The organism is Pseudarthrobacter sp. PvP090 (assembly GCF_040547365.1).
Taxonomy (GTDB): Bacteria; Actinomycetota; Actinomycetes; order Actinomycetales; family Micrococcaceae; genus Arthrobacter.
In genome coordinates this window covers 1-55514 of the sequence record NZ_JBEPPO010000013.1, presented here as the reverse complement: position 1 = coordinate 55514, position 55514 = coordinate 1, and the positions used below count along the sequence as shown (strand labels likewise).

Below are 55514 nucleotides of genomic sequence, written 5' to 3'. Positions count from 1 at the left end.
GCCGCATTGCGATCGCCGCGCTGGCCGTCGGCGCGGCCCAGGGCTGCGTGGACCAGTCGGTGAAGTACGCCAAGGAACGCAGCGCATTCGGGCAGAACATCGGCAAGTACCAGGCCATCGCCTTCAAGATTGCCCGGATGGAAGCACGGGCCCACACCGCCCGCCTGGCCTACTACGACGCAGCCGCACGGATGCTCGCCGGTAAGCCGTTCAAGACGCAGGCGGCCATCGCTAAGATGGTCGCAGGCGAGGCAGCCATGGACAACGCGCGGGACGCCACCCAGGTGTTCGGCGGCTATGGCTTCATCAACGAATTCACCGTGGCACGCCACTACCGCGACTCCAAGATCCTTGAAGTCGGCGAGGGCACCACGGAGGTCCAGCTGATGCTGATCGCCCGCGAACTGGGGCTCTGACCCGCCCGCTGGCCGCAACTGTCGAGAGAAGGATCAACGATGATTAACAAAGTTGTGGCCAGCGCCGCCGAGGCCGTCGCGGACATCCACGACGGCGCGTCGCTCGCCGTCGGCGGGTTCGGGCTCTGCGGCATCCCGGTGGCCCTGATCGAGGCCCTGCACCAAAGCGGCGCCACCAACCTGGAGACCGTCAGCAACAACTGCGGAATCGACGACTGGGGACTCGGGATCCTGCTGAAGGACGGCCGGATCCGCCGCACCATCAGCTCGTACGTGGGGGAGAACAAGGAGTTCGCCCGGCAGTACCTCGCCGGTGAGCTTGAGGTGGTCCTCACCCCGCAGGGCACCCTGGCCGAGAAGCTGCGCGCCGGCGGGGCGGGCATCCCGGCGTTCTACACGCCGGCCGGCGTCGGCACCCAGGTGTCCGACGGCGGCCTGCCGCAGAAGTACGACGCCGACGGGAACGTCGCGGTCGCCTCCGCGGCCAAGGAGGTCCGCAGCTTCCACGGCGCCGACTATGTCCTCGAGGAGTCGCTGACCCCGGACTTCGGCCTGGTCCACGCCTGGAAGGGCGACCGCCACGGCAACCTCGTCTTCCACGCCACTGCGATGAACTTCAACCCGCTCTGCGCCATGGCCGGGAAGATCACGATCGCCGAGGTCGAGGAACTCGTTGAGCCGGGAGAGCTGGACCCCGAACACGTCCACATCCCCGGCATCTTCGTCCAGCGCGTGGTGCTCGCGCCCGGCGTCGAGAAGCGGATCGAGAAGCGGACGGTGGCACTGGCTGCCCCGTCCGCCGGCAACTCAACCGCCGGCAACGCCGCCACAGCAAACCAGTCAGGAGCCTAGGCCATGGAATCCAACAGCCTGCCGGGTGCGCCGCCCCGTCCCGAAGCGGTCCGCCACGAATACCGGCCTCCCGCCGTCGGGCATCCCGCCGGTGTTGAGGGCAAGGGGTGGACGCGCAACGAACTGGCCGCGAGGGTGGCGCAGGAGCTGCACAACGGGCAGTACGTCAACCTTGGCATCGGCATGCCCACACTGATTCCGAACTACATCCCCGCCGGCGTCGAGGTGGTGCTGCACTCCGAGAACGGCATCCTCGGCGTCGGGCCTTACCCGGCCGAGGACGCGGTGGATCCTGACCTGATCAATGCCGGCAAGGAAACCGTCACGGTCAACAAGGGCGCCGCTTTCTTCGACTCCGCTGCGTCCTTCGGCATGATCCGCGGCGGGCACGTGGACGTTGCCGTGCTCGGCGCGATGGAGGTGGCGCAGAACGGTGATCTGGCGAACTGGATGATCCCGGGCAAGATGGTCAAGGGCATGGGCGGCGCCATGGACCTGGTGTTCGGCGCCAAGAAGGTGATCGTGATGATGGAGCACGTGGACCGGAACGGCAGGCCCAAGATCGTGGAACAGTGCACGCTGCCCCTGACCGGCAAAGGCTGTGTGGACCGCATCATCACCGACCTGGCGGTCATCGACGTCGTGACCGAGGGGAGCACGTCCCGGCTGGTCCTGCGTGAGCTCGCCCCCAACGTGACGGCCGAGGACGTGGCCGCGGCCACCGGCGCCGAACTCTTCGAGGAAGACCAGGAACTGACCGTATGACGACTGAACCCCAGCACACGGCTGAACCGCGTGTCATTGAACCGCGTGTCATTGAACAGCGCGGGCTGTACTTCGACGAGCTCGAAGAGGACGTGATCTACGCGCACCGGCCCGGCCGGACCGTGACCGAGGCGGACAATGTCCTCTTCACCACCATGACCATGAACACCCAGGCCCTGCACCTCGATGCCGCCTGGAGCGCGGAGCAGCCGTTCGGCCAGCGCCTGATGAACTCCATGTTCACCCTGGCGACCGTGGTGGGGCAGTCCGTCCCGCAGCTGACGCAGGGCACCATCATCGCCCAGCTGGGGCTCACGGACGTGTCCTTCCCGCACCCGATGTACCACGGCGACACCCTCTACACGGAGACTATGGTGACCGGGAAGCGGCTGTCCGCCTCCCGCCCCGGCCAGGGGATCGTGACCATGAAACACACCGGCCGGAACCAGCACGGCGAGGTCGTGGCCCTCGCCACGCGCAGCTGCTTGATGTGGACACGGGACGCGCATTCCCAAGCCCAGAACCCGCAGAGAAGGGCAGAATAGATCCATGAGCTTCCTGATGGGTCCCGCCCTGCTGTTTTGCCCCGCCGACCGCCCCGAGCGCTACCAGAAGGCCGCCGAGCGCGCCGACGCCGTGATCGTGGACCTGGAGGACGCCGTCGCTCCGGCGGACAAGCAGCGTGCCCGCGGTGCCATCCTCGCCCAGCTCGGCGCCACCGGGGACGTCCCCGAGCTGGACCCGAGCCGCACGATCGTCCGGATCAATCCTGCCGGCACGGAGGAATTCGAGAAGGACCTGCACTGCCTCAAGCACACCCCGTACCGGCACGTGATGCTCGCGAAGGCCGAAAGCGCGGAGCAGCTCAGGGAGCTGGAGGGCTACAGCGTGGTCGCGCTGTGCGAGACGGCGCTGGGGGTCGTCAACGCCGCCGCCATCGCAGCCGAACCCAACGTGGTCGGACTGATGTGGGGCGCCGAGGACCTGCTCGCCTCGCTCGGCGGCACCTCCAGCAGGACGGACGACGGCGGCTACCGCGCGGTTGCACTGCACGCCCGTTCCACCGTGCTGCTGGCCGCCCGGGCCTTCGGCAAGGAAGCCGTCGACTCGGTGTATGTCAACATCCCGGACCTTGAAGGCCTCGCCGTCGAAGCCCGCGACGCCGTTGCCTCAGGCTTCTCTTCCAAGGCCTGCATCCACCCGAACCAGGTGGCCGTGGTGCGCGGGGCCTATGCGCCGTCCGAGTCCGAGGTTGCGGCAGCCACCGAACTGCTGGCAGCCGCCGCCGCCTCAGGCTCGGGTGTGTTCCAGCACCAGGGCAAGATGATCGACGGGCCAATACTCAAGCACGCCGAATCCACGCTCCGCCGCGCCGGGCACTAGGTTCGGGAGTTCCCGGCCCTCGTCTTGTTGGCCGGGCGTGTAGCTGGAGCCGCGTTGGAGATGCGCGCGGGTCCGCGGCGTAAACCCCGCCGATTCGCCACGAATGGCCGCTATGGCGGGTCCGGTGGCGGCCGTTTGCGTCAGATGGGTGCACGGTGGCGGCCGTTTGCGTCAGATGGGTGCTCCGAAGTCTCGGATGGAGGGGCGCTGCGGGTTTGGACCTCGTCGATTCGCCACGAATGGCTGCTATGGCGGTCCGGTGGCGGCCGTTTGCGTCAGATGGGTGCTCCGTAACGTCAGATGGAAGGCCCTGAAGGTTCGGACCTCGTCGATTCGCCACGAATGGCCGCTATGGCGGGTCCGGTGGCGGCCATTTGCGTCAGATGGGTGCTCCGTAACGTCAGATGGAAGGCCCTGAAGGTTCGGACCTCGTCGATTCGCCACGAATGGCCGCTATGGCGGTCCGGTGGCGACCACTTGCGTCAGATGGGTGCACGGTGGCGACCACTTGCGTCAGATGGGTGCACGGTGGCGGCCATTTGCGTCAGATGGGTGCCTCATCGTTCGCGACCGGCCCTGGTGCATCACCGGGCCGGATGAACATGCTCGGTGCCGACCCTGAACACTGGGCATGCTCCGCGCTAGCTGTGAAAACTGGACATGCTCAGCGCTTCCACAAGTACCTGTTCTCCGGCCGCCCTGCAGCACCGTAGCGGGGCGTGAGCCGGGCGAAGCCGTGGATGACCAGATATTCGAGGTAGCGCCGTGCGCTGACCCGCGAGAGCCCGAGCTGAAGGGCCATCCCGGCCGCCGAGACGTCCTCCGGGCTGGCCTTGAGCGCCTCGATGACGGCATCCAGCGTGGGCCGGGACAGCCCCTTGGGCAGCCTTGCCGCCTGCTCGGCGAGGGGATCCGCGGCTTTGGCCCGGCGCGACGGCGCCACGAGACGGTCGATGCTGTCCTGGTCCAGCGGCCCGGCGGCCCCGCCCGCGGCGAGTTCGCGGCGCAGGAGCAGGTACTCGTCGAGCCGTTCGTTCAGGGCCTGGGACGTAAAGGGCTTCACCAGATAGTGCAGCACCCCGCCGGCCATGGCGCCGCGGACGGTGTCCAGCTCCCTGGAGGCCGTGATGACCAGGACGTCCAGGGCCTGCTGGCGGCCGCGGAGTTGCTGGAGGACGTCCAGGCCGGACATGTCCGGAAGATGGATGTCCAGCAGGACCAGTTCCGGCCGCAGCTCCGCCGCCAGGTCCAGGCCCTGCTGCCCGGTGTGGGCCAGGCTGACGACGTCGAAGCCGCCGCGGGCCAGCAGGAACCCATGGTGGATCCCGGCCACTGCCACGTCATCGTCAATGATGAGGGTGCGTATGGAGCTCATTGCTTTAGTAGTTCCGCCTCTTTTGTCTGCAGGATTACGGTGAAACAGGCTCCGCCCAGCGCGGAGGACGAAACCGACGCGGCGCCGCCCCGGCGCCGGGCCACGCGCTGGACCAGGGCCAGCCCGAAGCCCCGGCTGTTGATGCCTTCCGCCAGCTTGGTGGTGACGCCGGCTTCGAAGACGGCGGTGCGTTCCGGTTCGGGGACGCCGGGTCCGTCGTCCTCGACCGTGATGGTGCGCTCGCCGTCGGGTGTTTCATCAAGCCGGACGGCGACGGTGCTGTCGTAGCCCGCGGCGTCCACCGCGTTGTCGATCAGGTTCCCCAGGACCGTGATGACGTCGCCGGTACCGTCGGGAGTGCAGACCGAATCCGGGCTCACCAGGATCTCGACGCCGCGCTCGGCGCACACGGTGGACTTGGCGATCAGCAGCGCCCGGACGTCGTGATCGGTGATGCCTGCGGCCAGCGGGCGGTTGACGAAGGCGGCGTCGCTGTGGCTGCGGCCCAGGTATTCCACGGCCTTGGCCTGTTCGCCGAGTTCCAGGAGACCCGAGATGACGTGCAACTTGTTGGCGAATTCGTGGGCCTGGGCCCGCAGCGCCTGCGTCACGTCCAGGGCACCGTCGCGGTCCCGGAGGATCGTGTGGAGCTCGGTGCGGTCACGCAGAATGAGAACCTTGCCCACCTCCCGGCCGTCCACCGTGGCGGCATTGACTTTGCCCAGCAGGATCCGTTCCCCGGAGAGCACCAGTTCCTCGGTGGCTGATCCGGCGGCGAGCATCCGGCGGATCCCGGGTTCCAGGGATTCGTCGGCGGGTTTTCCGGTGATCTCCTCGCCCACGCCCAGCAGCCGGCGGGCTTCGTCGTTGACGAGCGCCACCTTCCCCTCGGCGTCGACGGCGACCAGCCCCTCACCCAGGCCGTGCAGCATCGCATCACGGGTCTCCAGCAGGGCCGCGATGTCCTCCGGTTCCAGCTTGTAGATCCGCCGCCACACGAGCTTGGAGATGTACATCGCCCCCAGCGACCCCAGCACTGCGGCACCGAGGAGCCAGCCGAAGAGCTGCGGCAGGTCCTCGTAGAGGTCCTCTGCCAGAGTGCTTTCCAGCACGCCCACCGAGGCCGATCCGATCACGGTGCCGGCACTGTCAAAGATGGGCACCTTGACCCGCCAGGACTCTCCCAGGGTGCCCGTCTGGGTGCCGACGTAGATCTCGCCGGACAGCGGCACGGACGGGTCGGTGGATACGGGACGGCCGATTTCCGCCGGGTTCGGGTGGGACTGGCGCACACCGTGGCGGTCCGTCACCACCACATAAGTGACATTCGAGGCCTGCCGGATGACTTCGGCGATGGGCTGGATGGTTAGGGCCGGTTCCGCTGTCCCGAAGGCATCGACCACCGACGGCAGCCGGGCCACGCTTTCGGCGACGCCGATCAGCCGGCCCTTGTACGCGTCCCGGAGCTGCTGCTCCTGCATCCGGATGGTCACGGCCCCCACCGCCGTCAGCACAGCCAGCACGATGCCGAGCTGCAGCGCGACCAGCTGGAAGCGTAAGGGGATCCTGTGAACCATGTCACAAGTTTCCCATCCCGGATCCCGCCCTGAGGCCAATCCAGGGCCCGGGGCCGTGACCAATATGACCACTACTACCTCTACGGCCAAATTCTGGCCCCTGGTCCGGGCGGCTCCTAGTCTCTGGGAAGTGATTCCGATGACGTGCGTCACATTCATACAAGGAGAAACCATGACCTCCCCCTCCAATTTCACCCGTGCCAACTTCACCCGCCGCGCTGCGCTCGCTGCCGGGGCGGCCGGCGTCGTCCTCGCCATGTCGGCCTGTGCCGGCGGTGCCAGCGGCGCAGCGGCAGGCCAAACCTCGGCCGCGGATCCGATCAAGAAGCTGAGCATCATTGTTCCGGCCAACCCGGGCGGCGGCTGGGACCAGACCGGCCGTGCGATGCAGCAGGACCTGCAGTCCAACAAACTCGTCACCTCCGCCCAGGTGAGCAACATCGGCGGCGGCGGCGGCACAAACGGCCTGGCCAAGCTCGCCACCGAAAAAGACGCCAACACCCTCATGGTGATGGGTTACGTCATGGTGGGGGCCGTGGAAACCAACGCCGCCAAGACCCGGCTGGAGGACACCACCCCCATCGCGCGCCTGACCGAAGAGCCGCTGGTCCTGGTGGTCCCGGCGTCGTCCAAGTACCAGTCCGTCCAGGACCTCGTGGATGACATCAAGGCCAACGGCAAAGGCGTTGCGATCACCGGCGGTTCAGCCGGCGGTGCGGACCACATCCTGGCCGGCCAGATCCTCAAGTCCCAGGGCGTCGAATCCGACAAGCTGAATTACATCGGCTACTCCGGCGGCGGCGAATCGATCGCGGCCCTGCTCGGCAACAAGGTCCAGGCCGGCATCTCCGGCGTGGGGGAGTACGCCGAGCAGGTCAAGGCCGGCAAGGTCCGGGCCCTCGCCGTCTCCGGCACGTCCGAGGCCCCCGCACTGCCGGGCGTCAAGCCGCTGAAGGACCAGGGCGTCGACGTCGTCCTGACCAACTGGCGCGGCGTTGTGGCACCGGGTTCCATCGACGATGCGCAGAAGGCGAAGCTGACCGAGGTCGTCACCAAACTGCACGCCACCGAGGCCTGGAAGGCCACCCTGGCGAAGAACAACTGGGATGACGCCTTCCTCGCCGGCGACGAGTTCAAGACCTTCCTCACGGAGGACATCACCAAGGTCAAGACCACGCTGACTGAGATCGGCCTGGTCAAGTAGCAATGTCCACCCAAGTCAGCACGCCCGCCAAGCGGCCCACGGGGGAGATCCTCTTCGCCCTGGTGTTCGTGAGCGTGGGCGCAGCGGGCCTCCTGACGGCGGGGTCCATTCCGATCCCGCCGTCGGAGACCGGCATCGGCCCGCGGGCCTTCCCCTACATCGTGTGCACCATGCTGGTGCTCGTTGGCACGGGCATCGTCGCCCAGGTGTTCCGCGGCAAGGTGGGCCAGGCCGAGGAAAGCGAAGACCTCGACGTTACTGCCAGGACCGACTGGGTGGCCCTTGCGAAGCTCGTGGGCTTCGTGGTGCTCCACATTTTCCTGATCGAACCGGCCGGCTGGGCCGTTGCCGCGGCCGTGCTGTTCAGCGGTGCGGCCTGGACCCTTGAGGCCAAGCCGCTCTGGAAGGCGGTCATCATTTCCGTGGTGCTGGCGCTCGTGCTGCAGTACGTCTTCGGGGGGCTGCTGGGCGTCTCCCTGCCGCCGGGCCCGCTGCTTGAGGGGGTGTCGTTCTTCAATGGATAGCTTCATGATGCTCCTCGAGGGCTTCTCGACGGCGCTGCAGCCGGTCTACCTGCTGTACGCCCTGGGCGGCGTCTTCGTGGGCACCGCCGTCGGCGTGCTTCCCGGCATCGGTCCGGCGATGACGGTGGCGCTGCTGATGCCCATCACCTACGCACTGGATCCCGCGGCCGCCCTGATTGTGTTCGCCGGCATCTACTACGGCGGCATGTACGGCGGCTCCACCACCTCCATCCTGCTCAACACGCCGGGCGAGTCGTCCTCGATCGTCACAGCGCTCGAGGGCAACAAGATGGCCAAGGCCGGCCGCGGCGCTGCGGCACTGGCGACGGCGGCGATCGGCTCGTTCGTCGCCGGCACCATCGCGACGGTTCTCCTGACCTTCCTGGCGCCGGTCGTCGCGGAACTCGCCGTGGGCCTGGGGCCCGTGGACTACGTGGCACTCATGATCGTGGCGTTCCTCACCGTCGGGGCGCTGCTGGGCGCCTCGGTGCTGCGCGGCCTCGCGTCACTGGCCCTGGGGCTGTTCATCGGGATGATCGGCATCGATGACAGCACCGCGCAGCAGCGCTTCACGTTCGACAACCCCACCCTGGTCGACGGCGTCGACATGGTCCTCGTGGCCGTGGGCCTGTTTGCCCTCGGGGAGGCCCTCTATGTGGCCTCGAAGCTGCGGCACGGGCCGGTGGAGGTCATCCCGGTCAGCAAGGGCAAGAACGCGTGGCTGTCCAAGGAGGACTGGAAACGGTCCTGGAAGCCTTGGCTGCGGGGCACCTTCATCGGCTTCCCCATCGGTACGGTGCCGGCGGGCGGCGCGGACGTGTCCACCTTCCTGTCCTACGCCGCAGAGCGGAAACTGGCCAAGGGCCAGAACAAGGCACAGTTCGGCAGGGGCGCCATCGAGGGCGTGGCCGGTCCGGAAGCGGCGAACAATGCCGCTGCCGCCGGCGTCCTGGTCCCACTGCTGACGCTCGGCATTCCGACGACGGCGACCGCGGCCATGATGCTCACCGCGTTCCAGCGCTACCAGATCCAGCCAGGGCCCCTGCTCTTCGAGAACCAAGGCGCGCTGGTGTGGACCCTGATCGCCTCGCTGTACGTCGGGAACCTGATGCTGCTGGTGTTGAACCTGCCGCTGGTCGGCCTGTGGGTGAAGATCCTGCAGATCCCGCGGCCCTACCTGTACGCCGGCATCCTGGTCTTCGCGGCACTCGGCGCCTTCTCGGTGAACTTTGCCGCGGCCGACGTGGGGGTCCTGCTGATCGTGGGCATCCTGGGCTACTTCATGCGCCGCTACGGCTACCCCGTGGCGCCCATGGTGGTGGCGATGATCCTCGGGCCGATGTTCGAAGTGCAGCTGCGGCGCTCGCTGCAGCTCTCCCAGAACGATCCGACGGCGCTGTTCTCCTCGCCGTTCGCGGTGGTCGTCTACATCTCCATGGCCCTCATCTTCGTAGGCTCCTGGTGGCTGCGGCGGCGGCAGGCGTCCCTGGAGGCTGCGCCGGTTAAGGACGAGTTGTCCGTCTAGGCGGGATGCTCTCCTGATCCGACACAGATGGCCGGAATGGTGACCACCATTCCGGCCATCTGTGTCCGACGGGACCCAGTCCAACGAAACTGTGTCCCCTCGGCGGCTCAGTCATTCGGCGGCAGGGACAGCGGCGGGATCGACTCGTGCAGCGGGATCCGGATCCAGCGCTGGCCCGTGACGCGGAATTCCTTCCGGGTGGCGAAGCGGTACAGGTAGCTGCGGGCCCGCACCCAGCGGGGCCGGGCGCCGTCGAACGGATCATGCCGCAACAGGCGCAGTGTGGGGCGGTCCGCCTCCAGCAGCTTGGCCAGGAAGGCATAGAACCACTCCTCGTGCACGGTGCGCAGCGGCAGGAACCACATCAGCCAGTCGAGGCGCAGGTGGTAGGGCGCCCACTGGCGCGGGATCCGGCGGACATCGCCGGGCTTTCCGCGGAAGCCGTATTCCCGCCACTCCGCGGTGTCGTCGGGCTCCGCGGAGAGCGTCCCTTCCACGGCGATTTCGATCCGCTGCTTCGTCACCGTGCCGAAGGCGCCGTAGGTGTTTCCCAGCTGCCAGCGGTTGAAGGCGGCGTTCATCAGTTGGTAGTGGGAGAACAGGTTCTCGATCGGGCGGTAGCTGAGCACCACGAGGAAGACGGTGGCGACCAGGACCACCACGAGCCACGCGACCGGTGCCTGGCTGCCGGCCGCCGCGGCCGCCGAGCCGCCCGCCGCTGTGCCTGCGGCCGCAGGGTGCCAGTCGAGCGGGACCGCCGGGACCAGGGCATGGGCCACCGGGTCGCTGACCGCGGCGAAGGCGAGCAGGATCGCCATCCAGTTGAGCCACGCGAAATTCCCGCTCGCCACCAGCCAGAGCTGCGTGAAGATGATGATTCCTGCGGCCACGCTGGCCAGCGGCTGCGGGGCGAAGAGGAAGAACGGCACCACCAGCTGCGCGAAATGGTTGCCCAGGACCTCCAGCCGGTGCCACGCCTTGGGCAGCAAATGCGCCTGCCGGCTGAGCGGCCCCGGCATCGGCTGGGTCTCGTGGTGGTAGTACAGGGCTGTCAGGTCACGCCACTCCCGGCCGCCGCGGATCTTGATCATGCCCGCGCCAAACTCCAGGCGGAACACCAGCCAGGCCAGCAGGATCAGGATGGTCCGCGGCGGGGGAGTCTGGTTGGAGCCCAGGAAGGCCACAATGAACCCGGCCTCGAGCAAGAGCATTTCCCAGCCGAAGCCATAGAACGTTTGCCCCACATTGACGATCGACATGTACAGCAGCCACAGCGCCAGGAACGCCAGCAGGGGAACCCACGGCGGGCCCAGCTGCGGCAGGCCCAGGACAAGCGTGGCGGAAATCGCCATGCCGGCCCAGCACACCGCGCGCAGCAGCCGGTCCGAGTAGCGCCAGCTGAACAGGGTGGGCCGGCGCAGGGGGCTGAAGCGTGCCAGGAATTCCGGCACGGGCAACAGCCCGCGCTCGCCGAGGAGGGCCGGAAACTGGTTGAGCGAGGACAGGAAGGCCACAAGGTAGAGGGTGGCGATGCCGCGCTGCAGCACCTGCCGGGCGAACTCGTACTCCGGCGCGTCAAACCAGGCCGTCCACTCCACGATCCCCACGTTACGCCTGCGGTCCGCGGCGTCAACGTGCGGCCACATCCGTCACAGGTCCGGCGCCCGTCCGGGGCGGCTTCGAAGCGCCAACGAGGGCTTTACGGCCATCCGACGGCCCGTCCGGTCGCAATGTGCCCCCGGATGGCCGGGCTGGGCCGCGCGCACGGCAACGCGAGCACCGAACGCGGTGCGGGATACTGGAACCATGCAGCCGCGCAAGATCGTCCTCCTCGGGTCCACCGGTTCCATCGGCACGCAGGCGATTGACGTCGTCGACGGCGCCCCGCACCTTTTCGAGGTGGTGGCGCTCAGCGCGGGCGGCGGAAACCTTGAGCTCCTGGCCCGGCAGGCCGTCCACACCCGGGCCCAGGCCGTCGGCGTGGCGTCCGGCGACCCGGGCGCCCTCCAGGCCCTGATCGACGACGCCGCCGGCGCGGCCGGGGTGAGCGGCTACCGTCCCGAGATCATCACCGGGCCGGACGCGTCCACCCGGATCGCCGGGATCGAGGCCGACGTCGTGCTCAACGGCATCACCGGCTCCATCGGCCTGGCGCCCACCTTGGCCGCGCTCAAATCCGGCGCGACCCTGGCCCTGGCCAACAAGGAATCCCTGATTGTCGGCGGCGCCCTGGTCAAAGCCGCGGCCCGCGAAGGCCAGATCGTCCCGGTCGACTCCGAACACTCCGCCATCGCCCAATGCCTGCGCTCCGGCACCGCGGCCGAGGTGGACCGGCTGATCCTCACGGCCTCCGGCGGGCCCTTCCGCGGCAAGACCCGGGAGGAGCTGCACGAGGTGTCCCCGCAGGACGCCCTCGCGCACCCCACCTGGGACATGGGCCTCATGGTCACCACCAACTCCGCCAGCCTGGTCAACAAAGGCCTGGAGGTCATCGAGGCGCACCTGCTCTTCGACATCCCGCTGGACCGGATCGACGTCGTGGTCCACCCGCAGTCCGTGGTCCACTCAATGGTCCAGTTCATCGACGGTTCCACGATCGCCCAGGCCTCCCCGCCGGACATGCGCCTGCCGATCGCGCTGGGCCTGGGCTGGCCGGACCGCGTCCCCGGCTCGGCCCGCCCGTGCGACTGGACCCAGGCGACCAGCTGGACCTTCGAGCCGCTGGACACCGGGGCGTTCCCCGCCGTCGGACTGGCGAAGGATGCCGCCAAACAGGGGAGCACCTACCCGGCTGTCTTCAACGCCGCGAACGAGGAAGCCGTGATGGCCTTCCACGCCGGCCGGATCCGCTTCACCGACATCGTCGATACCATCGAAGCAGTACTCAGCGAACACACAGGGTCCTCCGGGCTGACGGTGGAGTCCGTGCTGGATGCTGAAAGATGGGCACGCGCCCGCACCCACGAACGTTTAGCCGTCAGAAGCGTCTAGGAAGCAGCAGATCGAAGCATGAGTCCCGTCCTCCTCTTTATCCTCGGTGTCGTCTTTGTGGCGATCGGCATCGCCGTGTCCATTGCCCTGCACGAGGTGGGCCACCTGCTGCCGGCCAAGCTGTTCAAGGTCCGTGTCACCAAGTACATGATCGGCTTCGGGCCCACACTCTGGTCCCGCAAGAAGGGCGAGACCGAATACGGTTTCAAGGCCATCCCGCTGGGCGGCTTCGTCTCCATGATCGGCATGTACCCGCCGAACAAGGACGACGGCACCGTGCGCACCTCCAGCACCGGCATGTTCCAGTCCCTCGCCTCGGACGCCCGCTCGCTGGCGCACGAGGAAGTCGGTCCCGCGGACGAGAACCGCGTCTTCTACAAGCTGCCGGTCTGGCAGAAGATTGTGGTGATGCTTGGCGGTCCGGCCATGAACATGCTCATCGGACTCGGGCTGACGGCCGTGCTGCTGATGGGCTTCGGCATCGCCACCCAGACCACCACCGTCGCCGACGTCTCCAAATGCCAGGTCAAGGCCGGCGAAACCGTGGACCCGGACTCCGCCGACTGCCGGCTCACGCCCGCCGCCGCCGCGGGCCTGTTGCCCAACGACGTCATCACCTCCTTCGACGGCAAGGCCGTGACCAGCTGGGATGAACTCACCGGCTGGATCCGTGCGTCCGCGGACCGGCAGGTCAGCATCACGGTGGAGCGCGACGGCGTCCCGGTCACCACCTCCGTCACACCGGTCCTCTCCGCGCGTCCCGTGGTCGGCGACGACGGCCGCCAGGCGAAAAACGCCGACGGCACCCTCCAGTATCAGGATGTCGGCTTCCTGGGCATCGGTGCGCAGACCGCCCTGGTCCCGCAGCCGGCGTCGACTGTCCTGCCGATGGCGGGCGAGAACATCAAGCAGATCGCCGGCGTCGTTCTGAACCTGCCGGCCCGGGTGGCCGGCGTGGCGGAGGCGGCGTTCAGCGAAGCGCCGCGCGACCCCAACGGGCCCATCAGCGTGGTCGGGGTGGGCCGCGTGGCCGGGGAGGTCGCCGCGATGGAGCAGGTGCCGATGCAGTCCCGGGTGGCCACCCTGGTGGGGCTGCTGGCCGGACTGAACTTCGCCCTGGCCGTCTTCAACCTCATTCCGTTGCTGCCGCTCGACGGCGGCCATGTGGCCGGCGCGCTGTACGAAGGGGCCCGCCGCAGGATCGCCAAGCTCTTCGGCCGCCCGGACCCCGGCGCGTTCGATATCGCCAAGCTGCTCCCGGTCACCTACGTGGTGGCGGTGCTCCTGATGGGCATGGGCGCCCTGCTGATCTACGCGGACATCGTCAAGCCGGTCAACCTCTTCGGCTGACGCTGCGGCCTGCCGGCCTGCCGAAATGCCCCTTGAGGTTCAGGGCGGTGTTGACCACAAACAGGACCAGGAAAGCCGCCCACGCGCCGCGCTGGAGGTCCCAGAGCGGCCACCACAGGAACATCTGCGCCCAGAAGTACAGCGCCACGTAGGGGATCAGCAGTCCCATCCTGGGCGGTGAGCGCCATTCCATGCGGCGCCAGAGGTCGAGATAGCTGCCAAGGGCTGCCCAGCAGCCGAGCAGGAGCGGGCCCGTGTACAGCCGCCACGGCTGCCCGCCGGCAAGGAACCAGATGCCGAGCGGCAGACCAAGTCCGGCGACGGCGTAGGCCAGCCAGCCGTACCGGTCCGCGAGCCGGGGACGCCACCGCCGCGCGGCGAAGAAAGCGGCGAGCAGGGTCTGGGTGCCAAGGCCGAAGGCGATGAACGCTGTATCCGCTGCTTCCGGCACCCTCCCACCCCCCCGGCGTCGTGGTTGATGTGCCCCAGACTGGACCGGCGCGGTTCGACTGTCAACGGGCCCGGCAGTAGCCCCGGCTCCGGCAACCTGCCCCCGGACCGCCGCCAGGTGCCCCGGGCGGGCCCCACCCCGGGCGCCCCCGTCGGCCCTGGCAGCCCGGCAGCCGCTCTTGGGCTAACCGGATAGCACTGATTCTCAATCATCAGCTCATTTAGGCTTATTTCTGGTAATCAGTTGAAAGTGGTTGATTCTGAGAGATCAGCCCTTTAGGGTGGGGCTATGTACGTGATGACCATCGACCAGCGCGGCAGCAGCGCCGACGTCGACCGCGTCCCGGCACTCCTGGCGGAGCTGGCCGGGCTCTCCACTGCCGGGCGCTTCGAGCGGTCCGTCGGCGACGAAGTCCAGGGGGTCGTGGAACGCCCGGACGAAGTCGTCGAGATCGCGCTGCATGCCCTGCGCAGCGGACGCTGGTACGTGGGAATCGGGGTGGGGGCGGTGGACCTGCCGCTGCCTGCCAGCCCGCGGGAAGGATCCGGGCCCGCCTTCGTGGCGGCGCGCGTGGCCGTCGAGAAGGCCAAATCCGGCGCCGCGCACGTGCCCGTCGCCGTCGTCTCCGGCGGCCTGCGCAGGGGAGAGGCTGCGCCCTCGCCCGCAGGATCCGCCGGCGCCCGCGCCTGCGCCAACGCCGAGGCGGTGCTGCGGCTGATCGGACGCCTGGTCCAGGACCGGACGGCCGCCCAGTGGAAGGTCGTGGATGTGCTGCGCTCGGTGCAGCATGGCCACGCCGGCACGCACGGCACGCAGAAAATCGCTGCCCAGGAACTGGGAATCACCGAACAGTCGGTGAGCCGTGCGCTGCTGCGCTCCGGCTGGCAGGAAGAATGGGCCGCGAGGCCTGCGGCGGAAATGCTGCTGGCCTTCGCCCACGGAGTCATCGCCGGCAACGATGACCCCCGCGGGCAGCCCGCGGACCGAGCTTCGGACGCGGGCGGGCCCCTGCACCCGGACACCCGCCCCCGGGACAGCACGGAAGGAGACCGGTGAACGCGCTCTGGATCACCCTGACCCTGCTCACCGCCGGCTTCGTCGGGTGGCCGGTGACGGCCCTGGTCTTCCGGCTCGCCCGGACCATCGACGACCGGCAGGACGCGGGTGCCGGAGCCTCCGACCCGGCGAACGACCCCGCGGCGGACGTCACCGTTGATCCCGCTGCCACCGGTCCCGCATCCACGGCCGCCACCCCCGGCACGGCTGCCCCGGCGGCGGGCCCCGCAGCACTGTCGGTCAGCAGCGTCAGGATCCTGCGCGGCGGCGCAATCATCGGGGTGCTGGAGCGCCTGGCGGTCTGCCTCGCGATCCTCGCCGGCGAACCGGTCGCCATCGCCTACGTCGTCGCAATCAAGGGCCTGGGCCGCTTCGCCGAGCTGAAGGAGACCCCGGTCGCCGCGGAGCGGTTCATCATCGGCACCCTGACCTCCCTGCTGTGGGCAGCCGGGGTCGCCGCCCTGGCCAAGGTGCTCTTCCTCGGCTGACGCCGGCCCCGGCCGCCCGCCCGGATGGGTACCTGGCCGGCGGGGCGATAGTGTATCCGTATGACTGTTTTTGCTGTTGAGTACGTATACGACGCCGAATCCTCCGAGGCCCGCGACGCCACGCGCCCGGCGCACCGCGAATGGACCGCTGGACTTGCCCAGGACGGAACGCTGCTCGCCAGCGGCCCGTACGGTGACGGCGCCGGTGCCCTGCTGATCTTCAAGGCTGCCGACGAGCAGGCCCTGAACGAGGTCCTCAAGCAGGATCCCTTCGCCGCCGCCGGTGCCATCTCCGGCACCCGCACGATGATCTGGGCTCCCCTGACCGGCCTCCTCGCCGGCCACGCAGCCTAGCCGTCCCCGCCAGACCTACTTCGATACAAGGAGTCCATGTGACCTCGGTCAGCCTGGGAATGCCGTCAGCACCGCCCCCCGTCCTCGCGCCGCGCCGCAAGACCCGCCAGATCAAGGTGGGTTCGGTCGGCGTCGGCTCCGATTCGCCGATCAGCGTGCAGTCGATGACCACGACGCCCACCACGGACATCAACGCCACTCTGCAGCAGATCGCCGAACTCACCGCCTCCGGCTGTGACATTGTGCGGGTCGCCTGCCCGTCCGCGGACGACGCCGAGGCGCTGCCGATCATCGCGCGGAAGTCCCAGATCCCCGTGATCGCGGACATCCACTTCCAGCCCAAGTACGTCTTTGCCGCCATCGAGGCAGGCTGTGCGGCGGTCCGGGTGAACCCCGGCAACATCCGCAAGTTCGATGACCAGGTCAAGGAAATCGCCCGCGCCGCCAAGGACCACGGCACCTCGATCCGGATCGGCATCAATGCCGGATCGCTGGAGCCCGGAATCCTGAAGAAGTACGGCAAGGCCACCCCGGAGGCCCTCGTGGAGTCAGCGGTCTGGGAGGCGTCGCTGTTCGAAGAGCACGGCTTCAACGACTTCAAGATCTCGGTCAAGCACAATGACCCGGTCATCATGGTCGCCGCCTACGAGATGCTCGCCGAACAGGGCGACTGGCCGCTGCACCTCGGCGTCACCGAGGCAGGACCCGCCTTCCAGGGCACCATCAAGTCGGCCACGGCCTTCGGCGCCCTGCTGTCCCGCGGCATCGGTGACACCATCCGCGTTTCCCTCTCCGCCCCGCCGGTGGAGGAAATCAAGGTCGGCAACCAGATCCTGCAGTCGCTCAACCTGCGCCCGCGCAAACTCGAGATCGTCTCCTGCCCGTCCTGCGGCCGCGCCCAGGTGGACGTGTACACGCTGGCCGAGCAGGTCACAGCAGGGCTGGAAGGCATGGAGATCCCGTTGCGCGTTGCCGTGATGGGCTGCGTCGTCAACGGACCGGGCGAAGCCCGCGAGGCCGACCTCGGTGTCGCCTCGGGCAACGGCAAGGGTCAGATCTTTGTGAAGGGCGAGGTCATCAAGACTGTGCCCGAGAACCAGATTGTTGAGACACTGATCGAAGAGGCCATGCGTATCGCTGAAGAGATGGGGGAGGCCGATGGCGAAGATGCTGTCAAGGGTAGCCCCGTGGTTAGCGTCTCGTAAGGACGGCGCCGCTCCCGGCGTCGCAGTCCGGACCCTGGGGGGCTCGGACACATCCCAGCTGGTGGACCTGGCGCGGCAGGACGACGTCGCCAATGTCTTTATCCTGTCCCATCTGGCCACCGCCGGTTCGGCCGCACCCACCACCGGCGGTGCCAGCATCCTCGGCGTGTTCGACGGCGGCACCCTCCTGGGTGCCTGTTGGGCCGGCGCGAACCTGGTCCCGGTGCAGCTGGACCCCGAGCTGGCCGGTGCGGTCGCGGCGGCCGCCCACCGCTCCGGGCGCCGGTATGCCTCGATCTTCGGCCCGGCCGACACGGTCCTGGCACTGTACTCCGGGCTGGAACAGTTCGGTCAGACGGCCCATGAGATCCGCGACGACCAGCCGCTGATGACGATCTCCGGGCCCCCCGACGTGGCCCCCAATCCGCAGCTGGGCTTCGGCCAGCTGGCGGACTTCGACAAGATCCTCCCCGCGTGCGCGGCAATGTTTGAGGAGGAAGTGGGGTACTCGCCGTACCTGGGCGGCCGGGAGTACTACAGCCGCCGGGTCAAGGGCCTCATCCGCGAGGGCCATTCCATGGTCCACCTGGACCCCGCGCGCGAGGTGGTCTTCAAAGCCGAGCTTGGTGCGGTCACCCCGGAAGTGACGCAGGTCCAGGGAGTCTGGATGAACCCGGAGTTCCGCGGCCAGGGCCTCAGCGCCGGATACATGGCCGCCGCCGTCGTCCTGGCCCAAACCCTCGCCCCGGTCACCAGCCTCTACGTCAACAATTTCAACACCCGCGCCCGTTCCACCTACGAGCGCGTCGGCTTCCGCCAGGTCGGCAGGTTCGCCACCGTGCTCTTCTGACCCGAGCGTTCCTTGGCCCCGGCTCGCAGTTTACTGCAGTGCACTTCTGAACCAGCAGTAACACCCGCATTCAAGATAATATCTGGATGCGGACTCTTGTTTTCGTGCCCTGCGTCACATAGGTTCGACCTAGCCGTGTCGCATGGGCACGTGTTTCCACGGGTGCAGTTGCCGGGATGCAGACGCCCTTGAGGGCAACACCAGGGGGCCCACAGCCGGAGAGTCAGCGGAACTGGGGGCCGCAGAGCCACGCCATGACAGGATGACCAGCCGGGAACGGCCAGGGGCTTCCTTGCGTTATGGCGTGGCTCTTCTGCGTCCGGGCTGACGGTAGATTAGTACCTAGCTTTTCTGCTTTGCCCCGCACCTTCCCAGAAACGGATAGATACCCAGTGGTCCTTCGACTCTCCAAGCTGTTCCTGCGCACGCTGCGTGAAGATCCCGCCGACGCAGAGGTGGCCAGCCACCGGCTCCTGGTCCGCGCCGGGTACATCCGCCGGGCCGCCCCGGGCATCTACACCTGGCTTCCGCTGGGACTGAGCGTGCTGCGCAAGGTGGAGACGGTCATCCGCGAGGAAATGTCCGCCATCGGCGCCCAGGAAGTGCACTTCCCGGCGCTGCTGCCCAAGGAACCCTACGAAGCCACCAACCGGTGGACCGAGTACGGCGACGGCATCTTCCGGCTCAAGGACCGCAAGGGCAACGACTACCTGCTGGCCCCCACGCACGAGGAAATGTTCACCCTGCTGGTCAAGGACCTGTACTCCTCGTACAAGGACCTGCCGCTGAGCATCTACCAGATCCAGAACAAGTACCGCGACGAGGCACGTCCGCGGGCTGGCCTGCTGCGCGGCCGTGAATTCATCATGAAGGACTCCTACTCCTTCGACGTCGACGACGCCGGCCTGGACGCCAGCTACGCCGCGCACCGCGGCGCCTACCTGAAGATCTTCGAGCGCCTCGGCCTCGAGGTCATTCCGGTGGCCGCGACCGCAGGCGCCATGGGCGGCTCCAAAAGCGAGGAATTCCTGCACCCCACCGAGATCGGCGAGGACACCTTCGTGCGCTCCGCCGGCGGCTACGCAGCCAACGTCGAGGCCGTCACCACCGTGGTCCCCGCGGACATCGACTTCAGCAACGCCCCGGCCGCCGAGGTCCGGGACACCCCGGACACCCCCACCATCGAGACCCTCGTGGACGCAGCCAACGTTCTGGTGCCCCGCACCGAGGCCGACGGCGGCGACTGGACCGCCGCCGACACGCTCAAGAACGTCGTCCTCGCCGTCACCCTGCCGACCGGCGAACGCCAGCTCGTCGTCATCGGCCTCCGCGGCGACCGTGGCGTCGACCTCAAGCGCGTCGAAGCGAACATCGGGTCCTTCCTGCCGATCGCCGGCGAGATCACGCTCGAAGCCGCCAACGACGACGACCTCAAGAAACAACCCCTCATCGTCAAGGGCTACCTCGGCCCCGGCATGTCCCTGGACGCGCCGCTGCTGGGCACCGAGGGCGCCGCAAAGCTGCTCTACCTCGTGGATCCCCGCGTTGTCAGCGGCTCGGCCTGGGTCACCGGCGCCAACGAGGCAGGCAAGCACGTCTTCGGCCTCGTCGCCGGCCGCGACTTCGGCTGGGACGGCGTCATCGAGTGCACCGACGTGCGCGCCGGCGACGAGGCCCCCGACGGCTCCGGCCCGCTGGAAACCGCCCGGGGCATCGAAATGGGCCACATCTTCCAGCTCGGCCGCAAATACGCCGCAGCCCTGGATCTGAAGGTCCTGGACCAGAACGGCAAGCAGGTCGTGGTGACCATGGGTTCCTACGGCGTCGGCGTCACCCGCGCCGTCGCGGCCCTCGCCGAGTCCAACCACGACGACAAGGGCCTCATCTGGCCGCGCGCCGTCGCCCCGGCCGACGTCCACGTGGTGGCCGTGGGCCGCGGCGAGGAGATCTTCGCCGCCGCGGAGAAGCTGGCCTTCGAACTGGAGGCCGCCGGCCTCGACGTGATCTACGACGACCGCCCCAAGGTGTCCCCGGGCGTGAAGTTCGGCGACGCCGAACTCGTCGGGGTGCCGACCATCCTTGCCGTCGGCCGCGGCCTGGTGGACGGGGTTGTCGAGATCAAGGACCGCCGCAGCGGAAACGCCGAAAACATCGCCGTTGAGAAGGCCGTCGATTACGTGGTCGACGCCGTCCGCAACAGCTGACCCGCAGTCCGTCCAGGCGTGGTTTCCGGACTCGAATCGATCGAGCTCAGCACCCTCATCCTGATCGTGGTCGCCGGCTTCGCCGCGGGCTGGGTCGATGCCGTCGTCGGCGGCGGCGGACTGATCCAGCTCCCGGCGATGCTGCTGGTTCCGGGCATCAGCCCGGTGCAGGCGCTGGCGACGAACAAGATGGGGTCGATCTTCGGCACCACCACCAGCGCCGTCACGTACTACGGCCGGGTCCGGCCGGACCTGCGGACCGCGCTGCCGATGGCGGTGATAGCCATGGCCGGCAGCTTCGGCGGGGCGGTGCTCGCCGCGAACCTCCCGGCGAGCGTGTTCAAACCGATTATCGTGGTGGCGCTCGTCGCCGTCGCGCTGTTCACGGCCTTCCGCCCGAATGTGGGCGAGCTGACCAGGCTGCGGCACAACGGCCACCGGCACTATGTCCTGGCGTGCCTGATCGGCGGCGTGATCGGGTTCTATGACGGACTGATCGGCCCCGGCACCGGGTCCTTCCTGATCATCGCGCTCGTCTCGGCGATGGGGTACGCCTTCCTCGAGGCAAGCGCCAAGGCCAAGATCGTGAACATGGCCACCAACGCCGGGGCCCTGCTGTTCTTTGTGCCGCATGGTGCCGTGCTGTGGGGTCTCGGGTTGGTCCTGGGCGTGGCAAATATGGCCGGCGGCTACCTCGGGGCCCGGACCGCCGTCAAGCAGGGGAACAAGTTCATCCGCATCGTGTTCCTGGCCGTCGTGGGTGCCCTGATCATCAAGCTCGGCTCGGACATCTGGCAGGAGAACGTCGCCTAAAGCCCCTGCCCGTCGCCTGGCCGCGGGCGTAGCATGCAGCTATGTCAGCTCCTGTTGAACGCTATAGCGACGCCCTGGAGGCCGCGGCCCGGCACGCGCGCCAGTGGCTGGAGAGCCAGGAAACCCGGCACGTGGGCCCGCGCGTGACGGCGACAGACCTCGCGGCCGACTTCGGCGGGCCGTTGCCGCGGGAAGGGACGCCGGCGGCCGAGGTGGTGGACTACCTCGCAACGAAGGCCGAGCCCGGGCTGATGGCTATGCCCTCCGGACGGTTCTTCGGCTGGGTCATCGGCGGCACCCTGCCGGCGGCGCTGGCCGCGGACTGGCTGGTCAGCGCCTGGGACCAGAACGCGGTGCTCCGGTACGGGTCCCCGGCCGCGGCGGCCATCGAAGAGGCCGCCGGAGGGTGGCTGCTGGAGCTGCTGGGGCTTCCGGCAGAGTGCGACGTCGGGTTCGCCACCGGCGCCACGATGGCGAACTTTGCCGGGCTGGCGGCGGCGCGCTGGCGCCTCATGGCCGACGCCGGCTGGGACCTCGACGGCGACGGCCTCTTCGGCGCCCCACGGGTCCACTGCTTCGTGGGCCAGGAACGGCACGACTCGATCGACCTCGTCCTGCGGTATCTGGGGCTGGGGCGGCCCACGGTGGTCCCCGTGGACCGGCAGGGCCGCATCAACCCGTGGGAGCTGGACCGCGCCCTGGCCAGCGCCGTTGACCAGGCCTCAGCCGCCGGATCGGGCCCTGCCCCGCTGCTGGTCAGCTTGCAGGCCGGGAACCTGCACTCCGGAGCCTTTGACCCGTTCGTGGAGGCAATCGCCGTCGCCAAAGCGCGCGGCGCCTGGGTCCACGTGGACGGGGCCTTCGGGCTCTGGGCTGCCGCCGTCCCGGAGCTCACCGCGCTGACCGCCGGGCTGCGGGGCGCCGATTCCTGGGGCACCGACGCGCACAAGACCCTCAACGTGCCCTACGACTGCGGAATCGCGGTGGTCCGGGACGCCCAGGCGCTGCGCGCGGCCATGGGCCTGCACACCAGCTACCTGATCCAGGACGCTGACGGCGCGGCGGACCCCTTCGAGTCGGTGCCCGAGCTGTCCCGCCGGGCCCGCGGGGTGCCGGTGTGGGCCGCGCTGAAATCGCTGGGCCGGGACGGCGTCGTCGCCCAGGTCCGCGGGCTGGTGCTGCACGCCCGGCAACTGGCCGAGCAGCTGGCCGCGCTGGACGGCGTCGAGGTGCTCAACGACGTCGACTACACCCAGGTCTCGCTGGCCTTCGGCGACGACGCCACGACCCGTGCGGTGACGGCACGGATCATCGCCGACGGCCGGGTCTGGATGTCCGGGTCGCGCTGGCGGGACCGCGACATCCTCAGGATCTCCGTTAGCAACTGGAGCACGGATGACGCCGACGTGGCCGTCGCCGTCGCCGCTGTCCGGGACGCCGTGGCGGCGGTCCGCGGCCGCCCGAACTAGGCTGAGCGGGACGCCGTGGCGGCGGTCCGCGGCCGCCCGAACTAGGCTGAGCGGGACGCCGTGGCGGCGGTCCGCGCGCGCAGCAGCTAGCCGGCGGCTTCCCCCGGCGCCGGCAGCTCGTGGGGCGCGGGCAGGTCCGGGAGCGTGCGGCCGGCGAGGGTGCTGGCCACCCAGAGCGAACGGGCGAGGTCGCCCTCGCGCGGGGGCTTCGAGGCGTACCAGAGCGCGTTCTCGACCTCGCGGGCCAGGCTCCATTGCCGGGCCACCTCGGCGTCGAGCCCTGCGGCCACGCTGAAGTCGCGGCAGCGCTCCCGCAGGCCCCGTTCCGGATCCGCCCGGGACAGCTCACCGATCCGGTTCCACAGCAACGGTGCCACCGCGAATTCCGCCTCGCCGATCATGGGCTGCGGATCGATCGCGGCCCAGCCATCGGCCGGTTCACCTCCGCCGCCCTGACGTTCCGCACCGCGGAGCCGGGCCAGGATGTTCAGATAGTGCAGGTCGGTATGGACCAGCACATCGGCCCCGGAGCGGCGCCCGACGGCCCCGCGGGTCTGGCAGACCTCAAGCGCGGCCTCCAGCAGCCAGCGCGGGAACGGCCGGCCCAGCCGTTCCCAGCTCTCCGGCAACTCGTCACTCCACTGCTCGGCCCGGGCCGCCACGTGGTCGAAATCCTGCCATTCCGGGCGTCCGTCGGGGACCAAGCTCAGCCGGCGGACGAGTGCGCCCCACACCGGGACCGCCTCTTCCAGGGGCACGTCCTGCAGGGAACGGGCGGCGTCGAGGCGCTCCAGCAGCAGCGCACCGGCCCCGGCGTCGTGCGCCAGCAGCTGGACCGCCCCGTGCCCGTTCCAGAGAGCCAGGGCTTGCGGTTCCACGAGGGCTTCGTCGTGCGGATAAGCGATCTTCAGGACGGCCGCCTGGTGTGCAGCACCCAAGGTTGCTGCGCGGAACTCGGTGCTGGTGTCGGTCTCCCTAGTTTCGGTGCCGGCCCCGCCGCTGCCGTTGGTGCGGGCGCTGGCGCGAAGCCGCACCGGGACCACGATGGCCCCGTGCCCATTCCACGGCAGGGCACCGGGGGCGAGGTCCAGCTCGAGCTGCCACTGGTCCCGGCAGTGCCGGACCAGCCGGGGCAGGGAGGAAAGCCAGTCGCGGCCGGTGGAACTGCCACCGTAGCGGCGGCTGAGGTCGGGCGGGATCGGGAGGTCTGCTGACGGGTTCATCGAATCCAGCGTAGTTGCTGAGGGCGTACCGGAACCGCTGGATGCGGCGGGCCACCGGTCGGCAGGCCGGGCCAAGGAGGGCCATGTCGCTGGTCCTGCCGGGGCAGACTCCATATTGTCAGCCCGGCAGCATCCGGCCGGCGAAGCAGGACGGTCAGACGGTGATGCCGCTGGCCCCGAGCCAGCTGCCGATCAGGAACGTCGCGATGAGCGCTGCGGCGCCGCCGATCACCACCCGCACGGCGGCCTTCGTCTTTGAGCCGCCGCCGATCCACGCGCCGACGGCCCCGGTCAGGGCCAGGGCGACCAGCACGGCCACGAAGGTGAGCGGAACACGGATGTCCTCCGGCGGGAGCAGGATGGCAAGCATCGGGAGGATCGCACCGACCAGGAAGGCCGCGGCGGAGGCAAACGCGGCGTGCCACGGGCTGACAATGTCCGTCTCGTCGATGTGCAGTTCCGCGGACAGGTGGGCGCCGAGGGCATCGTGCGCGGTGAGTTCCCTGGCCACGGTCCGGGCAGTGTCGGCGCTGAGGCCCTTGCCCTGGTAGATCGCGGCGAGTTCCTCGAGCTCCTCTTCGGGCTGTTCCTCCAGTTCCCGGCGTTCCTTCTCGATCAGGGCCCGCTGGCTGTCCTTCTGGCTGCTTACCGAGACGTATTCGCCCAGGGCCATCGAGATGGCGCCGCCGACCACGCCTGCGGTACCCGCGATGAGGATGGGTCCGGACTCTGTGGTGACGCCGGCGACACCGACCACAATCGCTGCGACGGAAACGATGCCGTCGTTGGCGCCCAGCACACCCGCGCGCAGCCAGTTCAGACGGTGCGCGATGTCATTGTGGTGGGGCTCGTTGTCATGCTGGATGGGGGCGGCTTGACTGTCCATGACTACAGCAAAGCACCGGCAACCGCAGCCGGCCAGTATGACGAGCCTAAGTAAGCACTTCCTGCGCGCGACGGTCCTCCCAACGCCCCGCTTCCGCTGCATCAATGCCGCGGGTCCTGTACCCCGGACCTCTATCGGCGCAGCGGGGGCACTTTGACACGGACACGCCGCAATTAGAGCAGGATTCGCGGTCTGCGGACGTCAAAGTCACCCCGCACGGCCGATGCCCAACACCACCCGCCAGCCGGTCCGCTACGGGCTCGGTGTTGGCAGCTCGGGGAAGCCCGCCGGGTCCGCGGCCAGGCCGGGAAGGACCCCTGCCCCCGCACCCCAGAGGGCGGACCGGCGTGCGGCACCGACCAGGCCCGCGATCGCCCATTGGCGGGTCTGGCCCTCACTCAATGCCACCAGGTCGCCGTAGACCGGCAGCGCCGAGGCCTCCAACCGGCCCAGGCCGGCGGCGGGAGACGCCAGGAAGTCCTGCTCCATGGTGTATCCGGCTTCGCGCGGCGGCACCGGGGCACAATGCACCCTGCTCAGCGCCTCGGCGCCGGCGGCGAGGGCCTCGTGCCGGGCGAGCTGCTCCGACGCCAGGGCGGCCGCTTCGCCGTTCAGCCGGGTCAGGGCCACCTGGTAGCCGTAGACGGTCTCCAGCTCGGTCCGTACAGCGGCCGCCAGCGCTCCGGGCAGGGTGGCGGCGCCACCGTCGGCTCCCGCCGAGGCGGTCGATGCATCCGCAGGGGAGGACGACGGCCCCGATGCATCAGGGGAAGACGACGGCCCGGATGCATCCGCAGGGGAGGACGACGGCGACGCCGCAGCGCTGGGGCACGCGCCGGAGAGCTGGGGTGCGGCCGGGTCGGGCACCGCCGGGGCCGGCGACCCGGCGGCCGCGGCGAGGGAGGACGCCTGCAGCAGCTGGGCGGTCCCGACGGAGGAGAGCAGGCGGGCCATGCCGCCGTCGGTCACGGCAGCGTCGGCCAGCCGTTGCGCGGCGCTGTCCGCCAGTTCGGTGGCCAGCGCGGCCGCCGACGAGGGCAGCGGAGCCGCAGACTGGCCGGCAGAGGCAGAGGCAGACTGCCCAGCAGAGGGAGCAGTCGACGGTGTGGCCGGCCCCGGAGGCAGAAGCGAAGCAGGGTCGTCCTGGCCCGGCAGCAGGAGGGCCCGGGCCTGGCTTGTCAGCAAACTCACAGTCTGCGCCACGGCAGGCTTCGCGTCGCCGGAGGCGGACGCGGCCAGTTCCTCGCCGGCAGCACGCAGCCCCATGGTTTCAGCCAGCGCGGCGGACCTTGCCTGTTCGGAAAACGGCGGTTCGGCGGGCTCCTCGGGACTTCCGGGACTCAGCGCGATCCCGAGGCTCAGGACCACGGGGGCGAGGCAGGCCAGGAGCGCGATGCGGGGAATGAGCTTCCGCCGCTGCTTTTCCCCGCTGTCGTCTTTCACAACAGACCATGTTGTCATGCCGGCCGGGAACTACGTGCACCACGGCGCCCGGAAAATCGCTAGGCTAGTACACACAACATCATCTAACGGGAGGCGGCCGGCATCATGACCAACGCAGAAGCCACGACTTCAACAGACCGGACCGGGACGGGTAAGGCTGAAGCCGCACCCGCTCACAACTTCGAGGCCGAGCGGCTGCATGCCCTCCTGGAGCCCGAGGTCCTGGCAAACCGGCTGTATCTGGAGGACGTTTCCATTCACGTCGCCGGAGCCAACCGCGTGGTCCACGTAGTGGTGGACCTGCCGCAGGAGGAAACGGGGGGCGTCGGTCTCGACGTCATCGCGGAGATCTCCAAGACCCTCTCCGACATGCTGGACAACGATCCCAGCACTGACGCACGCCCGTACGAGCTTGAGGTTTCCTCGCCCGGCGTCGGCCGTCCCCTCACCGAAGAGCGGCACTGGCACCGCGCCCGCGGCCGCATGGTCAAGGTCAACGTCCTGCAGGGCGAGAACGTCACCGGCCGGGTTCAGTCCGTCGACGACGACGGCGTCACCCTGATCCCCGAGATCACCGTGAAAAAGGGCATGAAGCCCAAGCAGGGCGAGCCCATCAAGCTTCCTTTCGACAAGATCCGCAGCGGAAAAGTCGAAATAGAGTTCAGCCACCTCGAAGAGGCCGGCCTGGAGAACGCAAACAATGGACCTTCTGAGGAGGCCTAATGGATATTGACATGAGCGCACTGAGACTCCTGGAGCGTGAGCGTGAAATCCCGCTGGATCTCCTGATTCCGACGATCGAGCAGGCCCTGCTGGTGGCCTACCACAAGACGCCGGGAGCCTTCGAGAAGGCCCGGGCCGAACTGGACCGCAAGAGCGGGCACGTCACCATCTGGGCCACGGAGATCGACGACGACGGCGCCCCCATCGGCGAATTCGAGGACACTCCCGCCGGCTTCGGCCGCATCGCCGCCAGCACCGCACGGCAGATCATCCTGCAGCGCCTTCGCGACGTTGAGGACGACAACGTCCTCGGCGAGTTCAAGGGCCGCGAGGGCGAACTGGTGGCCGGAACCATCCAGCAGGGCAACAACCCGCACATGATCCAGGTCAACCTGGGCACGGTGGAGGCGCTGCTGCCGCCGCCCGAGCAGGTGCCGGGGGAGAAGTACATCCACGGCAACCGGCTCCGCGCCTTCGTGATCGACGTGCACCGCGGCACCAAGGGCCCGTCCATTACGCTCTCCCGGTCCCACCCGGGCCTCGTGCGGAAGCTCTTCGAAATGGAAGTTCCGGAAATCGCGGACCGCTCCGTGGAAATCGTCGCCCTCGCCCGTGAAGCCGGGCACCGCACCAAGATGGCGGTCAAGGCCAACAACCCCGGCATCAACGCCAAGGGCGCCTGCATCGGCGAAATGGGGTCGCGCGTCCGTGCGGTCATGAACGAACTCAACGACGAAAAGATCGACATCGTCGATTACAGCGACGATCCGGCGACGTTCATCGCCAGTGCGCTCTCCCCGTCGCGGGTGAATTCGGTCACCATCACGGACGAGGCAACCCGCTCGGCCCGCGTTGTGGTCCCGGATTACCAGCTCTCCCTCGCCATCGGCAAGGAAGGCCAGAACGCGCGTCTCGCCGCCAAGCTCACCGGCTGGCGGATCGACATCGTCTCGGACGCCGCGGTCAGCCGCGACAAATAGGCTCCAAATCAGTGGCCCCCGCAGGAGGGCCACAACAATAAGGCCGTAGTTCCGGCCCGCCCGCCAGCGTCCGTGTCCCCGCAAGTTCGGGGCCCGGGCGCTTGAGGGGCTAGAATAGACATGACCGCGCCTAACGGCCGGTATCCGCGTGTCCCTTACGCGTCCGGGTTTTGCGTCCGGCGAAGGTGTTGATCCCAACCCTTGGCCAGGCAGGCTCTGGAAGTCCGGGACCGGCAGATATGTACTGGCAGGAAGATACTCGTAAGTGGCACACGTGCAACACCTCGAGAATCAGCCGCAGCGTACCTGCATCGGATGCCGGAAAAAGGGGTCGCGGTCGGAGCTACTCCGGCTCGTCGCCGACGGCAGCGGTTCATCCGCCGTCGTAGTGGATGAACGACGCCGGATGGCTGGCCGGGGTGCATGGCTGCACCCCAGCGAAAAGTGCCTGGCACTGGCGGTCAAACGTCGAGCGTTCGGACGCGCCCTCAACGGCGCTGCCGGAACAGCCGACGTCGAACGCCGGATCATGGCGGGCACGCAAGCCGTGGACACCCCGGTGGCCGCGGCAACAACCGTCCAACCTGAAAGCGGGTCAGAAAACTGATGGAAACCCGATGAGTTCCCAGCGATGAGTGCGCAACGATGACAACTTTGTTGCGCTCTGCAATGGACCTTTCAGCTGCACTCGCGGCGGAGGTCCGCAGTAAGAAGTAGACGGTTCGTGCCTGGCTCGGTGCGGACCGAGACAGGAGAAATGTGGCCAAGGTCCGCGTACATGAGCTTGCTAAAGAGCTCGGTATTACTTCCAAAGATGCAGTAACCAAACTGCAGGAACTGGGCGAATTCGTTCGCTCTGCCTCTTCCACCATTGAGGCCCCCGTTGTGAGGAAACTCCGCAACGCGTTCCCCGACGCAGCAGCAGCTTCGAAGTCCGAAGCGCCCGCGTCCGCCCCCAAGGCACCCGCCAGCCCCTCGGCAAACCGTCCGGCGCCCGCGCCGGCCCCGGCTGCACCGACAGCGCCTGCGGCTGCAGAAACCAAGACTGAAGCTCCGGCTCCGGCAGCAGCTGCTCCGGCAGCCAGTGCCGCCCCGGCAGCTCCCTCGGCAGCACCGGCCGCTCCGTCGGCTCCCGCCGCCCAGGCTCCGGCTGCGCCCTCGACGGGCGCCAAGCCCGGCGCACGTCCGGCCCCCAAGGCTGAAACCCCGGCTGCTCCGGCACGCCAGGGTGGCTCGGCACCCCGCCCGGGCGGTCCCCGTCCCGGCAACAACCCGTTCGCTACGTCCCAGGGCATGCCCCGGGGCCGCGGCGGCGACAACGAACGTCCCGCGCGTCCGGGTAACAACCCGTTCGCTCCTTCCCAGGGCATGCCGCGTCCGGGCGGAAGCCGCACCGAGGGCGAACGCCCCGGCGGTCCCCGTCCCGCAGCAGGCGCTGGCGGTCCCCGTCCCGGTGCTCCCCGCACCGGCGGCGCTCCGGGTGCACGTCCGGGCGCACCGCGTCCGGCCGGCGCGGCCGGCGCTGGCCGTCCGGCAGGGGCCGGCGGAAACCGTCCGACTCCCGGCATGATGCCGAACCGCACCGAACGTCCCGCACCCGCTGGTGCAGGCCGTCCCGGCGGCGGAGCCCGTGGTCCGGGCCGTCCGGGTGGCGCTCCAGGTACCGGTGCTCCCGGTGCCGGTGGCGGCGCTCCGGCCGGCGGTGGCTTCGGTAAGGGCGGCCGCGGTCGCGGTGGCACCCAGGGTGCCTTCGGTAAGGGCGGCGCAGGCCGTGGCAAGCAGCGCAAGTCGAAGCGTGCCAAGCGCCAGGAACTCGAGCAGATGAGTGCTCCGTCGCTGGGTGGCGTCAGTGTGCCCCGCGGCGACGGCAACACCGTAGTCCGGCTTCGCCGTGGCTCGTCCATCACGGACTTTGCCGACAAGATCGAGGCGAACCCCGCCGCGCTGGTGACCGTGCTCTTCCACCTCGGCGAAATGGCTACCGCCACGCAGTCGCTGGATGAAGAGACCTTCGCCCTGCTGGGCGAGGAGCTTGGCTACAAGCTCCAGGTCGTGTCCCCGGAGGACGAGGAGCGCGAGCTGCTCTCCGGTTTCGACATCGACTTCGAAGCCGAACTGGAAGCCGAAGGCGATGAAGACCTCGAGGCACGTCCTCCGGTTGTCACCGTCATGGGTCACGTTGACCACGGTAAGACCCGCCTGCTCGATGCCATCCGCAAGTCCGACGTTATGGCGGGCGAGCACGGCGGCATCACGCAGCACATCGGTGCTTACCAGGTCACGCACCAGCATGAAGGCACCGATCGCAAGATCACCTTCATCGATACTCCGGGCCACGAGGCGTTCACCGCCATGCGTGCCCGTGGTGCCAAGGTCACCGACATCGCCATCCTCGTGGTCGCAGCGGACGACGGCGTTATGCCGCAGACCGTTGAAGCCCTCAACCACGCCCAGGCGGCCAACGTGCCGATCGTCGTGGCCGTGAACAAGATCGACAAGGAAGGCGCCAACCCGGAGAAGGTCCGCGGCCAGCTGACCGAGTACGGACTGGTTCCGGAAGAATACGGTGGCGACACCATGTTCGTGGAGGTCTCTGCCCGCCAGAACCTGAACATCGACGAGCTGCTCGAGGCCGTTCTGCTCACCGCAGACGCCGCCCTGGACATGCGCGCCAACCCGAACAAGGACGCCCGCGGTATCGCGATTGAAGCCAATCTGGACAAGGGCCGCGGTTCCGTGGCCACCGTCCTGGTTCAGTCCGGCACCCTGCACGTCGGCGACACCATCGTGGCAGGCACGGCCCACGGCCGCGTCCGTGCGATGTTCGACGACGACGGCAGTGCCCTGACCGAGGCCGGCCCGTCCCGCCCCGTGCAGGTCCTGGGTCTGTCCAACGTCCCGCGCGCCGGCGACACGTTCTTCGTGACCGCCGACGAGCGCACCGCCCGCCAGATCGCCGAGAAGCGTGAAGCTGCGGACCGCAACGCCGCACTGGCCAAGCGCCGCAAGCGCATCAGCCTGGAAGACTTCGACCAGGCCGTCGCCGATGGCAAGATCGACACCCTCAACCTCATCCTCAAGGGTGACGTTTCCGGTGCCGTGGAAGCCCTCGAAGACGCGCTGCTCAAGATCGACGTCGGCGAGGGTGTCCAGCTCCGCGTTATCCACCGCGGTGTCGGTGCGATCACGCAGAACGACGTCAACCTGGCTACGGTCGACAGCGCCGTCATCATCGGCTTCAACGTCAAGCCCGCCGAGCGTGTTGCCGAACTGGCAGACCGCGAAGGCGTGGACATGCGCTTCTACTCCGTCATCTACGCAGCAATTGATGACATTGAGGCAGCCCTCAAGGGCATGCTCAAGCCGGAGTACGAAGAGGTCCAGCTTGGCACCGCCGAGGTCCGCGAAGTGTTCCGTTCCTCCAAGTTCGGCAACATTGCAGGCTCGATCGTCCGCTCGGGTGTTATCCGACGCAACGCGAAGGCCCGTGTCAGCCGCGACGGCAAGATCATCGGTGACAACCTCACGGTTGAGACGCTCAAGCGCTTCAAGGACGACGCCACTGAGGTCCGCACGGACTTCGAGTGTGGTATCGGTCTTGGCTCGTTCAACGACATCACCGAGGGTGACACCATCGAGACGTTCGAGATGCGCGAAAAGCCGCGCGTCTAGAGTGTCCTAGCGTTACAGGTGCGGGGCCGCTGGATTCTTTCCGGCGGCCCCGCCCCTTCGCCGGACGGTTTTCGATCTTCGATCGCAAACCGCCCGGCTCCGGCAGGCCCGATGCCACTCCCTGGCCGCCGGAAAGAATCCAACGGGTCCGTCGTTGACTCGCCGTAGTGCGTGGCAGAAAACTGAAACGAGCGACCCCGCCCAACAGGCGCCGTCGTACATCCAAATTTTTAGGAGTGGAAATGGCTGATCCCGCACGGGCTGCCAAGTTGGCGCAGCGAATTAAGGTTGTTGTTGCTGAGGCCCTGGGCCGGAGGGTCAAGGATCCCCGGCTTGAGGGCGTCACCGTTACCGATGCGCGTGTCACCAATGATCTGCAGCACGCCACGGTTTACTACACCGTGTTCGGTGACCAGCTGGTCCAGGCCGAGGCCGCCAAGGGGCTTGAGAAAGCCAAGGGTGTGCTCCGGCAGGAAGTCGGGCGCAACGTCACCGTCCGGCTGACCCCGACGCTGGAGTTCGTGGCGGACCAGATCCCGGTCAACGCGTCCAACCTGGAGGAACTGCTCCGGGCTGCGAAGAAGCGCGACGCCGAGGTGGCCGCTCTTGCCGCCAGCGCAAAGCACGCCGGCGATGCTGACCCCTACAAGAGCGATACTCCGCAGGACGTGGAGCTCGACGAGGACGACTTCGACGAAGAGGACCTGGACCTCATCGACGAGGACGACGTCGACGAGGACCGTAACAAGTAGCCCAGCACCGACGCAGTCCTGAAACACTGAAGTTCTGCGAGTAAATGGCCGGACCCCGTACGGGGCCGGCCATTTCCGTGTGGCGATAGCACTGCTCTGTCAGGTCGCGGCGGCCCCGTCATGTCGGCCGTCCCGCACATTCACGTACATCACCTGGCCGTCGGGCGCGCCCTCGGGTCCGGGCAGGGCGTTGACCGTGGCATAAAGGGTGTCTCCGCGGAGGACCACGTCGGCGGTGAATCCGGCCGCGAGCACCACCGTCCGGTCGCCCGAGTCCGGGTCGATCCTGAGCACACCGTCGCCGAACAATGAGGCAACGTACAGCTCGCCGTCCACGCCCAGGGCGAGGCCCGTGGGCGACATGATCTCATCTGCCACGAGATCCACCTCGTTGTTGTCCGGGTCCACTTTGAAGACCGCCCCGCGGGGGCCGAGCGCCGGATCTTCCGGGCCGCCCGGGAGTGAGGTGACGTACAGCTGGCCGTCGGGCCCCACGGCGACATCGGTCGGAACGGACTCGAAGTCATAAGTCGTTCCCACGACGCAGTCGGGCAGCCCGTTGGAGGCCGCAGCCTCCGGGGTGATCTTGTAGGGCCGCGGCGGCAGCACGGCGACGGTCGCCGTCTCGCCGTTCCGGGTATCCACGGTCACGACACTGTTCGCCCCGGCATCGGCGACGTAGATGGTCCCCTCGGTGACGGCGATGCCGTATGGATGTGAATCAACTTCACCCATATAGGTCTCTGGCATATTGGCCGGCAGTTCGGCGGCGCACCCCATCGGCAGGTCGCGGTAGCCGTACCGGGTGTCGCCGTCGGAGTTCTCCTTGGTTTCCAAGGCGGCGAAATCGCCCAGGGTCCGCTGGCTCCCGTCGTCGTCGATGATACGGACGTGCCCGGCCAACTCAGCCGGGTGGGGTCCGGCGCCCTGGCTCTCCAGGAAATACGTCCTGTCACCGCGCTGGGCGTTGCCCGCAACGCTCCAGTCAGGGGTTTCGTAGAGGACGGTGTGGTTGCCCCCGGAGTCGACCCGGGTCAGCCGGCCGGCAAACGATTCGCTGACGGTGACGGAGCCGTCATGCCCGGCGCTGACATGCAGCGGACCCACCAGCCCGCCAGTGAGCAGAACCGGTGCCGCGCCGTCGGCGTTCCGTCCCGAGGCGCCGTCGGGGGCTGCGCCCGCAGCTGACCCGGTCGCGAGGAACACGGCGGCGGTGGCCGCCGTGGCGAGCAATGACAATTTCTTTCTCATGGTTGGCTCCCGGGGCGAGTGATGAGGTATCCACATCGTTGAGACCCTTGAGACCGGTGTTATGGCGACCGGATCATTCACGGCCCCCATAGCGGATATTAAGCCTTCCGGGACGCAAAGTCGATGGCTGCGCAGTTGCCACGGATCTTCCACCGCGGACGGTGTTGCTGGCTATGATCGGACCATGGCCTCGGCACCCTCAGCTTCAGACATCACCCGTTTCTTGGATCAGGCCATCCGGCTTGCCGCCGCGAACGTGGCCGCGGGCGGCGGGCCTTTCGGGGCGCTGGTGGTGACTCCCGACGGACGGATCCATGAGGGGGGTCAACCAGGTCACGCGGGACAACGATCCCACAGCCCACGCCGAGGTGGTGGCCATCCGCACGGCCGCGGCCGCGTCCGCCAATTTCGACCTCAGCGGCGCCGTGCTCTATGCCAGCTGCGAGCCGTGTCCACTGTGCCTCGCCGCCGCCCTTTGGGCCCGCGTCGACCAGGTGCACTTCGCCGCGGACCGCCGGGCGGCTGCTGCCGCCGGTTTCGACGACGCGCTGTTCTACGAGTACTTCGACGGCACCCGGCCGGACCTGATGCCGGTCCGCCAGACGGCCGTCCCGGCGTCGGACGTTCCCTTCCAGGCCTGGCACGATAACCCGGACCGCATTGAATATTGAAGGCCGCCACCACGGGTCCGGCAGCCACGGCCCGCCCGGGGGACTTTGGACTCTAGGCCCGTTCCGCGCGGTGGCGTCCCATGGAACCATGACTGCGGGGACTCGGGAAGGCGGCGGGCCGTGGGCTCCAGCCTGATCACCTGCCCCCAGTGCGGGAAAACAAACCGGATCCCGGCGGCGGCTGCCGGCCATCCGCGCTGTGGCAACTGCCGCACGGACCTGCCCTGGATTGTCGACGCCGGCGACGCCGACTTCGCTGTGATCGCCGAACAGTCATCGACACCGGCCCTGATCGATTTCTGGGCAGCCTGGTGCGGTCCCTGCCGCATGGTCAGCCCCGTGCTGGACAAGCTGGCCCACGAGCGGGCCGGCCGGGTCAAACTCGTCAAGGTCGACGTCGACAAGTCACCGGCGCTCTCACGGCGCTTCGACATCCAGGCCATTCCGACCATGCTGCTGATCCGGGACGGCAAAGTGGTGGCCCGGCAGGCGGGTGCTCCGCCGGCGGCGGCCTTGCGCCAATGGCTCGACGGCGCCCTGGCGGCGGGCACACCGTGAGAGTCCCAGGGGCGAAATGGAGGAAGCAATGACCGAGATACTGCGCTACGAAGTGGGTTCCGGGACGGTGCTGGTCGAGGTCGCGGATGACAGCTTCGGCGTCGAACGCCCCGCGAGGAACGAGCAGGGAATTACCGACGCCGGGCGGCGGCTGGAAGATGCCCTCGCCGCCATCCGGCCGGCGGCCAACGCGGCGGCCGAGGTCCTGAAGGAAGTCGGCGCGGAGCACCTGGAACTGCAGTTCGGCGTGAAGCTGGCCGGTGGGGCGGGGGCCATCATCGCGCAGAACTGCTCGGAGGCCCACTTCATCGTGAAGCTGTCCTTCTCGCACACGCCCCCGGCGCCATTGTCGCCCGAGGAAGAGATTATGCTGTGAGGCCGTCCGGCCCAGCTGAGTGAGCGGCGGCGCGGAGCGGTTTCAGCAGCGGCCGTCACAGCCGCGACCTCAGCGGCGCCTGCTCCGCGCGCCCTTGGCCCCCAGGCCACCCAGGAAAGGCGAGCCGACCCCCAGCAGGAAGCCGAAGTCGTACCAGTTACCTGCACGGGCCGTGTTGTAGAACGGGAACTCGCTCCACTGCCCGAAGACATGGACGATCAACACAATCCACGCCGTGAGCCCGTTCCAGATGCCCCATAACAAGTCCTGCCACCACATGTGAACCTCCCTGACCGAACCCCGACCACTAGTCCCGGAACGGCATGCCCCGGCACGCACGCAAAGACCGCGCGCTGCGCTCAGGTTAGGCGTTGCAGCGCCATGGCGGTAGGGGACAGGGACCCGGTGGTTGCGCCGTCAGCCTTCGGGCGGGACGGGGGCCCGGGCCGGGAGCCGGCCGAGGCCTTCCACGAGATCAGCCTGGCTGCTGCAGAGGGCAATCCGGATCCAGCCCTCGCCGATCGAGCCGAACGCGGTGCCGGGGGCAAAGGACACCCCGGAGTCGGCGAGGAAGCGCCGGACCCAGGACCGCACGTCACCGCCGCTGGCGTGGGACACATCCGCCCAGAGGTAGAAGGCCCCCTGCGCGGTGAGAAACGGGATGCCCTTGGACGCCAGTACGGCCGAGGCGGCGTCGCGGTTGGCCCGGTAGTGCGCGTGGGCGTGGCTGACGTAGTCCTGCGGACCCGTCAGCGCGGCCAGTGCCGCGTACTGCGAAGGCGCGGCAACACAGGAGACGATCGCCTCCATCACGTTGTTCATTTTCTGTTCCAGGCCGGGCGGGCAGATCAGCGCGCCGATCCGCAGCCCGGTCAGGCCGTAGGTCTTGGACAGCGTGAGCGAGGTGAACACGCGCGCTTCGCCCGGGACGTCGCTGTCGAAGCGGGCCGGGCTCACATGCGGGACGTCATAGGTGAACGCCTCGTAGCATTCGTCGGAGATGATCCACAGATCGTGCCGGACGGCCAGGGCCACGAGGCTGCGGGTGAGATCCTCGCCCAGAACGGCGCCCAGCGGATTGGACGGCGAGTTGAGGATCAGCACCTTGGTCCGCGGCGTGATCAGTTCCTCAATGTCCGCGATCCGGGGCTGGAAGTCGTGCTCGGGGTACAGCGGGTACTGCACCGGGACGGCGTGCAGCAGGCTGCTGGTCATGGCGAAGGTCGGGTATCCCGGGTTGGGGATCAGGATTTCGTCACCGGGGGAGAGCAGCAGGCTCATCGCGAAATGCAGGCCCTGCTGGGCGCCGTCGACGACGTAGACGCGCTCCGCGCCGACCGGCGTCGCGTTGTGTTCCCGGAACCTTGCCGCGAAGGCCTCGCGCAGGGCCGGGATGCCGGCGTTCGGGGTGTAGTTCGTTTCGTCGCGGTCCAGGCAGGCCATCCCGGCTTCGAGGATATGGCGGGGGACGGCGAAGCCGGGTTCGCCGATGCTCAGCACGATCGCGCCGGGGGTGCCCCAGGCGGCTTCGGTGATCTCGCGGATCTGGTTGATGGGGACGTCGCGGACGTGGGCGGCAAGCTCGGGCATGTCTGCCATCCTAACCGGCGCAGCCTCCGGCGCCGGGGGCCGGTCCGGCGCAGATATACTGGGGAGCGTGCTTTCTGGACTGGTAATAGTGGACAAGCCGCAAGGCTGGACCAGCCACGATGTGGTTGGACGGATGCGGCGGCTCGCCGGTACCCGAAAGGTGGGCCACGCCGGGACGCTGGATCCGATGGCCACGGGTGTCCTGGTGGTCGGCATCAACAAGGCCACCCGGCTGCTCACCTACATTGTGGGCACCTCCAAGACGTACACGGCCACCATCCGCCTGGGCGAATCGACGATCACCGACGACGCCGAGGGCGAGGTCACGGCGACGCACAGCGCCGCCGCGGTCACCGAGGAAAGCGTCCTGGCCGGCGTCGCCGCGCTGACCGGCGAGATCCAGCAGGTGCCCAGCAGCGTCAGCGCCATCAAGGTCAACGGGGAGCGCGCCTACGCCCGCGTCCGCTCCGGCGAAGAGGTCAAGCTGGCCGCACGGCCGGTGACCATCCACCGCTTCGAGGTCCACGGGCTCCGTCCGGTGCGCGACGGCGAGGCCCTGGACGTGGATGTGACCGTCGAGTGCTCCTCGGGCACCTACATCCGGGCCCTCGCCCGCGACCTCGGCGAGGCGCTCGGCGTCGGCGGCCACCTGACGGCGCTGCGCCGCACCCAGGTGGGCCCCTACACGCTGGACCAGGCCCACACCCTGGAACAGCTCGCCGAAGGGCTGGACGTGCTGGAAATGTCCCAGGCCGCCCGGGCCCTCATGCCCAACCGCGAACTCAGCGACGAGGAAACCACCGAGATTTCCTTCGGCCGCAGGATTGCCGCGGGCGCGGCCGCCGGTACACCGGGCGCAGCCACACCGGAGAATCCGGCCGCAGGCTTCGCCCCGGACGGGACCCTTGTAGCCCTGCTCGCTGACAAGGGCAGCTACGCCAAACCCGTGCTGGTGTTCGCGCCGGACAATGAGAAGCGTGCGCCCAAGCAGCCGACGGCGGAACAGCAGGCCGGGCAGTAGTGGACGCGTATTTCTACATCATCCTGGTCGTCGGGCTGGTCTCCACCGTTATCTGCCTGACCGCCGGCATCCTCAAGAAGGCTCCGAACGACACGACGATCCTTTCGGTGGCCGCCGTCGAACTGTCCCTGCTGGTCTACCTGGTCGGGTCGATCGTCCGAGTCGCGGGCGGGGAACAGATGGCGGGGGAGCCGTGGGAGTTCTGGGGTTACCTGCTGACGGCGCTGCTGCTGCCGGTCGGTGCGGTGTACTGGGCCATCCTGGAGCGCACCCGGTGGAGCAACTTCGTGCTGTCCGCCGTCGGTGTCACCGCCCTGGTGATGGCCGCCCGAATGAATCAGATTTGGTACTGACGTGGAAGAGGCAGAAAACGTGACGGCTAAACCTTCGCACGAGGACATCGGAACCATGCGTGCCCCGGCAACGGGCCGGGACGCCGCCCCGACGACGTCCCCGGCGCCCGCCCCGGCTGCGGCACCGACAAAAGACACCCGCAACACCGGCCCAGGCCGGCTGCTGATCGCCGTATACGCCGTGTTCGCGATCTCCGCAACGGCCCGGGCGGGATTCCAGATCCTCACCAAGTTCTCCGAAGCCCCCTTGGCGTATCTGCTGTCCGCCTTCGCCGCCGTCGTCTACCTGGTGGCAACCGTGTCCCTCGCGAAGCCCGGCCGGACCTGGTTCAAGGTCTCCGTAGCGGCGGTGCTCGTGGAACTGGTGGGTGTGCTGGTGGTCGGGGCGCTCAGCGTGTTCGACTCGGTCAACTTCCCGCATGAGACCGTCTGGTCCCTCTTTGGCCGGGGCTACGCGTTTATCCCGCTGCTGCTGCCGATCCTGGGCCTCATCTGGCTGTACCGCCGCCGTCCCGCGCCGAAGCGGGCCTGAGGCTCCTAGTCCGCGGGCTGGTCCAGTTCCTGGAACAGCGTGATTTGGAGTCCCGCGGGGCCATTCAGCCGTGAGTTCACGGACCGCCACGGCGTCTCCCGCGGTTCTGCGATGAGAGTGCCGCCAGCCTCCACAAGGTCGCGCGTGGCTGCTTCCGCGTCGTCAACCTCGAAGGCGACCCGGATCCTGGCGCTCGGCTGGCCGTCGGCTTCCACCTGGTCGATGTACTTGACCTGCGCCGGGTTGGAGAGCTCCAGGGTGGCGCGGCCTGCTTCCAGGATCGTGATGCGTGCTTCCCCCTCGCTGGGGACCACCTCACGTTCCACGAGCCCGAGGACGTCGCGGTAGAAGGTCAGGGCGGCGTCGTAATCCTCCGTCTCGACGACGAGGCGCAGTTGCCGGACGGGTGGCGGGGTGTGATTTTCGGTCGTCATAACCGAACCTTAGGACGGACGGGTCCGGTGCGGAATACCGCTGTTGCTGTCTGCCGTTGTTGCTGCTGCCGCCCGGCGTCGTGGACTCAGTCCGTCCCGGCGTCGAGCCCCAACAGCCTGCGGCGCAGGCCCGGCCAGGCGGTTCCGAATCCGGGATGCAATTCCTTGTCGCCGACGTTCTCGACCGGCACCCACTGCAGCTCCAGGCTTTCCGGGTCGCTGATCTCCGGCTCGAATCGGTCCACGACCTCGACGGCGACTGTGGTGTAGCGCCAGTAGCCGACGTCGAACACCGAGGTGAACAGTACCCGGACGTTCTCCGGCGGAACGGCGGCTTCTTCCTTGGCCTCGCGCAGGGCGCCGTGGACTGCCTCTTCACCCTGGTGCAGGGCTCCGCCCGGCAGTCCCCACGTGCCGCCCTGATCGCTCCACAGGGCGCGGTGCTGGAGCAGGATGCCCTTGGCGGGGTCGTGGACCAGAAGTCCGGCCGAGCCGAAGCGCCCCCAGAACCGGCCGCGGTCGCCTTCAACCCAGGCGTCACCGGGGTCCCGGGGGCCGAGGGGCCGGCGCAGCTCGATGGGGAGCTCAGTTTGTGCGGCGGGGTGCCGTGATTCGCCGGAGCTTGGGTCGCCGGGCTGCGGGCTGTGAGGGAGTACCGGGCTGGAGGTCGAGGCAACAGGGCGGTCCATGCCCCCAGTTTGCCACGCCCCTTCTTGTGTCGGCCGAAGTGTGACCCCGCGGGACCGGCCGGGACGCCAGGGTGGATCAAGCATCCGGGTCGAAGAGCTCGATCCCGTTACTGTCACACCCAAAAAGTAGTGTTGAGTCATGGAAGCCATTGGTGATCTCATCCCGGTACGGGCCACGCAGCCTGGCGCCGGGATCCTCCCTGGGGTTTCCCGGCTCGCGTCCGTTCCTCCTGAGGCGGAGGACGTCGTCTGTGCCCTGGATGCGGCGCTTGCGCTGCTCCGCTCCTGCAACGGGACGGCTGTGCCTGATGCAGCGCTGTTCGGAGTGGCCGAAGCCTCCGAATTTGCCGGCCGCGTGGAGGAGCTGTCCCGCGTGGTCGACTACTGGCAGCTTGTGGCCGCGGCGGCGGTCGACCGGACCCGAAGCCAGGCAGCGGCTGGAGCGAGGACTGCCGCCGCGAAGTTTGGTGCCAACGCGCCTGCCGGCTGGTTGACTGGCAGGAAAACGGAGGCGAGTGCGCCGAAAAGTACTCCGTCCGACCCCATCTGGAATGAACCTGAAGGCGTCGCTCCTTCCACGGGGTGGGTCGATGACGGGTACCGGAACACCGCGGAATTCCTGCGGGCGCGGTTGCGGATCAGTGCCCCGGAAGCCCGACGCCGTCTGGCCCTTGTCGCGGAGGTTCTGCCGCGAACGGGCATATCGGGCCCGCCCCTGCCGGCCGCGAAAGAGGAACTCGCGGCTGTGGTCGCTTCGGGGGACATCAGCTCACGGGCGGCGACCATCATCAGCCTTTCCCTGGACCGGGTCCGGCACGTGGCCGCACCCGAGGATGCCGCGCGGATGGAGCACGCCCTCACCCGGACGGCGGTCGAGAACGACCCGGATTTTCTGACCAGGATCGCCAAACGCTGGACGGACGCCCTGGACCAGGACGGCGAGGAACCCGACGAGCAGGAACTGCGCCACCGCCAAGGCGCCTTCATACGACGGGCACACCGCGGACTGCAGCATCTGGAAATCTTCGCCACGTCCGACCAGTTCGAATGCTTGCTCACGGTCATGAATACCGCCACCAACCCGCGGGCCGGCTTCGCATTCGGGCCCGACGCCGGCACAGAGGCTGCGGGTAGCGCCGGGCCCGGGGCTGGTGCCGTCGCCGTCGCCGACGGCGATGCGGAAGACGCGGCTGCAGCGGAACGGCTGGATCAGCGCACGCGGCCGCAGCGGCTCCTCGACGGCCTCGTCGGTGGCTGCAAAGCCGCTCTCGCCGCCGGAGACCTGCCCGCCGCGGGAGGGCTGCGCCCGCAGGTGATGGTCACCGTTGACTACCGTGACCTGCTGGAACGGCTCGGCGGTGCCGACACGGAGACCGGGGCCCCGGGCTCCAACACCGGGACACTGATGTTCACCGGACCCATCACGGCCGCGACAGTGCGCAAGATCGCTTGCGACGCCGACATCATCCCGGTTGTGCTGGGTGGGCAAGGCCGGATCCTCGACATCGGACGCGCCTCGCGGGTTTTCCCGCCGCACGTACGCAAGGCCATCACCGCGAGGGACGGGGGCTGTGCGTTTCCCCAGTGCACTATCCCGGCGCCCTGGTGCGAGGCCCACCACATCAGCTACTGGTCCCGCGGCGGGAGCACCGGGGCAGGCAACGGAACGCTGCTCTGCTCGCATCACCATCACCTGGTCCACAAAGAGCAGTGGACCATTCAACTGCGAAGCGGCGTTCCGTGGTTCATCCCGCCTCCGCACGTTGATCCGCGCCAGGTCCCACGGCGAAACCGCTACTTCCGGCTTGAGTGAGTCTCGCGCTTCCGCACTTCTGGATAAATACCGGCGTGCCGGGGGAGGCGCGAGCGTATCGCAGGGTCATGGCTGCTCCTGGGTTCTAGAGGGAGTGGCCACCCAGACGGTCCGGGTGGTGCGGGGTTCCAGCTCGACGTCGTCGGAGAACCGCTCCAGCAGGTCTTCCACGGCGTCGCGGTCGTCCGCTGTCAGGGCCGCAAGTCGCGAGAAGCGCGCGAACCACTGCTGGGCGTACTCCCGTGCAGCCGGGGTCGCGGGCGCGATCGTCGTCACCTCTGACTTGATGACGCCGAACCCGGCGGCCTCGAGGACCGGCGACCAGTCCGGGTGGTGGTTCCACCCCTCGGCCGCCGCAGCGGCGTGGCAGCGCTGCTCCAGCAGCGCTCCGCGCGGATGGCTTAGGAAGCGGGGCAGAGCGGCGAGCTCGACGACGGCTAGGACCCCACCCGGCGCCAGTGCCCGGCGGACCCCCGACAGGAGCCGGGCGGGGTGGGCGACGTGGTGCAGCGAGGACGACGCCCACACCAGGTCAACCGGTGTCTCGGCCGCGGCATCCGCCGTGACCAAGGAACCGGCCAGCGCAGGGAAGCCGTCGTCGAGGTCGGCCTCGACCACGGCGAAGCCCTGCCCGCGCAGCAGCTCGAGCATCTGGGGGTCGTTGTCGACGCACGTCAGCGCGGCGTCCGGGTACCGCTCGCGCAGCAGGCGGCTGCCTGCGCCGGTGCCGGCGCCGAGATCAACGACGCGGCGCGCTGCGGGCACCCCGGTCACGTCCAGGACGGCTGCGAGGTGCTCGCCGAACACCTCGGCATCGAGGTCGAGGACGCGGTGCTGGTCATGACTGCCAGACCGCTGGTGGGAGTGGTGGTCGTTGTCCCGTGTCCGGTGGGGCTGGTGATCCATGCTCATTGCCTTTCTACTGTGGCCGCATCGCCAATGCCGGCGGTCGTCTGCCCGTCATCAAGGCCATGGCGTCTGTGATTCAGCACGATATTAGAGACGGCTGCTTCCGAGGCAGCTGAGAAGGGGCCGAAGTGCCCTTCAACGGCCCACCGGGTTTCCTCTTCGATGAGGTCGGCGTTGATCCTTGCGCCGGCCATGACCCCCTCCGCCGCCGCGGTGATCACCTGGGCCATGAGGTTGGAGACATTGCCCCCCGCATACACGCCGGGGACGTCCGTCGCACCAGAGGCGTCGGTCTCGATAAACCGTCCGGCACCCGACGGGTGCACCTGGGAACTGAGCCCGAGTGATTCCAGCAGCGCGGATCTGGCCTCCATCCGTGTTCCGACGGCCAGGGCCTGCACGTCGAACGAGGAGCCCTGGCGGAGGGTGAGCCCCGCGAGGACGCCGTCGACTGCGTCGACGGAAGCCACGGTGCCGTCAACGACCGTTATGGACCGGGCGGCAAGCTTGTCCCATTCCTCGTCGGTGGGTTCGACGGTGTCGTTGAGGAAAAGGGTGATGTCCGGGGACCACTGCCTGAACAACAGCGCCTGATGGACGGACAGCGGGCCTGTGCCCAGCACCCCAATCCTTTGCCCGCGGATTTCCCAGCCATGGCAGTAGGGGCAGTGCACAACGCCCTTTCCCCATTGCTCCCGCAGCCCGTCGATCGGAGGCAGCTCGTCGGTCAGGCCGGTGGTGACGAGGAGGCGCCGGCCGGAGAACCGGCGGGCATCTCCGAGAACTACCTCGAATCCATCGGGGGTCCGCCGTGCCGAAACGGCTTCGCCGTCAATGACCGTTCCTCCGTAGGAGAGCACTTCGCCGCGTCCGATGGACAGGAGTTCCCGGGGGTTCATACCGTCCCTCGAAAGATAACCGTGCACTCCCGCAGCGGGTGCATTGCGTGGAGTTCCGGAATCGATGACCAGCACCGAGCGCAGCGCCCGGCTCAGCGTCGTGGCCGCGCTGAGTCCCGCCGCGCCACCGCCAACAATGACAACGTCATACCGTGTGGTGTCCATACCAATCTGTCCTTCGTCGCGTCCTGAATGATCGCCGCCAGCGTCCTTTGGCGGTTACACCAGCCTCCACTGCATGAACCAGTTTTGACAAAGATGATTGCCGTTATGGCAAAGTGGGGGTATGGAAACTGAGCTGAACGATGTTCTCGGGGCAGTCGGCCCCCGGCTTCGAGCACTCCGTGCGGAACGGAACCTCACCCTCGGCGATGTGTCTTCCGCGTCCGGAGTGTCGGTGAGCACCCTGTCCCGCCTTGAATCCGGGCAGCGCAGGCCAAACCTCGAACTTCTGCTGCCCCTGGCGAGGTTGTACGGTGTTCCCCTCGATGATCTGGTCGGCGCCCCGCCCACCGGGGATCCGAGAATCCACCTGCAGCCCATCACCCATGCCGGCATGACCGCTGTTCCTCTCACGCGCCGCCCCGGCGGGCTGCAGGCCTTCAAGATGGTGCTCGACGGCGATGCGCGCGGGGCAGAGCCCGACCCGCGCGTGCACGAAGGCTATGAATGGCTTTACATCCTCAACGGACGGCTGCGTCTGGTGCTGGGCGACAAGGACTTTGAACTTCGCCCCGGCGAAGCCGCCGAATTCGACACCCACACGCCGCACTGGTTCGCCAGCGCTGACGGCAAACCCGTCGAGTTCATCAGCCTGTTTGGACAGCAGGGCGAGCGGATGCACGTACGCGCGCGGCCCAAGCCCGCGTAGCCGATGAGCCCGGGGGGTTCCGGCGAGGGTTCCCTCAACGTGCCCCCTGAATGGTGCTCCCGTCGTTGGCCAAGCCGTTGGCGAGAGCGAAGATGCCTGGGAGCAGTTCTCAGCCCTCGACGACGGACATCGGCAGGCCGCCCCCGTGCACGGTAGGGACGAGGCTGTCTAGCTGCCAGCCGTCCCCGGATGCCCGGAACGTCGCGATCTGCGGCAGCGAGTAGCCCGACGGGACGCTGCTCGGCCCCGCCGTCGAGGCCTGGTATTCCTCGGTCAGTTCCTGGAACCGGACGCTCGCCTCCGAACCGGTCACCTCGACCGACTCCACCGTAACCTTCGTCGAAAAGGACGTATACCAGAAGCCCATTGCCTTGAATCCGGCCTTCGAACGGGCCACCACTGGGAGGTCCCGCTCGCGCTTGGACCGGTAGGCCGGCGTCATCTGCCCTTCGGCAAGGCGCGCGGCGGGGGGAGTGTCGAGGACGGTGCCGTTTCGATCCTCGACGGCAGCCTGGATGATGGCCGCGAGCTCGGACGACGACGGGCCCGGCACTGACGCGGACGACCCCGCCGTGGGCGGCCCGGCGGCCGGCTGGCACCCGGCAAGGGCGAACCCGAGCACAGCCGCGACGGCGACCATGTACGTCCGGTACTTCATCGTGCTCCCCCTAGCAGTGGATGTCCTCACAGCCTGCCGTGCCCAAGTCGCCCAGTCAACGGAGGCTCAGGGGCGTCCCGCTCAAGGAAATCTCAGAAGCAATCCCGTTCCGGGGCCACGCATGGCCCAGGCCGAGTCAGAGACGGCATAACGTCCGGTGCCGGCCATCAGCGTCGCAGATTCCGTGTAGGGGTCGGTCCAGTCGGTGATCCGCAGAATCGAGGCGCCGGCGGCCGCTTCCGCGGCCGGCCTCTCAAGCCTCGGAACGATCATGGCGGGCTCCGCGTCGACGGTAATCACGAGCATGGTGATGCGTTCAGTGATGGCCACCGGTGCATATCCGGTGAGGTACAGCAGCAACTCCGGAATCACCCGTCGAGGGTCACCCCCAATGGCGCCATGACGCTATCCCCAGTGGCGCCATGGCGAGGCGGTAGTCCGGCGGACGACGGCGGGCTCTGGAGCTAATCGGTCCGCCTTGGTAGCTTCAACGCATGGCCATCAAACTTGAGAACGTCGGTATCGCCGTTCGCGACCTCGAAGCAGCAATCGCCTTTTTCACGGATCTCGGTCTTACGGTCGTCGGCCGTGACACGGTCAGCGGGGAGTGGACCGACACCGCCGTCGGACTTGATGGCAACCACGCCAACATTGCAATGCTCCAGACCCCGGACGGTCAGGGCCGACTTGAGCTCTTCGAATACATCCACCCCAAAGCGATCGAGACGAACCCAACCCGTCCCAACGACATCGGCATGCACCGCGTGGCCTTCTCGGTCGACGACATCGACAAGGCCCTTGAGATAGCGGCGAAGCACGGATGCCATCCGCTACGCGGCGTGGCTACCTACGGCGACGAATACAAACTCACGTACCTCCGCGGCCCCAGCGGAATCATCGTGATGCTCGCCGAGAAACTGAAGAAAGACTGACACCCGGATCGGCCAATGAGCCTGTGCTGTGGAAAGCCGATGCTTGCCACGGATGTTTAGGGCAGACTGGTGGCGTGAGCGGAATCCCGTGGGTGCTGCACGTCGATCTCGACCAGTTCATCGCTGCGGTCGAAGTGCTCCGGCGGCCGGAGCTTGCAGGCAGGCCGATCATTGTCGGCGGTCGGGGCGACCCCACGGAACGGGCTGTGGTGTCGACCGCATCCTACGAAGCCAGGGCGTTCGGCGTGGGTTCCGGAATGCCGTTACGCATTGCGGCCCGGAAAGTGCCCGACGCCGTGATCCTGCCCGTCGACCACGAGGCTTACCTCGAGGCGTCTGAAACAGTGATGGCTACCCTGCGCGCGCAGCCCGGCGCCACCGTGCAGGTGTTGGGTTGGGATGAAGCCTTTATCGGCACTGAGACAGAGAACCCGGAGGCCTACGCCCGGCAGGTGCAGGCCGCTGTCCTGGAGCGAACGCGGCTGCATTGCAGCGTGGGCATCGGCGACACTTTGGTCCGGGCCAAGGTCGCCACCGGTTTCGGCAAGCCGGCCGGAGTTTTCCGTCTCACTGCCGGGAACTGGCTCGACGTCATGGGCAGCCGGCCCACCAAGGACCTATGGGGCGTCGGAACCAAAGTGTCGGACCGGCTGGCCAAACTCGGCATCACCACCGTCGCCGAACTCGCCGCGTCCGACCCACTGGACCTGGTCCCGGAGTTCGGCCCGAAGATGGGTCCCTGGTACGCGGAGCTCGGACGCGGGGACGGCGCCAGCGTTGTGGACGACACCCCGTGGGTTGCCCACGGGCATAGCAGGGAGACCACCTTCCAGCGCGACCTGACCGAGCCTGCCCAAGTGGACGACGCCGTGAGGGAGCTGACAGCGCATGTCCTCGAGGATGTGGTGGCCGAAGGACGGCCCGTGGTTGGGCTGACCCTCAAGGTTCGGTACGCGCCGTTCGTCACCAAGACCCACGCGAGGAAGATGCCCGAGACTTTCGACCGGAACGAAATCCTCGCCCGGGCCCTGGACCTCGCTGCCGCAATCGAAGCGGGCCGTCCGATCCGGCTCCTGGGCCTGCGGGCCGAAATGGCAATGCCCGACGATGCCCGAAAAGGACATACGCCGACGCGCGGCGGCTGGTGACGGCGGCTACGCTGGATCCATGGCTGGACTTGTGGCTGGTAAGGCTCCACGCAAGACACCGGAAGCTGAACGTGCGTCCCTGCTCAGGGCCGTGAAGGCCTTCCACACTTTTGCGTGGTTCACCATCGAGGCCTGCATGGTCTACGTCCTGTATGCCGGTGCCCGCGGCCGCACCGACAGCAGGGTGGGCGTGGCCGCGGGCGTCGTCACGGCAGAGACCCTGGTCTTTGCCGCCAACGGCTTTCACTGTCCGCTCACCGCGGTGGCCAGGGAACTGGGCGACGAGACGGGTTCAGTCACCGACATCTATCTGCCTCAGTGGTTCGCGAGGAACCTCCCGGGGATCCACGTTCCGCTGATCCTGGCCGCCGTGCTGCTGCACTGGCGGAACCACCGTGCCGCCGGCGGCGCTAGCGCAGTGGGTTCCCGTAGAGGTCAACCCGGAAGTTCTCGATCATCTTGTTGGTCACCACGTCGATGATGACTACCGAGTCCGCCGGCCAGGACGGATCGTGAACGACGGTGTAGGGAACATCAGTGATTTTCGTGGGCCGCCCGGCGTCGTTGATCTTCCGGCTGAAGGCATCGACCACCCGATTGGTCCTGGTGTTGACGGCCACCGTTTCCTGGGGGAGTCCCGCGCTGCTGCCGGTGGCCGGTGTCGCGTTCCACCAGCCTTCGTAGCCGCCGACGGGCGACTCCGACGACGCCGGCGCGGACGCCGTCGGTGTCCCTGCTGCTTTCGCCGCACCGCCGCACGCGCTCAGCGACGCCCCCGCAGCAAGAATCACACCAGCAGTGGCAAGGCGCAGCGCGCCGGCTTCGTATCCCAAGATGATGTCCCCCAACATTGTCACCGGCCGGCGGTCCCCGGCCCGGATGGGATGACCCTACCAGCCAGGTCCGCAACGACCCCGGGTGGCCTACTTCTTCCCGAACAGGCCGCCCAGGATCCCGCCGAGTCCGCCGTCGTCATTTTTCCGCTCCACCGGCTGGGTCTCCGGGAGGTCGACGTCGATCACCTCGCCGGGGCGCGGCGCGCCGCCGGTCGGCTGGCCCTGCGGGTAGGCCTGGCGTTCCAGCGTCGAATCCCGCCGCGCATCAGGCACCGCATCAGGAACGGCTGCCGGCGAGGACGGCTGGCCACCGCCGAGGAGCCCGCCCAGCAGATCACCAAGGCCGCCCATCCCGCCAGCGCCGCCGGCACCGCCCAGGATCCCGCCCAGAATTCCGCCAAGGTCAATGCCGCCGGCCTGGCCGGACCCGCCCGACCCGCCGGCCCCGGACGACTGCCCGCGGCCACCGAGCACCTTGTTCGCAAGGTAAGACATCACGATGGGGGCCAGGATCGGCAGCAGCTTCTTGATGAGGTCGCCGCCCACGCCGCCGAGTTGGGAGGTCCCGGCCAGCTGGCTGGCGACCTGTTCCTGCTGCCCGCCGAAGACATGGCTCACGATCTTCTCACCGTCCGCGGTGTCCACCTGCGAGACATCCACTCCGCCCTTCAGCAGCCCGTCCTGATGCTGGCCGAGCGCTGACTCCAGCGAGGCGGCGCCGTCGGAGGCCTGCGCGTTGACCTGCATGCCTGCCAGCAGCGTGGGCACGGCGGCCTCCACTGCGGCCTGGGCGGTCTGCCGGTCGGTGCCGAGCAGGCCGGCAATCTGGTCCACCGGGATCTGCCGCAGGATGTCGTCGAGCTCGGTCATGGTTCTCCTTCAGCCGCGTGTCAGTGCGGGCCTCGCTGGGAAACGGCGCCCGCGCGGGCGCCGCCGGACTGTTGCCCTTGCATCCTAGTCCGGGCTTCCGGGACGCGAAAGGACGCCGCCGGGGGCGGGCGACGCCGTCGGAGGCCTGCCACGTTTGCGGGTAATCTAGGAGAGTTCCGGAGCCGGCAGGTTTCTCCGGAGGAGCACATGGCAGGAAGCAAAAGGCGAGGTTGATGGTCCACATCTGGAACGATCCGTCCGAAGTCCCGGCGGACTTTGGTCCCTCCGTCGTTACCTTCGGCAACTTCGACGGTGTGCACCGCGGCCACCAGCAGGTGCTCTCGCAGCTCATCCGCGTCGCCCGCCTGAATCACGCGCGGGCCGTCGCCATCACCTTCGACCCGCATCCGGCGCAGGTCCACCGTCCCGAATCCGCCCCGGAACTGATTATGGGCCTGGAAGACAAGCTGGTCGCGCTCGGCGAGGTGGGCCTCGACGCTGTGCTCGTGATGAAGTACTCCCTCGAGCTGGCCAGCCTCACCCCCGAAGAATTCGTCGCGAGTGTCCTGGTCGGCGCCCTCAAAGCCAGCCACGTGGTGATCGGCCACGACGCCCGGTTCGGCCGGGGCAACTCCGGGGACCTGGACACGATGCAGGAGCTCGGCAGGAAGCTCGGGTTCGAGGTCCTGGTCATCAGCGAGTTCGGCTCGGAAGGCTTCCCGCTCCACGGTGAAGCGCACGACGACGGCGGCAAGGACCGGCGGTGTTCCTCCACCTGGGTGCGTGAGGCACTGCGCGAGGGCGACGTCGCCACGGCGGCCGCCGTCCTGGGAAGGCCGCACCGGATGCGCGGCGAGGTGGTCCACGGCGCTGCGCGCGGCCGCGACCTCGGCTTCCCGACCGCCAACCTCGCCTCCGACGCCAGCGGCTACATCCCGGCCGACGGCATCTACGCCGGCTGGCTCGTCGACCAGGCCGGTACCCGCTGGCCCGCCGCCATCTCCGTGGGCTCCAACCCCACCTTCGACGGCGTCAGCCGGCAGGTGGAGGCGCACGTGATCGACCGCCCGGACGAGGCGGTCGAGGACTTCGATCTGTACGACCAGACAGTAGTGGTGGAATTCGTCGCCCGGCTGCGGGGGATGGTGGCGTACCGTGGCCCTGAAGCACTGGTGGACCAGATGCGCCTGGACGTCGTCCAGGCCCACAACATTCTGTTCGCGCGCTGAACCGCCAGGTTAAAGCGCCGGGCGAACCGCCGCGCTGAACCGCGCGGCTGCTCCGTGGTCCCTGCGGGCAATTACGCCGGCGGATCCGCGCAGTGAAGCACCGCCATTGGGCAAGGAAGGCAAGAAACGTGACGATTGAGAAAAACACCAGGGAGCTGGACAAGGATATTGTCCGGGACTTCAGCTCAAAGATGAGCTACGCGTCCTACCTGCAGCTGCCGACGCTCCTGAGCGCCCAGCAGCCGGTCAGCGCCCCGGAGCACCACGACGAGATGCTGTTCATCATCCAGCACCAGACCACGGAACTGTGGCTCAAACTGGTCCTCCACGAGCTCCGCAGCGCCGCCGCCTGGCTCCGCTCCGACGATCTCGGCTCGGCCCTGAAGGCCATCGCCAGGGTCAAGCACATCCAGAAAACCCTCACCGAGCAGTGGTCCGTGCTGGCCACCCTCACACCCACCGAGTACTCGCAGTTCCGCGGCTTCCTGGGCAACTCCTCCGGATTCCAGTCCAGCCAGTACCGCGCGGTCGAATTCCTGCTCGGCAACAAGAACCGCAAGATGCTGCCGGTGTTCGAATCCGACCCCGAGGCCCACGCGATGCTGCTGGAGCTCCTCGAATCCCCGAGCATCTACGACGACTTCCTCGCCTACCTCAAGCGCCAGGGCTTCGACGTTCCCGCGTCGCTGCTGGAGCGGGACGTCACCCAGGCGCACGAGTTCTGCGCCGAGCTGGTCCCGGTCTTCAAGTACATCTACGAGAACGCCGCGGACAACTGGGGTGCCTACGAGGCCTGTGAGGAACTCGTGGACCTCGAAGACAACTTCCAGCTCTGGCGCTTCCGGCACCTGCGCACGGTGCAGCGCACCATCGGCATGAAGTCCGGCACCGGCGGCTCCAGCGGCGCGGCCTTCCTGCAGAAGGCGCTGGAACTGACCTTCTTCCCGGAGCTCTTCGCCGTCCGGACGGAGATCGGCCAGTGAGCGCCCTTCAGCCGGAGACGGCACGGCCCGCGGCACAGGCCACCGCCGGCAACGACACAGTCCTGCTGCAGCGCGCCCGCGATCTGGACGCCGCGGACCCGCTGGCCGCCTACCGCGAGCACTTCATCGGCACCGACACCGCGCTGTCCTACCTGGACGGCAACTCCCTGGGCCGCCCACTCAAGCGCACCGTCACGGACATCGGCAGCTTCATCCAGGACAGCTGGGGCGGCCGGCTGATCCGCGGCTGGGACGAGGAGTGGCTGGAACTGCCGCAGGCCATCGGCGACCAGCTCGGCAGGGCCGTCCTCGGCGCCGCTCCGGGCCAGACCATCATCGCCGACTCCACCACGGTGGTCCTGTACAAGCTGATCCGGGCGGCGCTGGCCGCGGTCACCGACCCGGCACGCACCGAAATCGTGCTGGACACCGACAATTTCCCCACCGACCGCTACCTCGTCGAGGGCATCGCCCGCGAAGAGGGCCTCACGGTGCGCTGGATAGACGCCGATCCCTCCTCCGGCGTGACCGTCGAGCAGGTGCGGGCAGCGACCGGCCCGGCCACCGCCGTCGTGGTCCTGAGCCAGATCGCCTACCGCTCCGGGTTCCTCGCGGACCTGCCCGGCATCACCACGGCCGTGCACGACGCCGGCGCCCTGGTGGTGTGGGACCTGTGCCATTCCGCCGGGTCGGTGGAGATCGCCCTGGACGCCGCCGACGTCGACTTCGCCGCCGGCTGCACCTACAAGTACCTCAACGGGGGACCGGGCTCGCCCGCGTTCGCCTACGTCAACGCCCGGCACCTGCCCGGACTGCAGCAGCCCATCTGGGGCTGGATGGGCCGCAAGGACGCCTTCGAAATGGGGCCCGGCTATGAGGCCGCGGCGGGAATCCGCGGCTTCCTCAGCGGCACCCCGGCGATCTTCGGGATGCTCGCCATGCGCGGCACCCTGGACCTGCTGGAGGAGGCGGGCATGGCCGCCGTCCGGGAGAAGTCACGGCTGCTGACCGCGTTCGCCGTCGAACTCCACGACGCGTGGCTCGCCCCGGCGGGCGTTGAACTCTCGACGCCGCGGGATCCGGAACTGCGCGGCAGCCACATCACGGTCGACCACCCGGCCTTCCGGGAGATGACCGCGGCGCTGTGGGAGCAGGACATCATTCCGGATTTCCGGGCGCCGCACGGCATCAGGATCGGGCTGTCCCCGCTGAGCACGTCCTTCGCCGAGCTGTACCGCGGTATGGAAGCCATCCGCGAACGGCTGGCATAGGGCCATTCCGGGCAGCATCAGGACCGGCCGTTTCGACAAGATTAGCGGCGTGCCGGTAAACTAAACGTTGGATCCGGCTGCAGTCCGTGGCGGCTGGCTCTTGTTGTGTACGGGCAGTCCTCCCTTCGGAGGGGAATCTCCGGCGCAGCACCCCCGGCAGTGAGTTACTGATTCGGGCCTCACGGCACATCTCTAGGAGTTATCGTGGCACTTGAAGCCGCTGTAAAGCAGTCCATCATCAAGGATTTCGCAACGTCCGAGGGCGACACCGGTTCGCCGGAGGTCCAGGTTGCAGTCCTGACTCAGCGGATCAAGGATCTCACTGAGCACATGAAGGTGCACAAGCACGATTACCACACCCAGCGCGGTCTGCTGGCCATGGTTGGTCGTCGCAAGCGCATGCTGACCTACCTCAAGAACACTGACATCACCCGCTACCGTGCGCTCATCGAGCGTCTCGGCCTGCGCCGCTAGTCAGCTTTAAGGGGCGGCCCCTTCCGGAACGGAAAGGGCCGCCTTCTTCAAAACAAAAACTCAACAGGAGGATCAACCGCATCACGCATTCGCGGTCTTCGGTAGTGATCTCCGGGAACGGCTTCAAGGGATGAAGCCTTAGCCCGTGGGTCTCGATCGATGACCGGGTGCAGTGCAGCCCAGCCGACAGAGGCTGGACTGGGTTGATGCGGCTGGACTCCGTGAACCATGAAACGGAGGTGACTCTCTATGGAGGGTCCCGAAATCCAGTTCTCAGAAGCAGTCATTGATAACGGCCGCTTCGGCAAGCGTGTAATCCGCTTTGAAACCGGCCGCCTTGCCAAGCAGGCAGCCGGCGCAGCGATGGTCTACATCGATGAAGAGACCGCGCTGCTGTCCGCCACCACCGCCGGCAAGCACCCGCGTGAAGGTTTCGACTTCTTCCCGCTGACCGTCGACGTCGAAGAGCGTATGTACGCCGCCGGCCGCATCCCGGGCTCGTTCTTCCGCCGCGAAGGCCGTCCCTCCACGGAAGCCATCCTGGCCTGCCGCCTGATGGACCGCCCGCTGCGACCCGCCTTCGTCAAGGGCCTGCGCAACGAGGTCCAGATCGTCGTCACCGTGCTGTCCATCAACCCGGACGAGCTCTACGACGTGGTCGCGATCAACGCTTCCTCGATGTCCACCCAGCTCTCCGGCCTGCCCTTCTCCGGCCCGATCGGCGGCGTCCGCGTTGCCCTCGTCGCCGACGAGCACGGCTCGCAGTGGGTTGCGTTCCCGAAGCACTCGCAGCTGGAGAACGCCGTCTTCAACATGGTCGTTGCCGGCCGCATCGCCGGTGACGACGTCGCCATCATGATGGTTGAAGCCGAAGCCACCGACAACTCCTGGAACCTCATCAAGGAACAGGGCGCCACCGCCCCGACCGAAGAGGTTGTCTCCGAAGGCCTCGAGGCTGCCAAGCCGTTCATCAAGGCCCTTTGCGAAGCACAGTCCGACCTGGCAGCCCGCGCCGCCAAGCCGACCGTCGAGTTCCCGGTCTTCCTGGACTACCAGGACGACGTCTACGCCGCTGTGGAGTCCGCTGCCGCCGAGAAGCTGGCCGCTGTCTTCCAGATCGCCGACAAGCAGGAGCGCGACACCGCCTCCGACGAGCTCAAGGATGAGGTGACCTCTTCCCTCGCCGGCCAGTTCGAAGGCCGCGAGAAGGAGCTGTCCGCAGCCTTCCGCTCCGTCACCAAGCACGTTGTGCGCCAGCGCATCCTCACGGACCAGATCCGCATCGACGGCCGTGGCCTGACGGACATCCGCCAGCTCACCGCCGAGGTTGAGGTCCTGCCCCGCGTCCATGGCTCGGCCATCTTCGAACGCGGCGAGACCCAGATCATGGGTGTCACCACGCTGAACATGCTCAAGATGGAACAGCAGATCGACTCGCTGTCTCCCGTGACGCGCAAGCGCTACATGCACAACTACAACTTCCCGCCGTACTCCACCGGCGAGACCGGCCGCGTCGGTTCCCCGAAGCGCCGCGAAATCGGCCACGGTGCCCTCGCAGAGCGCGCCATCATGCCGGTGCTGCCGTCCCGCGAGGAATTCCCCTACGCCATCCGCCAGGTGTCTGAGGCTCTCAGCTCCAACGGTTCGACGTCGATGGGTTCCGTCTGCGCCTCCACGCTGTCCCTGCTCAACGCAGGTGTGCCGCTGAAGGCCGCTGTTGCCGGTATCGCCATGGGCCTGGTCTCCGACCAGGTCGACGGCCAGACCCGCTACGCCGCCCTGACCGATATCCTCGGCGCCGAAGATGCCTTCGGTGACATGGACTTCAAGGTCGCCGGTACCGCTGAGTTCGTCACGGCCATCCAGCTGGACACGAAGCTCGACGGCATCCCGGCCTCCGTCCTGGCTGCCGCCCTGAAGCAGGCCCGCGAAGCCCGCCTGCACATCCTGGACGTCCTGAACTCCGCGATCGACACCCCGGACGAGCTCTCCGAGTTCGCGCCGCGCGTCATCGCTGTCAAGATTCCGGTAGATAAGATCGGCGAGGTCATCGGCCCGAAGGGCAAGATGATCAACCAGATCCAGGAAGACACCGGAGCCGACATCTCGATCGAGGACGACGGAACTGTCTACATCGGCGCCACGAACGGCCCGTCTGCCGATGCAGCACGGTCCGCGATCAACGCCATCGCCAACCCGCAGATCCCGGAAATCGGCGAGCGCTACCTGGGCACGGTCGTCAAGACCACCACCTTCGGCGCCTTCGTTTCCCTGACCCCGGGCAAGGACGGTCTGCTGCACATCTCCGAGCTGCGCAAGATCGCCGGCGGCAAGCGCGTGGACAACGTCGATGACGTCGTCTCCGTCGGCCAGAAGATCCAGGTGGAAATCACCAAGATCGACGACCGCGGAAAGCTCTCCCTGTCACCCGTTGTGGCTGACGAGGCAGGCTCCGAGGACGCCGACATCGCTGAGGTCTCCCTGGAGTCCGCAGAGTAGTCTGAACTGAATCAAGCGGCGGGGGGGGGGGGGGGGGCCCCCCCCCCCCCCCCCCGGGGGGGGGGGGGGGGGGGGGGGAGTTTGGTGGGGTTTTATGAAAGGCCTGTTTTATTTGG

The 55514-nt window shown here is 68.1% G+C and carries 56 protein-coding genes and 1 pseudogene (1 of these 57 running past the window's edge); 39 read left to right on the top strand and 18 right to left on the bottom strand.

Annotation, left to right across the window (positions count from 1 at the left end):
• The 5 genes in view from ABIC21_RS15540 to ABIC21_RS15520 are tightly spaced (at most 39 nt apart) and all read left to right on the top strand, a layout consistent with a single transcriptional unit that may run on beyond the window.
• A protein-coding gene (locus ABIC21_RS15540) for an acyl-CoA dehydrogenase family protein (RefSeq protein WP_354351281.1) crosses the window boundary here: on the top strand, positions 1–416 show its end. The gene continues 748 nt to the left of window position 1, outside the view; 416 of the gene's 1164 nt are visible here — the last part of the coding sequence; its start codon lies off the left edge, out of view; it ends in the stop codon at positions 414–416.
• Positions 417–455: 39 nt separating this feature from the next.
• A complete protein-coding gene (locus ABIC21_RS15535; RefSeq protein WP_354351280.1) occupies positions 456–1268 on the top strand; it encodes a CoA transferase subunit A in 813 nt (270 codons plus the stop codon).
• Positions 1269–1271: 3 nt separating this feature from the next.
• Positions 1272–2033 carry a CoA transferase subunit B gene (locus ABIC21_RS15530; protein WP_354351279.1) on the top strand — a complete coding sequence of 254 codons (762 nt, stop codon included), beginning with the start codon at positions 1272–1274 and terminating at the stop codon, positions 2031–2033.
• Positions 2030–2578 (top strand): MaoC family dehydratase, encoded by a 549-nt coding sequence (locus tag ABIC21_RS15525; RefSeq protein WP_354351278.1) that lies wholly within the window; start codon positions 2030–2032, stop codon positions 2576–2578. Before ABIC21_RS15530 ends, ABIC21_RS15525 begins: the two co-directional genes overlap by 4 nt.
• Positions 2579–2582: 4 nt before the next feature.
• The gene (locus ABIC21_RS15520) at positions 2583–3416 is read left to right on the top strand and encodes an HpcH/HpaI aldolase/citrate lyase family protein (protein ID WP_354351277.1); all 834 of its coding nucleotides are present in this window, start codon (positions 2583–2585) and stop codon (positions 3414–3416) included.
• A 664-nt stretch (positions 3417–4080) separates the two neighbouring features.
• On the opposite strand, the gene ABIC21_RS15515 is transcribed toward ABIC21_RS15520, so the two are convergent.
• Together ABIC21_RS15515 and ABIC21_RS15510 are read right to left on the bottom strand one after the other, a co-directional pair.
• On the bottom strand, positions 4081–4791 hold the full coding sequence (locus ABIC21_RS15515; protein WP_354351276.1) for a response regulator: 711 nt from the start codon (positions 4789–4791) through the stop codon (positions 4081–4083).
• Positions 4788–6368: an ATP-binding protein gene (locus tag ABIC21_RS15510; protein WP_354351275.1), complete on the bottom strand. Its 1581-nt coding sequence runs from the start codon at positions 6366–6368 to the stop codon at positions 4788–4790. Before ABIC21_RS15510 ends, ABIC21_RS15515 begins: the two co-directional genes overlap by 4 nt.
• Before the next feature lie 172 nt (positions 6369–6540).
• On the opposite strand from ABIC21_RS15510, the gene ABIC21_RS15505 reads away from it, so the two are divergent.
• The 3 genes from ABIC21_RS15505 to ABIC21_RS15495 are packed head-to-tail and all read left to right on the top strand — an operon-like array spanning position 6541 to position 9621.
• Positions 6541–7572, top strand: coding sequence for a Bug family tripartite tricarboxylate transporter substrate binding protein (locus ABIC21_RS15505; RefSeq protein WP_354351274.1), 1032 nt, complete (start codon positions 6541–6543; stop codon positions 7570–7572).
• A 2-nt stretch (positions 7573–7574) separates the two neighbouring features.
• On the top strand, positions 7575–8096 hold the full coding sequence (locus tag ABIC21_RS15500; RefSeq protein WP_354351273.1) for a tripartite tricarboxylate transporter TctB family protein: 522 nt from the start codon (positions 7575–7577) through the stop codon (positions 8094–8096).
• The gene (locus tag ABIC21_RS15495; RefSeq protein ID WP_354351272.1) at positions 8089–9621 is read left to right on the top strand and encodes a tripartite tricarboxylate transporter permease; all 1533 of its coding nucleotides are present in this window, start codon (positions 8089–8091) and stop codon (positions 9619–9621) included. Before ABIC21_RS15500 ends, ABIC21_RS15495 begins: the two co-directional genes overlap by 8 nt.
• Positions 9622–9728: 107 nt before the next feature.
• Here the strand turns inward: ABIC21_RS15495 and ABIC21_RS15490 are convergent, their stop codons facing one another.
• Entirely contained in the window at positions 9729–11219 is a 1491-nt protein-coding gene (locus ABIC21_RS15490) for a lipase maturation factor family protein (RefSeq protein WP_354351271.1), read from the bottom strand.
• A 208-nt stretch (positions 11220–11427) separates the two neighbouring features.
• Between ABIC21_RS15490 and dxr the strand changes: the two genes are divergently transcribed.
• Together dxr and ABIC21_RS15480 are read left to right on the top strand one after the other, a co-directional pair.
• Positions 11428–12612: a 1-deoxy-D-xylulose-5-phosphate reductoisomerase gene (gene dxr / locus ABIC21_RS15485; protein ID WP_354351270.1), complete on the top strand. Its 1185-nt coding sequence runs from the start codon at positions 11428–11430 to the stop codon at positions 12610–12612.
• Between the two features lie 18 nt (positions 12613–12630).
• A complete protein-coding gene (locus tag ABIC21_RS15480; protein WP_354351269.1) occupies positions 12631–13962 on the top strand; it encodes a M50 family metallopeptidase in 1332 nt (443 codons plus the stop codon).
• Here ABIC21_RS15480 and ABIC21_RS15475 read toward each other — a convergent pair.
• Positions 13946–14413 carry a hypothetical protein gene (locus ABIC21_RS15475; protein WP_354351268.1) on the bottom strand — a complete coding sequence of 156 codons (468 nt, stop codon included), beginning with the start codon at positions 14411–14413 and terminating at the stop codon, positions 13946–13948. The genes ABIC21_RS15480 and ABIC21_RS15475 overlap by 17 nt on opposite strands.
• A 288-nt stretch (positions 14414–14701) precedes the next feature.
• Here ABIC21_RS15475 and ABIC21_RS15470 point away from each other — a divergent pair, with 288 nt between their 5' ends.
• The 8 genes from ABIC21_RS15470 to ABIC21_RS15435 all read left to right on the top strand — a co-directional run bounded on the left by ABIC21_RS15470 (position 14702) and on the right by ABIC21_RS15435 (position 22852).
• Complete coding sequence (locus ABIC21_RS15470) at positions 14702–15469, top strand: MarR family transcriptional regulator (protein ID WP_354351267.1); 768 nt, start codon at positions 14702–14704, stop codon at positions 15467–15469.
• Complete coding sequence (locus ABIC21_RS15465; protein WP_354351266.1) at positions 15466–15957, top strand: hypothetical protein; 492 nt, start codon at positions 15466–15468, stop codon at positions 15955–15957. Before ABIC21_RS15470 ends, ABIC21_RS15465 begins: the two co-directional genes overlap by 4 nt.
• 60 nt (positions 15958–16017) lie before the next feature.
• Positions 16018–16311: a YciI family protein gene (locus ABIC21_RS15460; RefSeq protein WP_354351265.1), complete on the top strand. Its 294-nt coding sequence runs from the start codon at positions 16018–16020 to the stop codon at positions 16309–16311.
• A gap of 38 nt (positions 16312–16349) precedes the next feature.
• A complete protein-coding gene (ispG, locus tag ABIC21_RS15455; RefSeq protein ID WP_354173800.1) occupies positions 16350–17516 on the top strand; it encodes a flavodoxin-dependent (E)-4-hydroxy-3-methylbut-2-enyl-diphosphate synthase in 1167 nt (388 codons plus the stop codon).
• On the top strand, positions 17479–18366 hold the full coding sequence (locus ABIC21_RS15450) for a GNAT family N-acetyltransferase (RefSeq protein ID WP_354351358.1): 888 nt from the start codon (positions 17479–17481) through the stop codon (positions 18364–18366). The genes ispG and ABIC21_RS15450 overlap by 38 nt, the downstream gene beginning before the upstream one ends.
• Before the next feature lie 392 nt (positions 18367–18758).
• On the top strand, positions 18759–20570 hold the full coding sequence (locus tag ABIC21_RS15445; protein WP_354351264.1) for a proline--tRNA ligase: 1812 nt from the start codon (positions 18759–18761) through the stop codon (positions 20568–20570).
• An 18-nt stretch (positions 20571–20588) separates the two neighbouring features.
• A complete protein-coding gene (locus ABIC21_RS15440; RefSeq protein WP_354351263.1) occupies positions 20589–21383 on the top strand; it encodes a sulfite exporter TauE/SafE family protein in 795 nt (264 codons plus the stop codon).
• Positions 21384–21424: 41 nt separating this feature from the next.
• Complete coding sequence (locus ABIC21_RS15435) at positions 21425–22852, top strand: pyridoxal phosphate-dependent decarboxylase family protein (RefSeq protein ID WP_354351262.1); 1428 nt, start codon at positions 21425–21427, stop codon at positions 22850–22852.
• An 86-nt stretch (positions 22853–22938) separates the two neighbouring features.
• On the opposite strand, the gene ABIC21_RS15430 is transcribed toward ABIC21_RS15435, so the two are convergent.
• The 3 genes from ABIC21_RS15430 to ABIC21_RS15420 all read right to left on the bottom strand — a co-directional run bounded on the left by ABIC21_RS15430 (position 22939) and on the right by ABIC21_RS15420 (position 26404).
• Entirely contained in the window at positions 22939–24075 is a 1137-nt protein-coding gene (locus tag ABIC21_RS15430) for an aminoglycoside phosphotransferase family protein (RefSeq protein WP_354351261.1), read from the bottom strand.
• Positions 24076–24229: 154 nt separating this feature from the next.
• The gene (locus ABIC21_RS15425; RefSeq protein ID WP_354351260.1) at positions 24230–24961 is read right to left on the bottom strand and encodes a VIT1/CCC1 transporter family protein; all 732 of its coding nucleotides are present in this window, start codon (positions 24959–24961) and stop codon (positions 24230–24232) included.
• Between the two features lie 252 nt (positions 24962–25213).
• Positions 25214–26404, bottom strand: coding sequence for a ferritin-like domain-containing protein (locus ABIC21_RS15420; protein ID WP_354351259.1), 1191 nt, complete (start codon positions 26402–26404; stop codon positions 25214–25216).
• Between the two features lie 105 nt (positions 26405–26509).
• Between ABIC21_RS15420 and rimP the strand changes: the two genes are divergently transcribed.
• The 5 genes from rimP (at position 26510) to rbfA (ending at position 32531) form a co-directional block, all read left to right on the top strand.
• A complete protein-coding gene (rimP, locus tag ABIC21_RS15415) occupies positions 26510–27127 on the top strand; it encodes a ribosome maturation factor RimP (protein WP_354351258.1) in 618 nt (205 codons plus the stop codon).
• The gene (nusA, locus tag ABIC21_RS15410) at positions 27127–28107 is read left to right on the top strand and encodes a transcription termination factor NusA (protein ID WP_354351257.1); all 981 of its coding nucleotides are present in this window, start codon (positions 27127–27129) and stop codon (positions 28105–28107) included. Before rimP ends, nusA begins: the two co-directional genes overlap by 1 nt.
• 265 nt (positions 28108–28372) lie before the next feature.
• Positions 28373–28714: a YlxR family protein gene (locus tag ABIC21_RS15405; RefSeq protein WP_354173791.1), complete on the top strand. Its 342-nt coding sequence runs from the start codon at positions 28373–28375 to the stop codon at positions 28712–28714.
• 152 nt (positions 28715–28866) lie between these two features.
• Positions 28867–31779, top strand: a complete 2913-nt coding sequence (infB, locus tag ABIC21_RS15400; protein ID WP_354351256.1) for a translation initiation factor IF-2 — start codon at positions 28867–28869, stop codon at positions 31777–31779.
• Between the two features lie 242 nt (positions 31780–32021).
• Positions 32022–32531 (top strand): 30S ribosome-binding factor RbfA, encoded by a 510-nt coding sequence (rbfA, locus tag ABIC21_RS15395; protein ID WP_354351255.1) that lies wholly within the window; start codon positions 32022–32024, stop codon positions 32529–32531.
• 99 nt (positions 32532–32630) lie between these two features.
• Here rbfA and ABIC21_RS15390 read toward each other — a convergent pair whose 3' ends face one another.
• Positions 32631–33782 carry a ScyD/ScyE family protein gene (locus ABIC21_RS15390; protein ID WP_354351254.1) on the bottom strand — a complete coding sequence of 384 codons (1152 nt, stop codon included), beginning with the start codon at positions 33780–33782 and terminating at the stop codon, positions 32631–32633.
• A gap of 184 nt (positions 33783–33966) precedes the next feature.
• Between ABIC21_RS15390 and ABIC21_RS15385 the strand changes: the two are divergent.
• The 3 genes and pseudogenes from ABIC21_RS15385 (at position 33967) to ABIC21_RS15375 (ending at position 35387) form a co-directional block, all read left to right on the top strand.
• Positions 33967–34453, top strand: a pseudogene (locus ABIC21_RS15385) (nucleoside deaminase).
• 120 nt (positions 34454–34573) lie between these two features.
• Positions 34574–35011, top strand: coding sequence for a thioredoxin (gene trxA, locus ABIC21_RS15380; protein WP_354351253.1), 438 nt, complete (start codon positions 34574–34576; stop codon positions 35009–35011).
• Positions 35012–35039: 28 nt separating this feature from the next.
• Positions 35040–35387 carry a CU044_2847 family protein gene (locus ABIC21_RS15375; protein WP_354351252.1) on the top strand — a complete coding sequence of 116 codons (348 nt, stop codon included), beginning with the start codon at positions 35040–35042 and terminating at the stop codon, positions 35385–35387.
• 69 nt (positions 35388–35456) lie between these two features.
• Here ABIC21_RS15375 and ABIC21_RS15370 read toward each other — a convergent pair whose 3' ends face one another.
• Together ABIC21_RS15370 and ABIC21_RS15365 are read right to left on the bottom strand one after the other, a co-directional pair.
• Positions 35457–35666, bottom strand: coding sequence for a hypothetical protein (locus ABIC21_RS15370; protein ID WP_354351251.1), 210 nt, complete (start codon positions 35664–35666; stop codon positions 35457–35459).
• A gap of 138 nt (positions 35667–35804) precedes the next feature.
• On the bottom strand, positions 35805–36977 hold the full coding sequence (locus ABIC21_RS15365) for a pyridoxal phosphate-dependent aminotransferase (protein ID WP_354351250.1): 1173 nt from the start codon (positions 36975–36977) through the stop codon (positions 35805–35807).
• Between the two features lie 67 nt (positions 36978–37044).
• Between ABIC21_RS15365 and truB the strand changes: the two genes are divergently transcribed.
• From truB to ABIC21_RS15350, 3 genes are read left to right on the top strand one after another with little or no spacing between them, the layout of a single operon-like run.
• On the top strand, positions 37045–37998 hold the full coding sequence (truB, locus tag ABIC21_RS15360) for a tRNA pseudouridine(55) synthase TruB (protein WP_354351249.1): 954 nt from the start codon (positions 37045–37047) through the stop codon (positions 37996–37998).
• Entirely contained in the window at positions 37998–38351 is a 354-nt protein-coding gene (locus ABIC21_RS15355) for a hypothetical protein (RefSeq protein WP_354351248.1), read from the top strand. The genes truB and ABIC21_RS15355 overlap by 1 nt, the downstream gene beginning before the upstream one ends.
• 1 nt (position 38352) lies before the next feature.
• Positions 38353–38883, top strand: a complete 531-nt coding sequence (locus ABIC21_RS15350; RefSeq protein ID WP_502936012.1) for a hypothetical protein — start codon at positions 38353–38355, stop codon at positions 38881–38883.
• A gap of 5 nt (positions 38884–38888) precedes the next feature.
• Here the strand turns inward: ABIC21_RS15350 and ABIC21_RS15345 are convergent, their stop codons facing one another.
• Complete coding sequence (locus ABIC21_RS15345) at positions 38889–39317, bottom strand: VOC family protein (protein WP_354351246.1); 429 nt, start codon at positions 39315–39317, stop codon at positions 38889–38891.
• A gap of 86 nt (positions 39318–39403) precedes the next feature.
• Positions 39404–40006, bottom strand: coding sequence for an NUDIX domain-containing protein (locus ABIC21_RS15340; RefSeq protein ID WP_502936011.1), 603 nt, complete (start codon positions 40004–40006; stop codon positions 39404–39406).
• A gap of 139 nt (positions 40007–40145) precedes the next feature.
• On the opposite strand from ABIC21_RS15340, the gene ABIC21_RS15335 reads away from it, so the two are divergent.
• Entirely contained in the window at positions 40146–41819 is a 1674-nt protein-coding gene (locus ABIC21_RS15335; protein ID WP_354351245.1) for an HNH endonuclease signature motif containing protein, read from the top strand.
• A 66-nt stretch (positions 41820–41885) separates the two neighbouring features.
• Here ABIC21_RS15335 and ABIC21_RS15330 read toward each other — a convergent pair whose 3' ends face one another.
• Positions 41886–42725: a class I SAM-dependent methyltransferase gene (locus ABIC21_RS15330; RefSeq protein WP_354351244.1), complete on the bottom strand. Its 840-nt coding sequence runs from the start codon at positions 42723–42725 to the stop codon at positions 41886–41888.
• A 2-nt stretch (positions 42726–42727) separates the two neighbouring features.
• Complete coding sequence (locus ABIC21_RS15325) at positions 42728–43792, bottom strand: NAD(P)/FAD-dependent oxidoreductase (RefSeq protein ID WP_354351243.1); 1065 nt, start codon at positions 43790–43792, stop codon at positions 42728–42730.
• 121 nt (positions 43793–43913) lie between these two features.
• Here ABIC21_RS15325 and ABIC21_RS15320 point away from each other — a divergent pair, with 121 nt between their 5' ends.
• The gene (locus ABIC21_RS15320; RefSeq protein WP_354351242.1) at positions 43914–44498 is read left to right on the top strand and encodes a helix-turn-helix domain-containing protein; all 585 of its coding nucleotides are present in this window, start codon (positions 43914–43916) and stop codon (positions 44496–44498) included.
• A gap of 109 nt (positions 44499–44607) precedes the next feature.
• Here ABIC21_RS15320 and ABIC21_RS15315 read toward each other — a convergent pair whose 3' ends face one another.
• Both ABIC21_RS15315 and ABIC21_RS15310 read right to left on the bottom strand, forming a co-directional pair.
• Positions 44608–45156 carry a hypothetical protein gene (locus tag ABIC21_RS15315; protein WP_354351241.1) on the bottom strand — a complete coding sequence of 183 codons (549 nt, stop codon included), beginning with the start codon at positions 45154–45156 and terminating at the stop codon, positions 44608–44610.
• An 81-nt stretch (positions 45157–45237) separates the two neighbouring features.
• A complete protein-coding gene (locus ABIC21_RS15310; protein WP_354351240.1) occupies positions 45238–45528 on the bottom strand; it encodes an aminopeptidase P family N-terminal domain-containing protein in 291 nt (96 codons plus the stop codon).
• Between the two features lie 122 nt (positions 45529–45650).
• Between ABIC21_RS15310 and ABIC21_RS15305 the strand changes: the two genes are divergently transcribed.
• From ABIC21_RS15305 to ABIC21_RS15295, 3 genes are all read left to right on the top strand, one after another.
• Positions 45651–46088 (top strand): VOC family protein, encoded by a 438-nt coding sequence (locus tag ABIC21_RS15305; protein WP_354351239.1) that lies wholly within the window; start codon positions 45651–45653, stop codon positions 46086–46088.
• Between the two features lie 74 nt (positions 46089–46162).
• On the top strand, positions 46163–47236 hold the full coding sequence (locus tag ABIC21_RS15300) for a DNA polymerase IV (protein ID WP_502936010.1): 1074 nt from the start codon (positions 46163–46165) through the stop codon (positions 47234–47236).
• A gap of 19 nt (positions 47237–47255) precedes the next feature.
• Entirely contained in the window at positions 47256–47717 is a 462-nt protein-coding gene (locus ABIC21_RS15295) for a hypothetical protein (RefSeq protein ID WP_354351238.1), read from the top strand.
• On the opposite strand, the gene ABIC21_RS15290 is transcribed toward ABIC21_RS15295, so the two are convergent.
• Both ABIC21_RS15290 and ABIC21_RS15285 read right to left on the bottom strand, forming a co-directional pair.
• Positions 47647–48069 (bottom strand): hypothetical protein, encoded by a 423-nt coding sequence (locus ABIC21_RS15290; protein ID WP_354351237.1) that lies wholly within the window; start codon positions 48067–48069, stop codon positions 47647–47649. The genes ABIC21_RS15295 and ABIC21_RS15290 overlap by 71 nt on opposite strands.
• Before the next feature lie 90 nt (positions 48070–48159).
• Positions 48160–48942, bottom strand: coding sequence for a DUF937 domain-containing protein (locus ABIC21_RS15285; protein ID WP_354351236.1), 783 nt, complete (start codon positions 48940–48942; stop codon positions 48160–48162).
• A gap of 233 nt (positions 48943–49175) precedes the next feature.
• Between ABIC21_RS15285 and ABIC21_RS15280 the strand changes: the two genes are divergently transcribed.
• The 5 genes from ABIC21_RS15280 (at position 49176) to ABIC21_RS15260 (ending at position 55398) form a co-directional block, all read left to right on the top strand.
• Positions 49176–50171, top strand: coding sequence for a bifunctional riboflavin kinase/FAD synthetase (locus ABIC21_RS15280; RefSeq protein WP_354351235.1), 996 nt, complete (start codon positions 49176–49178; stop codon positions 50169–50171).
• 128 nt (positions 50172–50299) lie between these two features.
• Complete coding sequence (gene kynA, locus ABIC21_RS15275) at positions 50300–51154, top strand: tryptophan 2,3-dioxygenase (RefSeq protein WP_354173772.1); 855 nt, start codon at positions 50300–50302, stop codon at positions 51152–51154.
• Between the two features lie 62 nt (positions 51155–51216).
• Complete coding sequence (locus ABIC21_RS15270) at positions 51217–52425, top strand: kynureninase (protein WP_354351355.1); 1209 nt, start codon at positions 51217–51219, stop codon at positions 52423–52425.
• Positions 52426–52629: 204 nt separating this feature from the next.
• Entirely contained in the window at positions 52630–52899 is a 270-nt protein-coding gene (gene rpsO, locus ABIC21_RS15265) for a 30S ribosomal protein S15 (RefSeq protein WP_226760651.1), read from the top strand.
• 249 nt (positions 52900–53148) lie between these two features.
• Positions 53149–55398 (top strand): polyribonucleotide nucleotidyltransferase, encoded by a 2250-nt coding sequence (locus ABIC21_RS15260; RefSeq protein ID WP_354351234.1) that lies wholly within the window; start codon positions 53149–53151, stop codon positions 55396–55398.
• The last annotated feature ends 116 nt before the right edge of the window (positions 55399–55514 follow it).

What these genes read in the sequence shown, in the direction of transcription:
- ABIC21_RS15535 (WP_354351280.1), top strand. Translation starts at nt 456, where the DNA reads ATGATTAACAAAGTTGTGGCCAGCGCCGCCGAGGCCGTCGCGGACATC.
- ABIC21_RS15530 (WP_354351279.1), top strand. Translation starts at nt 1,272, where the DNA reads ATGGAATCCAACAGCCTGCCGGGTGCGCCGCCCCGTCCCGAAGCGGTC.
- ABIC21_RS15525 (WP_354351278.1), top strand. Translation starts at nt 2,030, where the DNA reads ATGACGACTGAACCCCAGCACACGGCTGAACCGCGTGTCATTGAACCG.
- ABIC21_RS15520 (WP_354351277.1), top strand. Translation starts at nt 2,583, where the DNA reads ATGAGCTTCCTGATGGGTCCCGCCCTGCTGTTTTGCCCCGCCGACCGC.
- ABIC21_RS15515 (WP_354351276.1), bottom strand. Translation starts at nt 4,791, where the DNA reads ATGAGCTCCATACGCACCCTCATCATTGACGATGACGTGGCAGTGGCC.
- ABIC21_RS15510 (WP_354351275.1), bottom strand. Translation starts at nt 6,368, where the DNA reads ATGGTTCACAGGATCCCCTTACGCTTCCAGCTGGTCGCGCTGCAGCTC.
- ABIC21_RS15505 (WP_354351274.1), top strand. Translation starts at nt 6,541, where the DNA reads ATGACCTCCCCCTCCAATTTCACCCGTGCCAACTTCACCCGCCGCGCT.
- ABIC21_RS15500 (WP_354351273.1), top strand. Translation starts at nt 7,575, where the DNA reads ATGTCCACCCAAGTCAGCACGCCCGCCAAGCGGCCCACGGGGGAGATC.
- ABIC21_RS15495 (WP_354351272.1), top strand. Translation starts at nt 8,089, where the DNA reads ATGGATAGCTTCATGATGCTCCTCGAGGGCTTCTCGACGGCGCTGCAG.
- dxr (WP_354351270.1), top strand. Translation starts at nt 11,428, where the DNA reads ATGCAGCCGCGCAAGATCGTCCTCCTCGGGTCCACCGGTTCCATCGGC.
- ABIC21_RS15480 (WP_354351269.1), top strand. Translation starts at nt 12,631, where the DNA reads ATGAGTCCCGTCCTCCTCTTTATCCTCGGTGTCGTCTTTGTGGCGATC.
- ABIC21_RS15470 (WP_354351267.1), top strand. Translation starts at nt 14,702, where the DNA reads ATGTACGTGATGACCATCGACCAGCGCGGCAGCAGCGCCGACGTCGAC.
- ABIC21_RS15460 (WP_354351265.1), top strand. Translation starts at nt 16,018, where the DNA reads ATGACTGTTTTTGCTGTTGAGTACGTATACGACGCCGAATCCTCCGAG.
- ABIC21_RS15450 (WP_354351358.1), top strand. Translation starts at nt 17,479, where the DNA reads ATGCTGTCAAGGGTAGCCCCGTGGTTAGCGTCTCGTAAGGACGGCGCC.
- ABIC21_RS15435 (WP_354351262.1), top strand. Translation starts at nt 21,425, where the DNA reads ATGTCAGCTCCTGTTGAACGCTATAGCGACGCCCTGGAGGCCGCGGCC.
- ABIC21_RS15430 (WP_354351261.1), bottom strand. Translation starts at nt 24,075, where the DNA reads ATGAACCCGTCAGCAGACCTCCCGATCCCGCCCGACCTCAGCCGCCGC.
- ABIC21_RS15425 (WP_354351260.1), bottom strand. Translation starts at nt 24,961, where the DNA reads ATGGACAGTCAAGCCGCCCCCATCCAGCATGACAACGAGCCCCACCAC.
- rimP (WP_354351258.1), top strand. Translation starts at nt 26,510, where the DNA reads ATGACCAACGCAGAAGCCACGACTTCAACAGACCGGACCGGGACGGGT.
- nusA (WP_354351257.1), top strand. Translation starts at nt 27,127, where the DNA reads ATGGATATTGACATGAGCGCACTGAGACTCCTGGAGCGTGAGCGTGAA.
- rbfA (WP_354351255.1), top strand. Translation starts at nt 32,022, where the DNA reads ATGGCTGATCCCGCACGGGCTGCCAAGTTGGCGCAGCGAATTAAGGTT.
- ABIC21_RS15390 (WP_354351254.1), bottom strand. Translation starts at nt 33,782, where the DNA reads ATGAGAAAGAAATTGTCATTGCTCGCCACGGCGGCCACCGCCGCCGTG.
- ABIC21_RS15375 (WP_354351252.1), top strand. Translation starts at nt 35,040, where the DNA reads ATGACCGAGATACTGCGCTACGAAGTGGGTTCCGGGACGGTGCTGGTC.
- ABIC21_RS15370 (WP_354351251.1), bottom strand. Translation starts at nt 35,666, where the DNA reads ATGTGGTGGCAGGACTTGTTATGGGGCATCTGGAACGGGCTCACGGCG.
- ABIC21_RS15365 (WP_354351250.1), bottom strand. Translation starts at nt 36,977, where the DNA reads ATGCCCGAGCTTGCCGCCCACGTCCGCGACGTCCCCATCAACCAGATC.
- ABIC21_RS15345 (WP_354351246.1), bottom strand. Translation starts at nt 39,317, where the DNA reads ATGACGACCGAAAATCACACCCCGCCACCCGTCCGGCAACTGCGCCTC.
- ABIC21_RS15340 (WP_502936011.1), bottom strand. Translation starts at nt 40,006, where the DNA reads ATGGACCGCCCTGTTGCCTCGACCTCCAGCCCGGTACTCCCTCACAGC.
- ABIC21_RS15335 (WP_354351245.1), top strand. Translation starts at nt 40,146, where the DNA reads ATGGAAGCCATTGGTGATCTCATCCCGGTACGGGCCACGCAGCCTGGC.
- ABIC21_RS15330 (WP_354351244.1), bottom strand. Translation starts at nt 42,725, where the DNA reads ATGGATCACCAGCCCCACCGGACACGGGACAACGACCACCACTCCCAC.
- ABIC21_RS15325 (WP_354351243.1), bottom strand. Translation starts at nt 43,792, where the DNA reads ATGGACACCACACGGTATGACGTTGTCATTGTTGGCGGTGGCGCGGCG.
- ABIC21_RS15320 (WP_354351242.1), top strand. Translation starts at nt 43,914, where the DNA reads ATGGAAACTGAGCTGAACGATGTTCTCGGGGCAGTCGGCCCCCGGCTT.
- ABIC21_RS15315 (WP_354351241.1), bottom strand. Translation starts at nt 45,156, where the DNA reads ATGAAGTACCGGACGTACATGGTCGCCGTCGCGGCTGTGCTCGGGTTC.
- ABIC21_RS15305 (WP_354351239.1), top strand. Translation starts at nt 45,651, where the DNA reads ATGGCCATCAAACTTGAGAACGTCGGTATCGCCGTTCGCGACCTCGAA.
- ABIC21_RS15295 (WP_354351238.1), top strand. Translation starts at nt 47,256, where the DNA reads ATGGCTGGACTTGTGGCTGGTAAGGCTCCACGCAAGACACCGGAAGCT.
- ABIC21_RS15285 (WP_354351236.1), bottom strand. Translation starts at nt 48,942, where the DNA reads ATGACCGAGCTCGACGACATCCTGCGGCAGATCCCGGTGGACCAGATT.
- ABIC21_RS15280 (WP_354351235.1), top strand. Translation starts at nt 49,176, where the DNA reads ATGGTCCACATCTGGAACGATCCGTCCGAAGTCCCGGCGGACTTTGGT.
- ABIC21_RS15260 (WP_354351234.1), top strand. Translation starts at nt 53,149, where the DNA reads ATGGAGGGTCCCGAAATCCAGTTCTCAGAAGCAGTCATTGATAACGGC.